Consider the following 54744-nt stretch of genomic DNA (forward strand, 5'->3'; position numbering starts at 1 on the left):
GGCGGCGCGCGGCCTCCATGATGCGGCGCCGGTCGGCGTCGCCGAGGCGCTGGCGCTGCCAGGCGGCCACGCGCACAGACCCGGCCCGCGCCGGGCGTGGTAAGACAGGCATGCCCATGCTCCTGGGCCGCCAACAGGACGCAGTTTCCCCACCCGCAATTGCTTGCGGCTTTCAGAGGGCCGTCCTATCTTGGGGTTCTCACACTCGCCAAGATGCTTCGGCTATTGGTTTAGGGGTCGTTCTGGCGGTTCTGCTGGGGCGGCCCCTTTCTGCTTCTGGTCCACGCAGGATTGCTTGGCCGGAGGTTATAATTCCCGGCCAAGCCACTCTCGTCTAGTGCTTTGTTTTTACTGCTACAATATAGCTATACACGTATATCCGTGTATATGCTGCTATATAGCAATACTTATTTATGGCGCTCGCGGAGCAGGCCGATAGCCTCGTCAATCAGCTCTGTCTTCGTCATGCGAAGGCTGTGGCCGATCTCGCGCAGCCACTCGTTGTCCTCGACCTTTAGGCGCATCGAAGTGACCACGCGCGGCGCCGGGCCGGCATCAACCGGCGGCTTCACCTGCTGCGGGATGCTGTCCTTCCTGACGACGAAATCGGCCGTCAGAATAGGCTTATCCTTGGGGCTCATCGGCGGTCCTTCCGATCGAAGCGGCTCTTGATGAAGGTCCACAGTCCGGCGATCTCGGCCGCACTCTTACCTTCAGGATCCAACTCGGTGACCGTCTGACCGTCTGCCATTGAGGAAGCGAAGTCGGTCCGGGAGTGGATGATGGTCTCCGCCACGGCGCCATGCTGGCTCAGCGCGATGGCGGCCTGGGCTGTGATGCGGGCGCGCTGGTTGGCCTGATTGACCACGAACACCATCGGCTTGCCGTGCTGCTCCACGATGTCCACCGTGCGGCCGACCGCGCGGAGGTCATGCGGCGAAGGCCGGACCGGGATGATGACCAAGTCGGCCAGAGCGACTGTCAGCGAGATCGAGGCGGTGATGGCTGGCGGAGTGTCGATGATGACCAGATCCACCCCCGCCTTTCGCATGGTGTCCAGCGTCTTCCGCAGGTTGCCGTCGATAGGCTGGGCGAGGATCGGTGTCTCTGCCTCCCGGACCCTGAACCAGCCGGAAAGGCTCATCTGCTCGTCGGTGTCCATCATGGCCACCGTGCCCTCGCCTTGGCGCTCTGCCTCAACGGCGAGGTGCCCGGTCAGCGTCGTCTTGCCAACGCCGCCCTTCTGGCTGGCAATCACCAGCGTGCGCATATATCCCCCTCCATAAGCATATATACGATCATATACGCATATATGTGAGCAGGGAGATATACGCTTTTTCGGGTGGCGCGGCGTAAGCTACCAGCAGCCGCTCACATTGGATCAGAGATACTGCTATAGAGGAGCATATATACGTATATAGATATACAGCAGTATATGAAGGGGCGATCAGCCCCACGCCTTCTGCCACACCGAATGTTCTCGGCAGATTGCAGTGCAGGTTTGCCGCAGGACACGCACCAGTCGGTGGTGAGCTCAGCGGTGGCCGATCCGCAGGCGATGTGCGCACTTCTCTCTGCCGAGGAGCGATCCTGACCGGTGGTTTGCTGGTCAGGCATGGATTGCCATCATCGTCACCACCCTCTTCTCAGGAAGCCTGACCTCGGGCACAGAGGTTTAGGCTGGCCAGAACGTAGGTAGTTGATCGAGGAGAATGGAAGTGTCTGACCATGCAGAATATGATGCCGACATGGCCAGGACTACCCTCCGCATCACCTATGATGGCCCAGCCCTCCGTGATGGCACTATGGAGGTTCGTGACCTTGCGCCTGCTCTGCTGGCGATGGGGCGCTTGCTGGAGGACGCTAACCGCGTTGTAAATGGCCCGAAATCTCAGGTTGCAGTTCGCGTAACGGCAGGGTTTAAGCCGGGGTCGTTCTCTGTAGACCTTCAGACAATCCAGAGCTTTGCGGCTGAGATCAGAGACCTTTTGGCTGGTGATACTTCGACGGCTCTGGCGAACCTCTGGGCACATCTTGGCTTCTTTGGCCTCAGCGGGTCCGGACTGTTCGTTCTGCTGCGAAAGCTTCGTGGACGGCGTCCAGAGAAAGCTACCATCCTCAAAGATGGAAACGTCGAATTGGTGCTCCCTGGCGGAGAGAGCCACACCATCCCAAAGGCTGTTTTTGATCTGCTAAGCGATGAAGGCGTTCGCCGCTCCGCAGCGGCGGTCCTGGAACCTCTGACTAAGGAGGGCATTGACGAGTTCATTGCCCGCCCTGCAGGAGCGCCAAAGACCGATGGAGTTGTGATCACCAAGGAGGATCTGCCTTCCTTTGCTCCTCCGGAGGTGATCCAGGCCCCCATCGTTACAAATGAGCGCCGGGCTGCCTTTAGTATCGTCAGCCTGAGTTTTCAGGATGACAACAAGTGGCGCCTTTACGACGGCCGCAATACTGTCTGGGCCAAGATCGAAGATCAGGTCTTCATCAAGGCAGTCAATGAGGCAGAAATTGCATTCTCGAAAGGCGATGTTCTGATTTGTGACATCCGGGAGGAGCAGTACGAGACAACCTCTGGTCTTCGGGCTGAAATCATCATCACGAAGGTGGTCGAGCACCGACGCGCATTCCGCCAAGTGCCTTTGCCTTTTGACGGCCCGTTCGACGGAGCCCGTTGAAGCTGAAAGCCCGTCGTTTGAGGGTCAGGCATAGGCGCGCTTCTCCAGTTCGGGGAGGATCGCCTCAATCTCAGCAATCAGGCCTGCGCGAATGTGCCCGCCATACCCGTGCGCAATGTCGGCCAGAGCGCCCATGTCGCCGGCCGTCAGGCGCAGCCGCTCTGACGCCTCACGAAAGTAGGCCCGAGGCAGACGGTTAAGGCGGTACGCAATCTGCACATTGCGATCGGGCGGGATGATCGTTTGCTGGTCAGCCATTGCCGGCATCCATCTGTGCGATAGCCCGCGAGCATTCGGCAATGCGGCGCTCCAGCACCGATCGCCTTGCGGGCAGGGTCAAGTCTTCGGGGTTGTCCAGTAAGCAGATCCTCAGCGCAGAACGAACGCGAATCAGGGTCTCGCGCGGGGAAGGGGCGTCTGGCTCGGTCATTTAAAAATCAACGAACTCGCGTGGGGCGAAAGAGAGATGCAATGTCCGGGTGGCGCCAGATCTGCGATTCGATGGGTTTGTGGTTTGGCAGACGGATACCCGTGGCTGCCATCAGGCTCTGCTGGTGGTGGAGGGAAGGGGCCACTGGTCCTCATCCCGGCGCATATTTGGACTAGGGTTGAGGTCAGTGGATGTGACACAACGACATGTCGTGAACGCGGGAAGCTGGCATGACCGAGGACATACGTGACGAACTCCGTGAGGAGTGGATGCTTCTCCAGAAGCAGTACGAAGATTTCGATCAACGCGCGCTTTCGCTAAAAGCTCTGATGACTCCATTGATCGGGGCCGGATACGCCGCTGGCATAGCACACACGTCAAAGTCGATCGTTGTTGCAACTATCATTGTCACCGCATGCCTGTGGGCTCTTGAGACAATTTGGAAAACCTTCCAGTATTGCCTCACCGACCGGATCAAGGCGATTGAAGAATACTTTAGATCTCCAGAGCGAAATTTGGATTTCAAGCCGTACCAGATCTACACATCATGGGGGCAAGTGTTCGATCGCGATAAGCATAACTGGAAACTGTGGTGTGACCGCGCGACACAGCCTTTCGTGTTGATCCCTTACGCACCTATGATCGTAGCCGGCGTCCTTGTAATGCTTGCACTATTATAGCTTGTTATTTGCATCAAAAAATTCAGATCTGGCCCATAGGATTTTGGAGCCTGTCCCCATAAGGGGGATTTGGAGCGACAGGAGGTTGGTCACGGGCACGAACCTTTGCGTCTTGCTTTCCGAGACCTCGCCTGAGCATCGCGCTGCATCAGTCAGGATCAGGGCACGAGGCGCGGAGCCGCATGCGGCCCGGCCCTTCTCGAATTGCCATTGTCTCGTCGTCTGACTAGATTTCTGTCATGTCCAAGCGCTTCCTCACAGATGTCATTCAGCAGTCCAGTGGTCTCACCGGGATCGCTTCTGGTCAGGTTGCGGCTGATCTGATCGCCGCCATCAAGGCTGAGATCATCGAGAACGGCCGCTTCTCGCGGCCTGATTTCGGCACCTTCACCGTGCGCGAGACTCCCAAGCGCTCAGCGCTGAATCCACGCACCGGCGAGAAGGTGGCGGTGAAGGCCGGCGCCACGGTGAAGTTCAAAGCCGCGCCGTCCCTGAAGGAAGCGGCCTTTGCCGGTGTGAAGAAGGCCAAGCGTAAGTCCGCGAAGGCTGTCAAGGCGGGCTGAGGCACAGCGCCTATCGGGGCGCTCGGCCCCGCTTCCAGCCGACCTCCACCGTGACGACGCTTTGAACGGTCAGCGTCAGGCTGGCGCTAACGGTTGTCTTGCCGGTGAGATGCCGGAGGCGGCAGCGGGGCAGGGGGCCATAGGCGGAAAGGAAGAGGGTGGCTGATGCGCCGGACCAAGGCATCAGCGCTGCTCATGCCCTAGGTCGACCGAGCGTTTGATCACCTTTTCATGGCTCGCGGGCACTGGCTTCCTGCTCTGGCGCGAGCTGTTCAGCCTCATCCGAGGACCTTGATTTGCAAGGTCCTGGCTGATCTGCTGGCCTCGACGTCCAGGAAAGGAACAGCCTGTTGAGCTTTTCGGGTCTCTTCGCGCAGCTCGTGGCACTGGTTGGCACCGGGACAGTGGCCATACGGCGCATCACCGATGGCACGCCGATACCGGCCTGGGGCAAGACACCGGCGATTCCGGTGGCGAAGCCACAAGGCGCAATCCCAACCCTCAAGATGCCGACGGCCAGGGGGTAGCACGATGGCCGGGTGCCGATCACGGCACCAGGGCTCAGGGTGAATGCCTTCGCCACCGGATTGGCGCATCCGCGCTGGCTCTGCGTCCTGCCCAACGGTGATGTCCTGGTAGCTGAATCCAGCAGTGTCGCCCGGCCTGCCAAGTCCATCTGGGACTATGCTCAGGTCAGTACCATGAAGCGTGCTGCTGCCATGGGCGTGAGCGCCAACCGCATCACCTTGCTGCGGGATGCCGATGGCGACGGCGTGGCCGAGATCCGCGAAACCTTCCTGGAGAACCTCAATCAACCCTTCGGCATGGCGCTGGTGGGCAACACCTTCTATGTCGGCAATACCGATGGCCTGGTCGCCTTCCCCTATGAGCCTGGCACCACCAACATCAAGGCGCCGGGGCGCCAGATCTGCGACTTCAAGCCAGGCGGCCACTGGACCCGCAGCCTGCTGGTCAGCCCCGACGAGACGAAGCTTTACGTCGGTGTCGGCTCGATGACCAACATCGCCGACAACGGCATGGAGGAGGAGGAGGGTCGAGCTGCAATCCATGAGGTCGATCTGGCCACCGGGCATCGCCGCATTTTTGCGACCGGCTTGCGCAATGCAGTAGGCATGGCCTGGGAGCCTCACACGGGCGCGCTCTGGACGGTGGTCAACGAGCGTGACGGACTGGGAGACGAGACGCCGCCGGATTACCTAACCTCGGTGCGGGATGGCGGCTTCTACGGCTGGCCTTACTGCTACTGGGACCGCGTCATCGACGATCGGGTGCCGCAGGATGCGGCTCAGGTCGCCAGCGCCATCACCCCGGATTATGCGCTGGGCGGTCACACCGCCTCGCTCGGCCTGTGCTGGCTGCCGGCTGGCACGCTGCCCGGCTTCCCCGAAGGGATGGCGATCGGGCAGCACGGCTCGTGGAACCGCAGCATCCTCAGTGGCTACAAGCTGGTCTTCGTTCCCTTCGCCAATGGGCATCCGGACGGACCACCGCGCGACATCCTCGCGGGCTTCCTGTCGCCGGACGAGAAAGAGTCTTATGGGCGGCCGGTCGGTGTGCACATCGGGTCAGATGGCGCGGTGCTGATGGTCGACGACGTCGGCGACATCGTCTGGCGTGTCACCGGAGGCTGAGACCGCGGCGGCGTGCTCATGCCAGGTGCCGTTAACCCCAGCGGAGCGTCGAGCTTGCGGTGGCGCACCGCAAATGAGGGCGAATGGCACGAGAGTACAGCTTGGGTCGACAACGGCGGTCGCAGCTGTTGTGGCGACTGCCGCCGCCCTCATCATATGGCACGTGATGCACCGGTTATCGTGCTGTAGCGGCCACTTGTTCTGTTCCGTTCACGGCTTAGGGTGGCCGTATGAGCCAGCCTCTTACGAGTATCCTCTGCCGGCATGCACCAGATCCTTACCACCCTGACTGCCTACCGGAAGCCACTCAAGTGATCGACGCCAAGCATCATGCTTTTATGTCGACGGAAGGCGCGGAGGGCCCAAGTTTGCGTTGGATCATCGTGGCAGCAGTGGCTGCCTTAAGTGGCTGCGGAATTCCTGATCCCATTCAGAGCAATCAGTTTGTGGTTATCCCGACCGGATACCGGCAACAACTGTATTCATTTGCAAGGATGGAGATTCCGTCCGGACAAAGACTCTATGCCATGAACATTCGGGGGCGGACTGAATGGTGTTCTAGGAACGCTGTCATTATCCCAGAGTCGGGAACGACCGGCGGTCCAAAGGCGGCCTGCTTCCACGACGAGACCGCTACTGGCCGCTTCCGACAAGCATACATCGTGGCCCCGCTCGGAATTGCTGGTGCGTGGGAAGTAAACGTGCCGTATGTCTTAGAGGGCACCCCATGAGCAGGGCAGACCTGTTTGTAGCACTCGGCCTGCTCGTTAGCGGTTGCGCCGGTCCGGTCCCCACCGACGCAGATGCGCCGGCGATGACTTCGGAGCAGTACGCTGACTTCCGGCAGCAAGAGCCATTGGTCGCGATGGCTCTCTCTGGCTCGCCGGACGTTGGGCCAGCGATCTACCGCCAGGCAGAAATAAATGTCGCTTCGGGGCGTGCAGCTAATGTGAACGTTGAAGCGACACGCATCACCGATGCGGTGTCGGTGAAAGTTGCTTCAATCGCTCGCCAGCGGAATATTGTTGAGTGCAGTTCAGTGGCCGGCAACGTCTATTGGATAGGTCCTCTCGGAGCTGCCATGGCCATTCCTATGTTGCTGGCCCAAGATGTAGAACGGCGGGAATGCATTCGATCAATCCAGCAGTAGTAGGTCCTGATCCAATCAAGGGTAGCAGCCAAGCTGAGTATGTAAGGGGGGGCGGCGGACTGCTGAGAGGTTTTATCATGTCCGTGTGGCCCGTTTGCGTCTAACGGGCTTTCTCTCGAGATCTTCAACACGATTGCCTTGTAAGTCGTGCCGCACGCGTGGGCCAAACCTGCGACCAATTTAGTGTCTGGTTCAGGCCGACCCGAGGCTAGCCGCTGGTTGCGGCAACTGGCGGCTGCTGGCTCGTCGGGTATGCCGGCTGAGGCTTATCGTGTTTCGGATGCTGGAGCGTGTTCATCGCTTGCAGGCAAGCGAGGGCGGCTGATGCGGGACATTGCCCAACAGGTTGAACAACGGTACGCTTATTGCAACGAAATTGGGGTTGCCATGCGTGCCTTACTGCTCGCCCTCAGCCTCGGCGTCACCTGCTTGTGGCAGCCTGCTCCGGCCGCTGCCGCGATGGCTCCAGTCATAGGGGTGGCGACCTTCTCGGCCCCCACCGAAGTCCGATCCAGTTCTGGGCGGCCGCGCACGCAATCTGTGCGGGGTTATACCCGGCGGGACGGACGCCACGTCTCAGCCTATCGTCGCGCCCCGCCGCGCCGGTGACGGTCATGGTGCGACACCATTGGGTCGCGGCTGCGGTCCTGGCTCTCGCGCTTCCCAGCGTCGGGCTCACGCGGGAGCCTGCTCGCGGCCTCAGCGACGGACAAGTCCGCCAGGCGATCATCCAGGAGAGCATCTTGGCGTATCAAGCCTCGGGCCGCCCCTGCGCCTGCCCCTATAACGCGGCGCGGAATGGGTCCTCCTGCGGCGCCAGGAGCGCCTATAGCCGACCAGGCGGAGCCGCCCCGGCCTGCTATCCGGACGACGTTTCGGCCGAAGCGGTTGCCGCTTGGCGGCGGAACCACCCATAAAAGTTTCTCCTCACGGAGCTGTGAAGGGTATATAACGCGGATCTTGTGCAGCCAAAGGCTTCTCGCCTGCCGCCTCGGCGTGAACTGCCCCGTCCACCTCCGACCATCCGTGCGGCGCGCCTGATAGACGGAGAAATCCGCCCCCTGATCGGCTCACACCTTGCACCTCATGTTGAGGCAGGTAAGGAGCTTGCTGAGTTGTGGGACAGGCTATCCCCACAGGGCCGCAAGGCTGTTCTCACAGCGGCCCGGCTAACGGCTCAGGAGGAGGGCATCTTGCGCACCGGAACATCGGTGATCGCTCTGGATGAGGAAGTCGCGTGAAGCCGTTCGCGCCTCCGATGGCGGCAGGGTTCGCTCCCTCGCTTGACGACTACCGGGCGGCGCAGATCGTCCTGGATCAGTTCGGAGATGAAGCCGAGCAGCGGGCGCTCAGCCATGTGGAGCACCTTTCCAACGCCGGGGATCATGAGGGCGTGACACGCTGGATGAATGTCCTTGCGGCCATCCAGGAACTGCGGCGAACGGCGTCTGCGGAGAGCATCCTTCATTAGGCCGGCATCAGAACGGATAAGACTTATCGGGCCCGAGACATGGCTTCGGCTAGCGCTCTCTCCGGTTCAGCACTCGCAGCACCCCCATAGCCGTCCAGGTTGATCCATCACGCGCTGTCCGAATGCCGCGCTCTGTCAGGATCTGGGCGACTTGGCCAAGGGTGCGGCCTTCCGCCCGAAGTTGAGCCGCAACGGGGGCGATCTTCTGGGCAAAAGCATCGGCTTTTCTGGATTTGGCGGCATTGCCCGCCGTGGACTCGGGATCAGGTCCGCCTCTCCAGCCGCCGATCTTCACACCGCGCGCCTTCGCCGCCGCCATGGCCGTTGAGATCCGGGCGGAGGCCACAAGTGCCGCTTCCTCCGCGGCCACAAGCATCGTTTCCAAGGTCAGCTGACCGCCTGCCGGCAGGTCCGCCGCGACGAACTTAGCACCAGATGCTTGCAGGGCGCGTAGGAAGTCCACGTCACGGGCCAAACGATCCAATTGGGCGATCAGCAGCGTGGCGCCAGTTGTCCGGCACAGCGCGACGGCCTTGGCGAACTGCGGGGCGATCGCCCCGCCTGCTGCTTTCCACCTCGATGAGGGCAGCAATAGCCACCCCGCCAGCGGTTTCCAGAAAGCGGGCGGCCGCATCACGCTGGGCGTCAATGTTCAGCCGGTTGCGGTCTTTCTGGGCCAGCGGGATACGGCAATAGGTCACGAATTCCGTAGGCTTGATGTGTTTAACTTCGAACTGCATGGCTGGATGGCGAGTGATATGGAAGCCGACCACAACATACAAGCCAACCGGCAAGAGCATCGTGCCGCCGCTCCCGTAGCCCGCTGGTGGACCATGCGTCTATCTATCACGGGCTCTGCGGCAACCACTCCTTTACGCCACCAAGCGCACGGCAGTGAGGGATTATCGTGCTGGCAGTAAGCTGCTGAGACGGGCGGAACGCGATCGTTGCGGCCAGGTGAGGTGCATGCCTAACCGCTTCGCGGGCTAAACCTGCCAGCCCTCAGAGCCGATCCAGGACGAGTCCAAAGTGCGGAGGACCTCTGCGCTGTCATTGGCGTGATGCCGTCGCGGCTCAGGGCTGCCATTGAGACGAGCTTCGGCGTGGAGCCTGAGCAGCACCTCCAACTGGGGCGGCTGGCTTTGGAATGCACTGCGCTGCGTATCGCTGACCGGCACTCAGTCGCGCTTGAGCATGTAGCAGCGAGGCACTGCCTCCGGGATATGGACCGTTTCGTGCAGGAGGACCGCGAGGAGGTCAGTGATGTCCAGATGCCCATGGCCGATCGTGGGACTAGGTGAATCCTCAGCACGCAACCAGACCGTCGCGCGTTTAACCCAATTGAACGGCAGCGGCTTGTGCTGCGCGCTCATCGCGCACCGCGACGAGGTCGCTAAAGAATCCTGACAGCGATTCCAGGAAGGTTGCGGTCCCGCGGGCGCTATATTTCAGCCGCCATCGGGGGGACGCCGCGGCTTCGGCCGAAGTAACGGCAACCATCATAGCTCCGGTGGGCGCGGTCGAGCTGCGCCACCGTCAGCCGGGAACACGGCGAAAGCCGGCAGGCCCTGCGGAAGGTGCGGCTCGTCAGATCGATTGACCCGGGCATGCCATCTCCGAGGGACAGGCTGTTGGAAACGTCTCCCCACGCTGCGGCGCCGCCTCACCTGCCGTTCTTCCTCCCCGGACCTGATGGGGCGGACCCGGTGCTGATCGGCACGGGCATCTTCCTGGCCATCGCGATGCTGGCCTTCGGCCTGCTCTTCCTGCGGCTGCATACTCTGCCGGAGCGCATGGCCCACCGCGGGCACAAGCTGCAGTTCGAGATCGTGGCCGTGTTGGGCCTGCTCGCGCTGTTCACGCAGATGCACATCTTCTGGATGGTGGGCCTGCTCCTCGCCCTGATTGACCTGCCCGACTTCACCGGGCCGCTGCGCCGCATCGCCGGTTCGGCGGAAATGGTGGCTGGCCTGAAGCCGGGCGGGGGCGACACCATCGGCGAGGAGGACGCCGCCGGCCAACCGTTGGGACACGACGCGGTGAAGGAGCAGGCGGAACGCAATGCCACGGAGATCGCACCGCCACAGCGCGCAGCCGAGATTGCGCGCGCGCGTCACGAGGCCTGAGCCATGCTGGAACTGCTCGTGTGCTCCCTGCTGACGATCTTCCCGGACTATCTCTATCGCCGCTATGCTCAGGGAAAGGTGAGCGTCGCGCCAGCACATTGTGGCGTTGGATAGCCTTGTGATGCAAACGCGGTATGGGCAAGACGCTGCCACTGCAGATGATCGATGCTGATGAACACTTCGAAAAACCTCGCTGCTGAAATGTGAAACTGATTCACTGCCGCTGGTCAGCGGGGGCAGAAGCGATGGCGGGGCAGCCTGGCTTCTTCGATGTCAATGAGCGGTATGCGGCTCTCTCTGCTGCGGGCGATCCGCTGGAACGCCTTGCGGCCGTGATCGATTTCTAAGTCTTCCGCCTGGTGCTGGATGCGGCGCTGGTGCGGTCGGGCCACAGCCGCGGCGGGTGCCCGCCCCATGATGCCGTGCTGATGTTCTGCATCCTGGTGCTGCAGGCGCTCTACAGCCTCTCGGATGAGCAAGCAGAATTCCAGCTGCGCGACCGGCTGTCCTTCATGCGCTTCGCGGGCCTTGCCCTGCACCAGGCGGTGCCGGATGCCAAGACGATCTGGCTCTATCGCGAGCAGCTCAAGCAAGCCGGTGCCATCGAGGGGCTGTTCCGCCGCTACGACGAAGCCCTGGCGGCCAAGGGCCTTCTTGCCATGGCGGGCAGATCATCGACGCTACCCTAATCGCCGCACCGCGCCAGAAGCTCACCAGCGAGGAGAAAGCTACCATCTGCGAGGGCGGAACGCCAGATGGCTGGTCAGCAGCCAAGCTAGCACAGAAGGACCGGGATGCCCGCTGGACGCTCAAGCGCGGCAGGACCAAGCCCAAACCCTATGGTGCACAGCGCCAAGTTATCCAGATCGCGGTGCCGGTCTTTGGCTACAAGAGCCACATCGGCATCGACCGGCGGCACGGGCTGATCCGCCGCTGGACAGTCACCGATGCCGCGCAGCATGACAGCCGCAGCTTTCCAGATCTGCTCGATCCCGGGAACACGGCCAGCCGCGTCTGGGCAGACACCGCCTACCGCACGAAGCGCAACCTGGAGGTCCTTCAGTTCCGCCGGCCACCGCGGCGCGGGCTTTCTGAGCAACAAGCCAAGGCCAATGCCGCGCGTGCGCGGATACGCTCGGGCATCGAGCATGTCTTCGCCGCGCAGAAACATCGCATGGCGTTGTTCATACGCACCATCGGCATGGCGCGGGCGCAGGTGAAGATCGGCATGGCCAATCTGGCGTACAACTTCACCCGCCTGGCCTGGCTCAGCACCCGAGCTGCGCCCGCATAACCCCACAGCCTCCACGAAGAGCGGCACCCGCCATCCAAAGCCGGTGACCCCGCCAGGTCAGTGGGGGCACGTCATAGCCTGAGGCCACAGTCCTGCTCTGGAGGCTGCGCAGCGACGGGTAATTCGAGGTCTCCGCCTGGTCGAGCGCATCAGCAAGCCGGGGTCGGCGCGACTCATGCCCCTGGTGGCGGCCGATGGCTTGGTCAGGGTCGGGCGCGATGCCGGGGCGCTGCGGACCGCAGATGCGGTCGAGTTCCTGCCCTTCGCAAGCATTCTAGGCGGGTAGAATGGCGCCCGTGCTCCATCGTTGCCGTGGCGACTTCGCCAGGTTTCGGAGGGAAGGGACTTCGGTGTTGCGTTCGGGTGCCCGGCAGCCTCTGGTCGATAACTGCCTGTCCGCTCCTGCGGCGCCAGTGAGCGGAAGCGGGCATTGAGAGGGCGCTGTAGCTTCGAAGGCTGCATGCCGTTTCCTGAATGGCGAGCCGGAAGCAAGTAGCGGAGCCATCGATGTCCCGTTAGCGACAAGCTCCGGAACACCCGACGCACGCGACAAAGCTTGAGGCCTATGCTGCGGAGCGCCGGGGTAACAGCGAACTCACCTCGCGGCTAGGGCGCTGGATGGCATCGGAACCCACACGATCTCCGTGTTCTCCCCCTGCTGGGCCATGACCGGGGCCATGCCCGCTGGCGGCATCTGCACCTTGGAGCGATCGACGTGCGTGATGGTAAGGTTCTCGCCCGCCCCGCCCGAAAGTGCGATGGCGCCGCCGCCAACGATGTTGTTCCTCGCACCCGGCCCGTAGTCGATCGTGGTGTTCTCGCCGTTCGACACGACGCGTGGGTATGAGGGCGACCCATCCAGGCCCACGCAGCCGGCCATGAGAAAGGGAAGGGCCATCGCCAACATCAGTCGAGACTTCGGCATATCGTTTCCTGCATAAACAGCGCCCGTTGCGCTGGAGCCGGTGATGTACGGGTCCAATCGTGCGGCAGCCTGACCGGATTGCATCGAATTCTTACAGCCGCTCGACGCCGAGCTCGGGTGGCTGTCAGCGGCAGAGATTGATCCGGCGACATGCAGCTCCCCTCGTCCTTCGCCTCGAGGCGGCAGGAACAGCAGGCGCGGCTGCGAGCCGCCGTCAGGCCGCCCGAGCGCTCGGCAGGGTGAGTTTCACAATGGTGCCAATGCCCTGGACGCTCTGCATCTCGAGGCGGCCGCCGTGAGACTCCGTGATGGCCTTGGCAGTGGGCAGGCCCAGGCCGCTCCCTTCGCCCGCCGCCCGCGCCTCATCCCCCCGGAAGAACGGCTCGAAGACCCGCTCCAGATCGCCCGGCGCCACGCCCGGGCCGCTGTCCCCGACGGCCACAATGGCCTCATTGCCGCGCCGGAGCACCTCCACCCAAGGGGAGCGCCCGTACTTGACGGCATTGCCGAGCACGTTGCGGATTGCTCGTTTCAGGGCCGTCGGCTGCGCGAGGACAGTGGAGTCCTCATAGGCGCGTTCCTCGAGGAGGGCGCCCTCCTCGGCGCATTCGTCGACCACCACCTGGACCAGCGAGACCAGCGAGATCCTGGTGGCGGCTTCCCCGCCACCGTCCCCGCCACGCAGGTAGGCCAGGACGTCGGTCACCATCTCGGCCATCTCGCGGACGTCCTGGAGCATGCGGCCCCTGGCATGGTCGTCGGCGATGTCCTCCGCCCGGAGGCGCATGCGGGCGAGGGGGGACAGCAGGTCGTGCGAGAGGGCTCCGAGGGCGAGCGACCTCTGCTGCAGCAACTCCCTGGTACGGGACGTCGCGGCCTCCAACGCTTCGGCGACGTCCCGGACCTCGGTGGGGGAGGCCAAGCCGTCGAGTTTGAGGACGCCGTCGGCGGGCAAGTTCCGCGCCCGTGTGGCCAGGAGGGCCAGGGGCTTCGCGATCAGGCGGGAGGCGAAGGCCGCGAGCGCCAGGAGCGTCCCCGCCGTTAGGATGATGGCGATGCGGAAGGCCACGTCGTCGGCGCTGAGCAGCGAGACGGCTCGGAGCCTGGCGTTCACCCAGGTGCTGTCGGGCAGCTGGACGCTGATCGCGACATCCTGGACGTTGCCGGAGGTGCCGGACGCATCCAGCCTGACGCGGACGGCCTGCCACTCGGGTGGCCCGGACACGATGGCTCTGAGGTCGTCGTCGAGGTCGCTGCCGTCGGGCACGGCCGTGCGCGCGGACCACTCCACCTTCATGTCCGGCGTGGAGTTGCGCCTGGCCGCCCCTGCCCGCTCGTCGGGAGGCAGGGAGGCGATCTGCCGGACGGTCGAGTAGATGCGAGAGACCGCCACTTCCGCCGCCCCGCGCTCCCCGGCGTCGCGTAGGATGTAACTATGTAGGGTGAGACTGACGCCAAGCAGCACGACCAGGGCCAGGGCTCCGGGTGCGAGGATCTGCAGGGCAAAGGAGTTCAGCCACCGGGAGCGCCTCGGCGCCGTCACCACCATGCCACCGGCGCCGCCAGCATGTACCCGGCCCCCCGGAGCGTCTTGATGACTTCCTCGCCTCGCGGGCCACGGCCGCCCAGCTTGGAACGGAGCCTGCTGATTTGGGCGTCGACCGACCGTTCAAGTCCGCCCAGCGCCCTGCCGCGCGCGATGTCCAGGAGCTGCTCGCGCGAGAGTATGCGCTGGGGGCGCTCCACGAAGGCCAGGAGCAGGTCGTACTCGCCGCTGGTGAGCTCGATCCTGCTCTGGTCCGGGGCGGTCAGCTCGCGCTGCCGGGTGTCCAATACCCACCCGCGGAACTCCGCCCGGTCCCGCCTCGTTTCCTGCTCCTCCGGGGTCATCCGCTGGCGCCTGCGCAGGACGGCACGGATCCTCGCCACCAGCTCGCGGGAGTCCGGCGGCTTCACGATGTAGTCGTCCGCGCCCAGCTCGAGCCCGATGACCCGGTCGTGTGCCTCGCCGAGAGCGGTCAGTAGGATGATGGGGACGGAACTCCTCGCCCTGATCTCGCGGCAGATCTCGAAACCGGAGATGCCTGGGAGCATCACGTCCAGCAGGAGGAGGTCGACCTGACTGCCGCCCATGATCTCCCGCATCTCGACCGCGTTCCTCGCCCCGTTCGCGCGGAACCCGCTCCGCCGCAGCATCTGGAGCAGCAAGGCCCGGAGGTCGCCGTTGTCCTCGACAAGGAGGATGCTGAAGCCTTCACCGGACAGTACAGGCGGATCCTCAGTGCTTGTTATGATATAACCTGCTTCCTGGCTCTTCATTATTCTAGTGCTTGATCCGGTATTACTTATCGATGTTCCCGGGAGCCATCGCCCGCGTTGCCTCCGGAAGCAAGTTACTGTCTATTGCTATGCGTCACAAAAGAGGAGCTGCCCGCCTGCCGGCGGTGCCGGGCAGCTCCCGTTCGGCTCGAGGGCGGTGTTCAGGAACCCGACGGACGGGTGATGACCTCGGTGGCCTGCCAGCTGGTCACGTCGGGGCTCATGGTGGCGTTCATGTGGTCCACCACAGACTTGACCGGCGTACCGCTCGCCCGGTCGATCCAGAGCGTTTCCGTGAAGATGTAGCTCGTGCCCACCACGGAGAAGATCCGGCGCACCTTCACCGCGTCGAATGAGCCCGCGTGCACGTCGACCTTCTCCTGGCCCAGGATCTGCCACTTCTCGTTGGCAGTGGTGCTGTTGCCGTAGCGATCGCTGCCGAAGTAGTCGATGTTCACTACGCGACTTGGACCATCGCCCTTCCAATCTGCGAAGGTAGACAGGAGCTGCTTGCCCCCGGCGTTGAAAAAGGCCGACTGCGTGCTCCAGTAGCCCAGGAAGCGCGGCTGCCTCGCCTGGTCGAGGCAGACGAGGGGCGATGCGGGATCCGCGCCGCGGTATGCGATCGTCGGCAGGTTGGTCCGCTCGACCTTGCTGCCCTGCACCGGGCAGCGGAGGCTGGCTTCCTGGGCCGACAGGCCGGTGGAGGCCACCATCAACGCGCCTGCCACGAGTACAAACTTCAGCATCATTAGGTCCTTTCCGGATGGCGGGCAGGAGGGATGCCCATGCCCCGGGGGAACCTACCGGTGGTTTTTCATACGCACCTGACGGGGCTGCATCGTTTTGTGACGACACCAGATGGCGGGTCGCTCCGGCAGCGTGACATGGTAGATGGCGCACGATCCCAGGAGGAAGTTCCCGGTCCCATGCCCTGCCTCGCCGTTCCCGCCCAACTGCTCATGCCCCGGGTATCTTCCCGCCGCATGCCGGTCTGGGCGGCCGGAAGACAGCTTGGCCGGGGCCACAGGTGCGGCCCGGTCTCCCACGCAAGCGTGCGCTTCGCCAGGAGGCGTGGAGTATACCCCCTGCGTGACAGCCTTGATGAAATGGACTAGTTCGGCTTCCATCATGTGGGTTCAGGGCACATCAGCGATCGTGTCGGCGCTCCGCGGAGGGATCATCGCGATCTTCTGTGCGCTGGCGATCCTGCTCGCCGTCATCCCCGCCCACGCGGCGGACGACACGGCGGCCGGATCCGTGACTACCATCGAAGCGCTTTTCACGGACGGCGTAGACGACGAGGCCGCAGCGCGGCCGGACACGATGCCGGGCCATGGCAGCGGCCCGTTCTGCGGCCACGTTGCGTTGCTCCGCCCGTTCACGTTCGCCGCTGGCTCATCGTCTGACAAGGCCTTGACTGGACCCTGCCTACCCCCGGCGCACGCTTGGGCGCCTGGGCCTTCGAAACTCCCTTCCAAACCACCGCGCACCTGAAGCTTGCCCATTCCTGTCGGCCACGTCCGGCCTCCTGACGGAGTGCCTGCGTGGGCTGCTCGCGGCTCGCTTTTCAGGTGCTTCAATGACAATCAAGGTCTTCTGCTTGGCGGCGGTTCTCGCCGTCGCCCCGGCCGTCGCCCGCGCGCAGGATGCGCGTCCGGCCTCCCCGCTCATCATCACTTCGCCCCAGCAGGCGGTGGAGGCCGCGCTCGGCGTGTCACCGGCCCTGAGGGGCGCCGGAGCCGCCCGGCAGGCCGTGCAGGCGGATGCCTTGCAGGCACGCCTGCGACCGAACCCGGAGCTGAACAGCTCCTTCGAGAACTTCGGCGGCTTCGGGGGCCGCAACGAGAACCGGGGCTTCACCACGCTGGAAACCACGGTCGGCCTGTCCCAGCGCATCGAGCTAGGTGGCAAGCGCGGCGCCCGGATGGACTACGCGGCCCGGAACACAGCCGTGGCCGAGCTCGACTTCAACGGGGTCCGACTGGAGGTCGCACGCGAGGTCGTCACCGCCCTGGCGGCGGCGGAGGCCGCGCACCGGCTAGCCGAGGTCGAGCGTGGGCGCGCGCGCCTCGCCGCCGAGACGCTACGGGCGTCCCGCGGCAGGGTCGAGGCGGGGCGTGACCCGCTCCTGCAGGCAGAACGGGCAGAGGTCGTGCGGGTCACCGCCGACATTGCCGCCGAACGGGCGCAGCGCGAGGTCGAAATCGCCCTGGCCGAACTAGCCGTCCTGATCGGCGTGCCGCGGGTCGAGCTGGCGCCGCGCCAGCCCTGGTTCGAGGAGATCGGGCCAGCTCCCAGTCGTCCTGGGCAGGCCGATCCCCTGGCCCGGCTGGCGGCAAACCCCGAGCTGGCCCGGCTGGATGCGGCCATCGCCCAGCAGCGTTCCAACCTGAACCTTCAGCGTTCCAACGCGGTGCCTGACCTGACCGTGAACGCCGACGTGCGCCGGTTCGGCGATACGGGCGAGACCGCCTTCGTCGCGGGCGCCTCCATCCCGTTGCCGTTCTTCGATCGGAATCAGGGCGGCATCGCCCGCGCCCATGCCGAGCTGACCCGGGCCGAGGCCGAGGCGCAGCGGGGACGCAGCGTCCTCGTGGCGCAGCTGATCTCGGTGGAGGAGCGCTTGGCGCTCGCCTGGCGCACCGTGCAGAGCCTCCGCCGCACCGCCCTGCCGTCCGCCGAGCAAGCGGCCCGCTTCGCATCAGCTGGGTTCGGCGAGGGCCGCTTCGGCTTCCTGGACGTCCTCGACGCGCAGCGGTCGCTGTCGGACACGCGAGCCCAGCTGGTCGAGGCCTACCGCGACTTCCACACCATTCGCGCGGCCGTACAGCGCCTGCGGGGCGAAGCGCCCGCCGTGCCCCAGCCCATGAACATTCAGACCAGGAGTGCCCGTTGATGCTCCGCATGACCCTGATGGCTGGGGCCGCCCTTAGCGGGTTTGCGGTCGCCACCGTCTTCCCCGCCATCCCCGAGACCACACGCGGCCTCGTCGGCCTGCCTGTTCCATCCGCCGTCGGCGCGGCCCCGGCCACCCCGGGCGCGGCCCCGAAGGGTGACGGACACGGCCACGCCGAAGGCGAGGAGGAAGGCGAGGAAGGTCACATCGAGATGACAGCCGAGCAGGTCGAGGCGGCCGGGATCCGTGTTGCCGCAGTCGGGTCTGGCGTGTTGGTGAGCCGGGCGGCCGTGCCCGGCGTCCTGTCCGCCAGCCAGGATCGGCAGGCACGGGTGACTGCCCGCCTGGGCGGGATCGTGTCTGAGGTGCGTAAGGCTCTGGGCGACGAGGTCACCAAGGGCGAGGTCCTGGCGGTGCTCGAGAGCCGCGAGGTTGCCGACGCCAAGGGCGAGTTCCTGGCGGCCACACGCGTGGCCGCCCTGGCCGAGACCACGCTGGCCCGCGAGGCTCGCCTCTGGCGGCAGCGCATCTCTGCCGAGCAGGAGTTCCTCCAGGCCCGTGCCGCGGCCGAGGAGGCCCGCATCAAGGTCGACCTCGGGCGCGCCCGCCTCGCCGCCTTCGGCCTGCCGGACGCCGAGGTCGCGACCCTGGCTCGTCAGCCTGCCGCCACCCTCCGGCGCCTGGAACTCCGCGCGCCCATCGCGGGCCGGGTGACGGCCCGCAACGCCGTCCTGGGCGCCTCCGTCGCCGCGGACGCGGAGGTCTTCTCGGTCGCCGACCTGTCGACCCTTTGGGTCGAGATGACGATTCCGCCGCGGGACGTCCCGACGATCCGGCAAGGCCAAAAGGTTCTGGTCACTGGCGAGGGAGACGCTCGCGCGGAAGGGAAAGTGGTGTTCCTGAGCCCCGTCTTGGACGCCGAGACGCGCTCGGCCCGCGCCGTGGCCGAGATCCCTAACCCGGACGGCACCTGGAGGGCCGGTGGCTTCGTCACCGCTCACCTCGCAACGGCCGAGCAGCCCGTGGACGTGCTCGTGCCACGGGACGCGCTGCAGGAGGTCGAGGGCAGGAAGGTCGTCTTCGTGCGGAACGAGGAGGGCTTCGAGCTGCGCGAGGTCGAGGTCGGGCGCGAGGACGCCAACGGCTATGAGGTCATCTTCGGGTTGGACCAGGGCACCGAGATCGCCGTCGCCAACGCATTCTCGCTCCGGGCCGAACTCAGCAAGTCCGAGGCCGGTCATGCCCACTGAGACGCGGCACCTGACATGATCGGACCCATCCTCGACTTCTCCGTCCGCAACCGCTGGACGGTGGTGATGCTGGCCGTCGTCGCGGCCTGCATTGGCGCGTGGTCGCTCGCCCGCCTGCCCATCGACGCCACGCCGGACATCACCAACAACCAGGCGCAGATCAACACCCTCGCGCCCTCGCTCTCGCCCTACGAGATCGAGAAGCAGGTCACCTTCCCGATCGAGACCGCCCTGGCGGGCATCCCGGGCCTGGAGAGCACCCGCTCCATCTCCCGCAACGGCTTCAGCCAGGTCACCGCTGTCTTCACCGAGAGCACCGACATCTACTTCGCCCGCCAGCAGGTGCTGGAGCGCCTGACCGAGGCGCGGGAGGCCATGCCGGAAGGGGTGGAGCCCAGCCTCGGTCCGGTCTCCACCGGCCTGGGCGAGGTCACCATGTGGACCGTGAACTTCGCCCCCCGACGCGAGGGCGACGTTGTCCCCAGCGGTTCTCCCGGCTGGCAGGCGGACGGCAGCTACCTGACGCCGGAGCGCGAGCGGCTGACCAACGAGACCGAGCGCGCCACCTACCTGCGCACGGTCCAAGACTGGATCATCCGGCCGCAGATCCGCAACGTGCCGGGCATCGCGGGCGTCGACGCCATCGGCGGCTACACCAAGCAGTACGTGGTTCAGCCTGACCCGGCGCGCCTGATCGCGCTCGGCCTGAGCTTCGCTGACGTCACGACCGCCATCGAGCGCAACAACGTCTCGACCGGCGCGGGCTACGTGGAGCGCGGCGGCGAGGGCTTGGTCGTGCGATCGGGCGGCCGTGTGACCACCGCGGCCGAGCTGGAGCAGGTCGTCGTCGCCACGCGCGAAGGTGTGCCCATCCTCCTCCGCGACGTCGGCCGGGTCGCCATCGGCCAGGCGCAGCGGACGGGCAGCGCGAGCGGGAACGGGCAAGAGATGGTGGTCGGTACCGCCCTCATGCTCATCGGCGAGAACAGCCGGACCGTCGCCGCCGCCGTCCACGCCAAGGTGGACGAGCTCAAGCGGACCCTGCCGAAGGGTATTGAGGCCACGGCCGTGCTGGACCGCGGCATCCTGGTGGACGCCACCATCAAGACCGTCGCCAAGAATCTTGGCGAGGGCGCCCTCCTCGTCGTGGTCATCCTGTTCTTGATGCTGGGCAACATCCGGGCCGCCATCATTACGGCGATGGTTATCCCCATCACCATGCTGCTGACTTCCTTCGGCATGGTTCGCGGCGGCATCTCGGCCAACCTGATGAGCCTCGGCGCCCTGGACTTCGGCCTGATCGTCGACGGTGCTGTCATCATCACCGAGAACAGCCTGCGGCACCTGTCCGAGCGCCAGCACGAGAAGGGCCGCCTCCTGACCCTCGGGGAGCGCTTGGAGACGGTCGCGGATAGCGCCAAGGAGATGATCCGGCCCTCCCTCTATGGCCAGGGCATCATTATCCTGGTCTATGCGCCGCTCCTGACCTTCACCGGGGTCGAGGGCAAGATGTTCATCCCGATGGCGCTCACCGTCATCATCGCCCTCGTCTTCGCCTTCATCCTGTCCCTGACCCTGGTCCCGGCGCTCATCGCGATCGCCATCACCGGGCGGGTCCAGGAGAAGGACGTCTGGATCGTCCGCGGCCTCAAGCGCCTCTACGCCCCGGCATTGGCACGCTCCCTCCGGGCGCCCATTCCGGTCATTGCGGTGGGCGCGCTCCTCTTCGTCGGCTCGCTCAGCCTCTTCTCGCGGCTGGGGCAGGAGTTCATCCCGACGCTGGACGAGGGCAACCTCGCCATGCAGGCGCTGCGCATCCCCAGCACCTCGCTGCAACAGTCCCAGGCCATGCAGTCCGTGCTGGAGCGGCGCATTTCGCGCCTGCCCGAGGTGCAGGTGATCTACTCGAAGACCGGCACGGCCGAGGTGGCCTCCGACCCGATGCCGCCGAACGCCTCGGACACCTTCATCATCCTCAAGCCGCGCGAGCAGTGGCCCGACCCATCCCTTCCCAAGGCGGAGCTGGTCCGCCGCATCGAGCAGTCGGTCGCGGGCATCCCGGGCAACGCGCTGGAGTTCACCCAGCCCATCCAGATGCGCTTCAACGAACTGCTGGCGGGCGTGCGCGGCGACCTCGCCGTGAAGGTCTTCGGCGACGAGTACGGCCCCATGCTGCAGGTGGCCGGGCAGATCGCCCAGATCCTGAACGGCACCGAGGGCGCCGCCGACGTGAAGGTCGAGCAGGCGACAGGCCTGCCCTTCCTGGAGATCACGGTGAACCGCACCGAGGTCGCCCGCCGGGGCCTAAGCATCGCGGACGTCCAGGCGGTGATCGCGACAGCGGTCGGCGGGCGCGAGGCCGGGATGGTCTACGAGGGTGACCGGCGCTTCGCCATCGTGGTCCGCCTGCCGGACAACCTGCGCGGCAACTTCGACGCGCTGCGGAACCTGCCCGTGCCGCTGCCGCCTGTCGCCGGACGGCCCGCAATGTCGGTGCCGCTGCAGCAACTGGCGAGCCTCAGCGTGGTCGAGGGGCCGAACCAGATCAGCCGCGAGCAGGGGCGGCGCCGCGTCGTCATCCAGGCTAACGCCCGCGGGCGCGACATCGGCTCCATCGTGGCCGAGGCCCAGGCCAAGGTCGAGGCGCAGGTGCAGCTGCCGCCCGGCTACACCATCACCTGGGGTGGCCAGTTCGAGAACCTGGCAAAGGCCCGGGACCGTCTGACCGTCGTGGTGCCCGCCTGCTTCCTACTCATCATCGTCCTGCTGTTCGCGGCGCTGGGCTCTGTGCGGGACGCCCTGCTGGTCTTCAGCGGCGTGCCCCTGGCCCTGTCCGGCGGCCTGCTCGCGCTCTGGCTACGGGACATGCCGTTCTCGGTCCCGGCCGCCGTCGGCTTCATCGCCCTCTCCGGCGTGGCCGTGTTGAACGGCCTGGTGATGGCGACCTCCATCAAGGGGCTCATGCAGCAGGGGCACCTGTCCCTGCGGGACGCCGTGTACCAGGGCGCCATGACCCGTCTGCGGCCGGTGGCCATGACGGCCCTGGTCGCCTCGCTCGGCTTCGTTCCCATGGCCCTGGCCACCGGTGCTGGCGCCGAGGTGCAGAAGCCGCTGGCCACCGTGGTCATCGGCGGCCTGATCAGCGCGACCCTGCTGACCCTTCTGGTGCTGCCCGCGCTCTACGTGCGCTTCGGCCGCGTCCAGAAGCCCGTGGCGGAAGACGCCGTCCCGGCCGGGGCGCGGCACGCCGCCGCCGAATGAATCCGGCGGGAGGGGCGGCACAGCCCCTCCCGGCGACAACAGTTCACCAACCAACGAGGACCTGAAACGTGCGCACCATCCTTCTCGCGGCCTTGGCGGCCGTCTCAATCTCGACCGGCGCGCTGGCGCAGTCACACGGCCACAGCGACCAGGGTGCCCACGGCGGCCGCATGCAGGACGTCGTCGGCGTGCATGCCGAACTGCTGGTCTCGGAGCGGAACCTGACGGTCCACCTCTACGACGAGGCCGGGAAGCCCGTGCCATCGGCGGGCTACACGGTGTCCGCGCTGGTCGGCGCCGGGCAGGCGCGTCAGGTCGTCCAGCTGGCGCCGGGCAGCGAGAATACCCTCACGGGCACGGCGCCCACCGCGCCCGCTCGCGGCGCTCCGGTGACACTGCAGGTGAAGAACCCGGCCGGGCGCAGCGGTCAGGCGCGCTACTGACTTGGACGCCGCCGTCCCGCCCGGTTCCGGGTAGGCGGCGGCCTTCCGTCACGGACATGTGCCGGGACTCAGGAGCGGTCGCGACTTTTAGGGGTTGAACCTCCAGTGGATGGAGGTGCGAACAACCGGCGCGACGGACCCGCGATGGGTTCTTGCTGGAGGCTTGCATGGGACAGGGTCACGACCACGGCGTGGGCAACGCTAACTCGACCGCCTTGGCCAAGGCTTTGGGGCTGACGGCTGCCTTCCTCCTCGCCGAGGTCGCAGGCGCCTATGTCTTCAACAGCCTGGCTCTCCTGTCCGACGCGGCGCACATGCTGACCGACGCGCTGGCCCTGGCCGTGGCGCTCGTCGCGATCCGGGTCGGCAGGCGCCCTGCCGACCGGCGGCGCACCTGGGGCTACCACCGCTTCGAGATCCTGGCGGCTGCCTTCAACGCGTCGCTGCTTTTCCTTGTGGCGCTGTACATCCTCTACGAGGCCTTCCAACGCTTCCGCGAGCCTGCGGAGGTAGGCAGCCTCGGCATGCTCGCCGTCGCCGCCTTCGGCCTGCTGGTGAACTGGATTTCCATGCGCCTGCTGGCGGGGGGCAGCGAGAGCAGCCTCAACGTCAAGAGCGCCTACCTGGAGGTCTGGAGCGATTTCCTTGGATCCGTGGCCGTCATCATCGGCGCGGGCGTCATCTGGGCCACCGGCTGGACCTGGGTCGACCCGCTGCTCGGCGTCGCCATCGCCTTTTGGGTGCTGCCCCGGACGTGGACCCTTCTGTCGGAGGCCATCGACGTCCTGCTCGAGAGCGTGCCGCGCGGCATCGACCTGGATGCGGTCGAGCAGTCCATGCGCGGAACAGCGGGCGTCCGCGACATCCACGACCTCCACGTCTGGGCGCTGACTAGCGGCAAGGTGGCCCTGTCGGCGCACGTCGTCGTTGATGCCTCGCTGTCCCGGGAGGAGAGGCTGGAGGACATGATGGCCGTCATGCTGAGGGAGAAGTTCGGCATCACGCACCTGACCGTCCAGGCCGAGCTGGCGGGCGCCCACGACGGGGTCACGGAGGACAGGTGGGGAGAGCCGGACGCCGGGCAGACCCATCGGTGAGCCGCCAGGCATGGGGAAGCCTACGGCGGCCTCCCCATGCTGACCTGAAGGCGGTCAGCCGACCTGCTCAACCAACCTTTGGGAAAACGAGTAGGCGATGACGGAACTCGGCGGCGTCTCGAGCCAGGCGGGCTCCCTGTGGGAGATCTCGACGATGGTGTTCGCGTCAGTCCTCTCGAAGTGGCGCCGAACACTGTCTAGCACCGCCAGTTCGCTGGTCGAAAGATGGGCGTCGAGATCCACCTCGGTGCGCTTGATCACCTCCGCGATAAACGAGCCCCGCAGCTCCTCGAACGAGGAGACGACCCCGGCGTCCTCAACCGCTGAGAAAATCCGCGTGAAGCCGTCCGGCACAGGGCCGTACGGCAGCCGCACGTACCGCAGCCCGGAAATGCTCGCACCGAACTCGGCGCAGTGGCGGAAGTCCGCGTAGAAGAGCAACTTGTTGAGCTTGGTTTTGACCGTTCCGCGGCCCGCGAGCCGGGCGACGCACGCGGCGGCCTTCCAAACTTCCGCCGGGCGGCCCATCTCCCGGTCCAGCAGATGCCCGATCCGGGACATCAGGACGCGACTGACCGCTTCGGTCTGCTGCCGCGCCGTGCGAGCTGCCCGGAGCTCCTGATGGCGCCTGTTCTCGGCGAAAGTCGCTTCCGCGACTTCCGCGAGCAGCGGATCCGCCGGTCGGAGGGACGTGTTGCGCTCAAGCCAGGGCAGCACGTCCACGAGGTGCCACAGGGCCGGGTCGCCTGCGTTGACGGGCGCCGGGAACACTTCCCGTGCCTGGGCCTCACCTGCAGGGTAGCGCCGCATGTTCTGGCGGGAACACCCCATCAACTCCGCGAGCTCGGTGAGGTTCACCAGGTCTGGCCCAACGGTGACAACATCCGCTCCGGGCACCGCAGCGAGCGCGTCGGCCGTCGCCGAGGAGATCGCCTCGAGCGCCGAGGGCGCTTCCCGGCCGAAATCCAGATGCAGGTAGCCCTTGCGGCCGAGAGCGATTGTCGCGTCGTCGCACCCGCCGGTCACCAGATTTTCCAGGTGGCGTTCGCCGTCCTCATCCGGTGAAGAGAGCCGGAGCAGGACCGTGAAGTTGTATTCGTTCATTGTCACCCCGCTTCCTCAGAAGAGGTTTCCGCCGTCTGGGACAGGCGGCAGCATCCTTCCACTTGCCGGAGAACCTTCCGGGCGTGGCTTCCCGCGTTCTGCGGCGTGCAAAAGACGGATATCTGGCAGAACGTGCCATTTCGGCAGGACGCGTCGTTCCAAGGGCAACGCAGGATGCCGAAGATGGGGTTGCCTCGATGGACCAGGACCCACCCCTTTGCTTCCGCGGCAACGATTGTGTCTTCAACCTCGGGCTTGGAATGCCGAGGGCGTCGCGCTTCGCCTGACATCAGTTACGCTTCCAACCGTCATTTGTCAAGTGACAAGTGGCCGCTCACGCAGCCGGGCTCCTGCGTCGGCCATGAAATCGCCGCCGGATTTGCAACGGTCAAGCACGCGGCGCGGCGCCACCGCAAGTGGAAGAACCCAGTTGAGACACGACCGGCGGAATTGCCCTTGAACCTCCAGTGGCTGGAGGTCGTATCTAATCCGTCATCAGCAGGAGTTCGCTCGATGGACGGCACACGCGGCGGCAACATCCCGGGACAGCCGGTGACATGGCGGGTTCAAGGCATGGACTGCGCCTCCTGCGTCGCCAAGGTCGAGAAGGCCGTGGCTCGCCTCCCGGGCGTCACCGACATCAAGGTCAACCTGATGGCCGAACGGCTGGGCGCGACGCTGTCGCCCGATGGTGCGACGCCGGAAGCCGTGGAGAAGCAGATCGGCGCTCTGGGCTACAAGGCCACGCGCCTCGAGGCCCCGGCCGCTGCGGCGCCGATCTCCTGGCGGGTGGAGGGCATGGATTGCGCCTCCTGCGTCGCCAAGGTTGAGAAGGCCGTCAACCGCCTTCCCGGGGTGTCCGACGTCTCGGTGAACTTGATGGCCGAGCGGCTGACCCTGCGCCTCGCGCCAGGCACGACGGACGCCGCGGCTGTGGAGAAGCAGATCGGGGCGCTGGGCTACAAGGTGAAAGCCCTCGCGCTTCAGGATGCTCCCGGCGCGCCGTCTGCCCCGGCGGGTGGCCACGAGCACGACCATTGCTGCGACCACGACCATGATCATCATGGCCACGGGCATGACGACCATGACCATGACCACGGTCACGCCAGACACGGGCACATCCAAGCCACACCCGCCGGTCCCTCGGCCCACGCCGCCGGTGACCACGGTCATGCTCACGGCGCCGCGTTCGGCCATTCGCATGCCGACCACGAGGACCTCGCCGACGCGGCGAAGCCCTGGTACGCGACGGGCAAGGCGCGCCTGGTCTGGCTGTTGGGCGCTCTTGTTGTCGGTGCCTACGCCCTGTCGCTGGTGCTGCCGCGCAACCTGACCTATCCGCTCTTCCTGATCGCGACGTTAGTCGCCCTGGTGCCTTTCGGGCGTCGCGCCTTCAACCTGGCCCGAGCGGGTTCGCCGTTCTCGATCGAGACCCTGATGGTGACCGCCGCCGCGGGCGCGGCTGTCATCGGCGCCGCGGAGGAAGCCGCCGTGGTAGTCCTGCTCTTCGCCCTCGGCGAGATGCTGGAGAACGTGGCAGCCGGACGTGCCCGCGCTGGCATCAAGGCCTTGGCGACCCTCATGCCCCGCACCGCCCTGCGCCTGCGGGCGGACGGCTCGACCGAGCAGGTGCCGTCCGATCGCCTGTCGGTCGGTGACCTCGTCCTGGTCCGGCCCGGCGACCGCGTCCCGTGCGACGGCACCATCGAGGACGGGCAGTCCGCCCTGGATGAAAGCCCGGTGACCGGCGAGAGCGTGCCGGTGTCCCGCGGACCCGGGGAGAACGTCGTCGCCGGTTCCATCAACGCCGACGGCGCGCTCCGCGTCCGTGTGACTCGCGCGGCGACGGACAACACCATCGCCCGCATCATCCGCATGGTGGAGGAGGCCACCGCCTCCCGCGCGCCGACCCAGCGCTTCATCGAGCGTTTCTCGACCTACTGGACGCCGGGCGCGATGGTGGTCTCCGCCCTGGTCATCCTGCTGCCGCCCTTCCTGCTGGGCTGGGACTGGTGGACCAGCATTTACCGCGGCTTGGCCGTGCTGCTCATCGCCTGCCCCTGCGCGCTGGTCATCTCGGTGCCCGCTGCCCTGGCCTCGGGCCTCTCCGCAGGTGCCCGGCGCGGCCTGCTGATCAAGGGAGGCGCCGCTCTGGAGCAGATTGGGGCGGCCAAGATCGTCGCCTTCGACAAGACCGGCACCCTGACGGCGGGCCATCCCAAGGTCACTGACGTGCTCCCGGCGCCGGGGACGTCGGCCTGGGACGTCCTGGCCTACGCCGCGGCCGTGGAGCAGGGATCCTCGCACCCGCTGGCCAAGGCCGTCATGGCCGAGGCCGCGTCGCGCGGCATCGCGACACCCCCGGCCTCGGACCAGGGCGCCGTGCCGGGAAAGGCGGTCACCGCCACAGTGGGCGGTCGGAAGGTCAGCGTGGGCAGCCCGCGCCACGCGGCGGAAACGGGCGCCGGAATGGGTGGCTTCGCCGGGCAGGTCACCGGCTTCGAGAACGAGGGCAAGACGGCGGTCATGGTGGTCGTGGACGGCGCGGTGGCGGGTGTCCTTGCCCTGCGGGACGAGCCGCGCGCGGACGCGGCCGCGGGCGTCGCGGCCCTGTCAAAACTGGGCGTCCGCTCGGTCATGCTGACGGGCGACAACGCCAGGACGGGCGCCGCCATCGCGGGTGGCCTGGGGCTGGACGTCAAGGCGGAACTGCTGCCCGAGGACAAGCTGCGGGAGATCGGGGCGCTCCGCTCCTCCGGCTCCGTAGTCATGGTCGGCGACGGCATCAACGACGCCCCGGCGCTCGCGGCGGCCTCGGTCGGCATCGCGATGGGCGGCGGCACCGACGTCGCGCTCGAGACGGCGGACGCCGCGGTGCTCAAGGACCGGGTCTCCGGCGTGGCCGAACTCGTCGGCCTGTCGCGCTCCACCATGGCCAACGTGAAGGCGAACGTCGCCATCGCTGTCGGCCTCAAGGCGGTTTTCCTTGTCACCACGCTGATGGGCGTCACCGGCCTCTGGCCCGCCATCATGGCGGACACCGGCGCGACGGTGCTGGTGACCCTGAACGCGCTGCGCCTGCTGGCCTGGAAGCCTGCGGTGTAGTCTCGCCGTCAGGAACCTGGAGGCCGGGCGCGCGGAAGCATCCGGCTTGTTGATGGGCGACCCGCGACCTCGGAGCGGGTGAAGGAGTGCCGAGCCTCTTGGCGCGGCACTCCACGAGGGAAGCGGCAACACGCTCGTTTCGCTTGCGATGCATTACCCCAGGATTGTAGCCTCGGGTACAATCTGCGCCTCCGGCTGGAGTCGGCGGCAGGTAACACCCATTAGGCAGGCATCGCCAATGACCGCTTCCTTGACTCCCCCCAGGCCCGAAAGCCTCCCCGAGGTTCATCGCTCCGTCCGTGTGCCGAACGCCGGAGGGTTCCTGCGCAAGCTGCTTGCGTTCGTGGGGCCGGGCTACCTGGTTGCGGTTGGCTACATGGATCCGGGCAACTGGGCGACGGCCTTGGCTGGCGGCTCAGCCTTCGGGTACACGCTGCTCTCCATCGCCCTGCTCTCGTCGCTAATGGCGATCCTCCTGCAAGCGCTCTGCGCACGGGTCGGGATCGCGACGGGACGCGACCTGGCGCAGCTCTGCCGGGAGCGCTTTCCAACTTCCGTCGCCTATCCGCTCTGGCTCCTCGCCGAACTGGCGATCTGCGCGACAGACCTCGCGGAACTCATCGGCACCGCCATTGCCCTGCAGCTGCTGTTCGGCGTGCCGCTGATCCTGGGCGTGATGCTGACGGCCCTCGACGCCTTCCTGATCCTTTGGCTCCAGAACAAGGGCATCCGTTGGCTGGAGGCCCTGATCTTCGGCTTCATCGCGCTGATCTTCGGCTGCTTCGCCACCCAGATAGCACTGGCGGACCCGGACTGGGGGGCCGTGCTGCGCGGCTACATCCCGGCCGCCTCCATCGTCATGAACGAGACGCAGCTCTACATCGCCATGGGCATTCTTGGCGCCACCGTCATGCCGCACAACCTCTACCTGCACACGGCACTGGTGCAGTCGCGGGACTACGGCAGGGATCTGGACGGCAAGCGCGAGGCCATCCGCTTTGCCAGCATCGACAGCACGGTGGCACTGAGCCTCGCGCTGTTGGTCAACTCGGCCATCCTGATCACCGCGTCGGCAGTGTTCAACACCGCCGGGCGAACCGAGGTGGCCGAGATCCAGGAAGCCTACCAGTTGCTCACGCCGCTGGTCGGGACCGGGGCGGCGGCAACGCTGTTCGCGGTCGCGCTGCTGCTGTGCGGCATCAACGCCACTGTCACGGCGACCTTGTCCGGGCAGATCGTGATGGAGGGCTTCCTCCGTTTCCGCCTTCCTCCGGTCCTGCGCCGCCTCATCACCCGTCTGGTGGCCATCATACCGGCGGTGCTGGTTACCTGGTTCTACGGCACGAGCGGCACGGCGCAGCTCCTGATCCTGAGCCAGGTGATCCTGTCACTCCAACTGCCCTTCGCCGTGGTGCCGCTGATGCTGTTCGCGGGGGACAAGGGGCGCCTCGGCTCCCTGACGGCGCCCCGCTGGCAGCTGGCGCTCGGGTGGGCTAGCGCGGCGCTCATCCTCGGACTGAACGCGAAGGTCATTCTTGACCTCATCCTCCAGGGATAGGGGCGCGCCGTCCGAACAAGAGCCTCAGCGCGGGGCGTCCAACTCGCTCAGGATGAGTTCGTAGAGCTGGCGCGGACCGAAGGACAGCAGAGGCCGCGTGTTCACGAAGAACACCGGCGTCTGCCTGACTTGCAGGGCCTGGAGATCCGCCGTGTCAACCTGCAGCACGCGGTCGACCTGCGGCCGCCGCCCGCCCTTTCTGGCCCGCCCGAAGCCGAGCCTTGCGACCCCGACCAATGGTCAATGCGTCTCTGCCAAGCACTCACCATGATCTGCTAAGACCTCGATGACGCGACACTCGGCAATGCGTCCGTGCGATCCCTGTTCGACCATCGCCCTGAGTTCATTGCGTAGCGCCACCAAGCGGGCAATCCTGTCCTCGACCCCGGCAAGGTGTTCGCGTGCGATCGCGTCAGCTGCATCGCAGGGTTCCTGAGGCAAACCAGCAAGGGCCAGAAGCTGCCGGACCGCGTCGATATCGAAACCAAGTTCGCGGGCGTGGCGGATAAATTTTAAACGTCGCACGTCTGCTGCAACGTAGGTTCGTCGGTTGCCCGGCGTACGCGGCGGCAGCGGCAGAAGGCCAATACTTTCATAGTATCGGATGGTGGCGGCCTTGACGCCGGTGCGCTTGGAAGCCTCTCCGATCACCATGTCGTGGGACATGTCCGCCTTCCTTGCTCCTCTAGCTACTAGAGGATGTAGCCAGTGATTCTCGGTTGGACCAGTCCGTTGGTTTCCAGTCCGAGGCGTTACGTCTGAGAGCTGCACTCTGCCACGTGCTCGTGGACATATTGCAGCGCAACAGCAACAGAAATCGAGTGAGGACAGATCATGTCGCAGGAAAAGCCAGGCCCGCACCACGACCACCCGGGACATGTTCCAGGAGACCTAGACCAGCACGGTCATCGGGACCAAAGCGTGAAGGAAGTTCCCGGCCAGCATCATGACCATCCAGGGCACACGCCGGGTGATCTCGACGAGCATGGGCATCGCGATAAGAGCGTGTCGGAGAAGCCCGGGCCGCATCATGACCATCCTGGCCATCAACCCGGTGACCTTGATGAGCATGGGCATCGCGACAAGAGCGCTCCGCCCAAGCCCTAAGTTCTGATACTCAGGAAGGCCACTGTTATGGCCTTCCTGTCAGACCTCCTCAGAGGCGACTCGACTACGATATCGAGTCATTATCGCGCGCGATTTGCTGACCGGCATGGAGGCTCCGAAAGAAGCCACTTCTGGGCTGTGCGACAAGCAGAACAGGCAGTCGGGCAAGGCTCTGCCCTGCTGACCGGGCAGCACGCCCTGTCTGCCGTGGGCTGTGTGGAACTTTTGGCGACGGCGACTCAAATCTATAGACGTCTCAGTGCGCATCCTCGGCCTGAACGCGAAAGTCATTCTTAACCTCATTATCCAGGAATGAGGGTGCGTCGTCCGAACATGAACTCTCAGCGCTGAGCGTCCAACTCGCGCAGGATGAGCTCGTAGAGTTGGCGCGGGCCGAAGGACAGCAGCGGCCGCGAGTTCACGAAGAACGTCGGCGTTTGCCTGACTTGCAGGGCCTGGAGATCCGCCGTGTCGGCCTGTAGCACGCGGTCGACCTGTGGCCGCCGCCCGTCCTCCTTGGCCCTCCCGAGGTCGAGCCCCGCGGCCCCGGCGATCCGCCAGGCGGTCGCGAGGTTCGGCGCCCCATGGGCGGCCCACTCCGGCTGACGGGCGAAGAGGGCGTCCAGCACCTGCTCGAAGCGGCCCTGGAGCCGGGCCGCCTCGAGGATGCGGACGGCTTCGTCCGAGCCCTGGTGGAACGGCGCGTAGCGGAGCACCAGCCGGACGTCCTCCGGATGGCGCGCTAGGATCTGCCCGAGGATCGGGTGGAACCCACGGCACGCCTCGCAGGAGGGATCGAAGAACTCGACGATGGTCACCCGGGCATCGGCCTTGCCGATGACCGGCGAGTGCGGCCGGACGTAGGTGTCGTTCCGTCCGGTCGCCGCCGGTCCCGCGAGTTCGCCGTGCGGATACAGCCAGTATCCCAAGCCGAACACCCCGAGGGCCAGGGCGCCGGTGCCGAGAGTGAGGGCGCGCCGGTTCATGCCTTGCGCCCTCCCCGGGCGAGGAGGGTCATCAGGATCAGGATGGCGGTGAAGGTCAGGAAGGACAGCATCGGAAGCGGCGCCCAGCCCAGCATCATGGCGTCGCCGGAGCACGACGGCCCGGAGGCGGCGCAAGGCTGGATGGCTTCCGACACCACGCCGTAGAAGAGCAAGCTGTGCCAGCCCGCGACCAGCCATCCGATGGTGGCCAGCGGCAGCACGTAGCGCCAGATGTCCGTGTCCGAGCGGTAGCAGGCCACCGCCAGGAGCACGGGCAGCGGGAACATGAAGGCGCGCTGGTGCCAGCACAGGGAGCACGGCGCCTGGCCCATCACCTCGCCGATGAATAGGGCGCCGAGGCTGGCGATGAGCGCCAGGGCCCATGCCGCGAAGAGGATAGCCCAAGCCCTGGTGCCGATGGCGTCATCCTCCGTCGTGGTGGCGGCGCTCATGGACGGTTTTCCTTCTGCCGCATCAGTGTGAAGCTCCGCCATGACCCGCCACCGGCTCCCGCATCGTCACCTGAACCGGGACGGCGACGGTTCCGCCGTCTTCCAGGTTCAAGGTCAGGGTGAAGTGCTGTCCGGCCTTGAGGTCGGCGTGTGGCTTCATCAGCATCAGGTGCAGGCCGTTCGGCTCGAAACGGATCACGCCGCCGGAGGGCACGGCCACGCCCTCCGGACGGGGGCGCATCCTGGCGACCCCGTCCTCGACGACGCTCTCGTGGATCTCGACCCTCTCGGCGACGGGCGTCGTGCCGCCGAGGATGCGCACGGGCTGGCCGCCTTCGTTGCGGAAGCTGAGGTAGGCGACCGCCGTGCCGATGCGCGCCAGCGCCGGGCGGGACCACGCGTTCTCGGCGACCACCGCGGGCTTTCCCTGCGCGAAGGCCGTTTCCGCCAGCACGCACGGCAGTGCGATGAGAAGAGCGCGGCGCCTCATCACGAGCGTGCCTCCCCCTTTGTGGAACCCGGCGCGGTGTCGCCCAGCGCCAGCCGGATCTTGGCGACGGCGGTCGGAAGAGGCTCGTGGGTGTCGAGGAAGCCGCGCAGCGTCCCCTCCGGCCCGATCAGGTAGATGGAGGCGGTGTGCTCCATCACGTAGGAATCTCCGCCCGTGGGAACCTTGCTGTAGTAGGAGCGGAACGCCTTCGCCGCCCCCGCCACCTCCTCCTCCGTGCCGGTCAGACCGATAAGGGCGGGATGGAAGTTGGCTACGTAGCTGGCCAGCAACTCCGGGGAGTCTCGTCCGGCATCGACGCTGATGAACAGCGGGCGCACCGCCGCGGCTTCCTGCGGCGACAGGCCATCCAGCGCCTCGGCGATGTAGCCGAGGCCGGTCGGGCACACGTCGGGGCAGTGGGTGAAGCCGAAGAACACCAGCCGCACCCGCCCCGCGTAGGTCGCGTCGGTGACACGCTGGCCCGTGTGGTCGACCAGCGCGAAGGGCGATCCGATGGGCTGCTGCATGCCGCTGGATCGCGGCGCGGACGCTCTTCTGGCGCGCAGCATCCATTCGGACAGGCCCCACCCCAGCGCGCTCCCAGCCGGGATGCCGACGCCAAGGGCGACCAGCAATGTCCTGCGGTTCATCCCCGTGTCCTTTCATGTCTGATGTCGCCGCCAGGCTTAGCCAGGACCATGGGGGCGGCGTTTCGCGTGCGCGCGCCCAGCACCAGGAGTGCCGCGCCGAGGAAAATCAGCGTGTCCGCGATGTTGAAGGCAGGCCAGTGGTAGCCCGCCCAATGGAAGTCGAGGAAATCGGTCACGGCGCCTTGCCGCAGACGGTCGACCACGTTCCCGAGGGCGCCGCCCCCGATCAGCCCCGCGGCGAGCCCGTGCCGCGGCTGCGAGTCCCTGGCCAGCCAGATGCCGAAGCCCAGGAGCACCGCCAACGCGAAGCCGGAGAGCAGCCAGGGCGTGGCGGGGCTGTCCGCCGCCAGCAGGCCGAAGCTGACTCCGCGGTTGAACCCCAGGGTGAGATTGAAGAACGGCGCCACCGGGATGAGGCGGGGCGGGTCCATCACCGCGGTGAGGATCCACCACTTTGAGGCTTGATCGAGTGCCAGCCCTAGGAGCGTGGCCGACGCGGCCAGTGCCCAGGTGCCCGGCCGTGATGAACCGCCGCCGTCAAACAGGGGCGCCGCCGACGCACCGCCTGGATTGCCCTGCCTTATGGTGCCGTCCTGCGGGCGCATGCCGCTGTCGCCCATCCTCGCCGCCTTGCCGTCCACTCTGGCTCCTGCCTCCTGGGGATGCGCCTTGCGACGGCATGCCCACCCACCCAAGATGGACCCTGTAGTCACTACATGGTCAATGCTTTGATTGCAGAAAGTTCATTCAACATCGGCGCCTTGGCCCGGGCCACCGGCACCAAGGTGGAGACCGTCCGGTGGTACGAGAAGGTCGGTCTGCTGCCCACGCCAGCCCGCAGCGCGGGGAACTACCGCACCTACGGCGAGGCCCATCTCGGACGTCTGAGCTTCATCAGGCGGGCGCGCGAGCTTGGCTTCTCGCTGCAGCAGATCCGCGCCTTGCTTGGGCTCGTCGGCTAGCCGGACCTGCCCTGCGAGGCGGTCGACGCGATCGCCCGCGAGCACCTGGCCGAGGTCGAGCGCAAGATCGCGGACCTGCAGGCGCTCCGCCGGGAACTGGACTCCCTGGTCGGGCAGTGCGGCTGCGGCACCGTGTCCGAGTGCCGCATCGTCGAGGCCCTGGCGCCGACACTTGAGGCGCTCGCCGCGGTGGCCGGAACGCCCCTGTTCCACTCCCGCTGAGCGCCTCGTCCGCTCTCCTGCTTCCGCATCGAGGATCGACCACGACGCGTCGTCCCTAGATCGGCGCCCGCTGGGCGCTGGGTTGCCGGGCGGCCTTGAAGCGGGTCAGTTCGTCGAGGAAGGTGGGGCAGGCGCGCTGCCCGGCCTCGAAGCCCGCGTTCGGCGGCGGGGGACGCGGCCCACCGTCCTCAGTGTGGAGCGTCTCCACGATGCCCAGCAAGCGTGGTCTCAACCAAGCGTCGAAAGCCTGTCTCGCGGCGACTTCGCCGTTGGCGCCGGTTGAGCGGAATTCACCCAGGTACTGGCTGAGCCTGGGTGTGACACGCTGCCAGAACTCGCGCATCGAGGAGTGGATCCTGTTGTGGTCCTCGAGAGCGGACACGACCGCGCCGACATACAGGCAGGCGTTATCCGCAAACTCCTCCGGCACCTCCAGCCGTGCGGCCTCGACCTCCAGCCGCACCTCGACGCCTGCGAGCCTCCAGCACGCTGAGCCGTTGCCTGCCGCGGATCCCGTCTCGAGGGCGGGGCGGAGGCGAGGCTTGATGATCTCGGGCGTGCCGTAAACGTTCTCGAGGCGGACCTCGCCATTCACCTCGCGTGTTCGCAGCGGCACGCGCGCCACGGGCAGCGGCGGATGCGGGACCTCGAGAACGACGACCTTCGGCGGCGCGAGAGAGTCCGTGGGGCATGCCGCGCTCGCTACGGATGGTATGGCTATCATGGCCCCAGCCAGGATGAGCAGGGCGGCAACCAGATGTCGTTGGCAAATCGACAACGGAGCAGCCATCGCTGGTGTCGAATGCATTGTCCCTCGCGTTCCCCATGCCTGCTCGGAGCAGCCGCTCGTGCAGACATGGCTGACCGTAGTTCCTCCATCCCGAAGCGGACATCCCTTTCCTTGACCGCAACAAAAAGATGCAGTCGCTTCAGGGCTTGCATCACTGGAAGCAGGATGCCGTCCACGTCGATTGCCAAGCGCTAAGCTGGCGTGAAAGACCGAAAGCCGCCAATCCGCTTCGGGAGGTGAGGCAAGGCAAAGCGGACCTTCCCTGCTGAAGGTTTCGCGATGGATACCCTGCCGATGGCATGCGCCACCTGTGAGCCCGCGGGCGCCGCACAAACGCCATCAGCGCGCGGGCTGGAGCACCGGCGCAGAGGATGCCGGAGGGTTGGCCTCCAGTTCGGCAACCAACTGCTTCATCTCGCCAATCTCCCGCACCTGGGCCTCGACGATGCTGTCGGCCAGTCGCCGGACGCGCGGGTCTCGGATCCGCGCCCTCTCACTGGTCATGATGGCGATGGAGTGGTGCGGGATCATCGCTTTCATGTAGGCCACGTCGCCCACCGTCTGCTGGCTCCTGACGAGCCACAGCGCCCCCGCGAACACCAGGACGCTGGCCACGAGAATGGCCATGTTGGCGGTACGGTTCCGGTACATGCCGAGCATGAACAGCAGCATGATAATGGCCATGGTCGCCCCCATGACGAGGGCCATCCAAGTCCGGGTCTGGCTGTAGAAGACGTGCTCCAGGGCATAGGTGTTCAGGTACATCAGGCCGAACATGACCACGGTTGAGACCAGGATCATCAAACCGAAACGTGCGTAGCTCATGGCGGATTGCCTCTCTTCCAGGGCCGAGGGGGCTCAGACGCAACGAGCCTCGGAATTTCTGAAGGGGCGGCCGGTGCTCGGAAGCACCGGCCACGTTGAAAGGAGCTGTCCGGTCGGCGCTCCTTCCCCGGGAACTCAGGCAATCACGCCGCCGCTCTCCGGGAAGACGTACCACGAGCCGAAGTCGCCGATGCCCTCCACGAAGCCTGGCGCCTCGGCGAACATGAAGTCGCTCTGCCGCAGGTCGTCCTTGGCGATGCCCTCGAGGAGGATGGACCCCGCGAAGGTGCCATCCTCGCCCATGCCCCAGCCGACCAGGGCACCCTCGGCCGTGTCCTGGACCACGACATCCGCGGGCTGGATGCCCTCCATGAAGGCGATGTGGTCGAAGGCGCCTTGGGCCTCGCCGGTCGCTTCGAAGTCCAGGACCACGTCGTGGCCGCTGTCCATCGACACCATGAAGGCGTCGGCGCCGGTGCCGCCGACCAGGGTGTCGTCGCCCATGCCGCCGTTCAGCATCCCGTGCGCGGCGCCTTCGTCGAGGTAGTCGTTCCCGTCGCCACCCATGAGCTCGTCGGACTCCGCCCCGCCGAAGAGCCTGTCGTCGCCAGCCTCACCCATCAGGCGGTCCATGCCATCGCCGCCCGCCATGGTGTCACGGCCGTCGCCACCCTGGAGATGGTCGTCCCCGGCCAGGCCTGAGATGGTGTCGTCTCCCGCCAGTCCGAAGATCGTGTCCGATTCCGACGACCCCGTCAGGGTATCGGCACCAGCGGTGCCGCGGAGGACGGCATTCCCCTCGATGTCGAAGATCAAGGTGTGGTCATCGAAGACGTGGTCGGCCAGAAGGTCGAAGATGGCACCGGCCTGCGGCTCACCAGGCACCTCGGGGCCCGCTACGCTGGGCGTCGGTGCCTCGTCGGCTGGGCCGTCAGGCACCCGCAGGCCGGGAGGCAGGTCGGCCGCGTCGCCGAACATGAAGTCGTCCTGCGCCAGGTCCGCCTTGAAGACGCCTTCCAGCAGGACTGAACCCCCGTCCCAACTGACCTGGACCCCATCTGCGGTGTCGGCAAAGGCAAGGTCTGTCCATTGGAGGCCGTCCATGACCGCCAGGTGGTCGAACATGCCGGGACCGGCGGTGAAGTCCTTGATGACGTCGTGGCCACTCATCCGACCGATCATGAAGGCGTCCGGGCCGCCTCCGCCAACCAGGGTGTCGTCGCCCATGCCGCCGTCGACGGTGCTGTGCCCTTCACCCTCGTCCAGGTAGTCATTCCCGGGTCCGCCGCGCACCGTGTCGGCGCCTGGGCCGCCGTAGAGGGTGTCATTGCCGTCACCACCTTCGACCTCGTCGTCGCCCATATTGCCGGAGACCACGTCGGCGCCCGCACCGCCGTGGAGAACATCGTCCATGCCGCCCCCGCCAATGCGGTCGTCGCCTTCAAGGCCCCAGGTGAACTCGGCGCCGTCGGTGCCGCCCAAGGTGTCTGCGCTCTCACCGCCGAAGGTGACGTTGTGGACATGGCCACCGGCCTCGAAATTGAAGTGAAGCCCACCCAGCGCGCCGTGCAGGGTGTCAGCCAGCCGGTCCGTGAGGTTCGTGAGCAGGCTGCTGAGATGCTGATTCTGGCTCATGCCGAAACTCCTTCAGAACGTTTTGATCTGCTCAGGAAGCGTTTGCTTCCGGTGGAGGTGACAAGGACCAGACCTGCTGTCCGGTCCTTGTCCCGGCGTCAGGTGCTCATCTGGCGGCAGGACGCGGCGCACTTGCGGCACTGCGCGACGCAGTCCTCCATGCCCCCCACGGCCTCGCAGCTTTTGGCGCACTCCTCGCAGATCTCGGCGCACTCGGCGCAGGTGTGCTTGTGGTGGGGCGTGCCGATCAGCATCATGTCGGCAGAAGTCTGGCAGATGGTGGCGCAGGCCATCATCAGCCTGAAGTGTTGCGGTTCCACATGCTTGCCGCCCACCTCCAGACAGTGGTTCATGGCCATGCCTAAGCAGGTGGAGTGACAGCGCAGGCATTCCTCAATGCAGGCCTGCATGGCGGGGGTCATCTGATGCATTTTTCTTCTCCGTTGGGATGTCCGTGAGGCGAGGTTCGCCAGCCCGTACGCCGGGCCGACGGCCGATCCTGGTGGAGCGCTGACGCGGTCCCGTGCCCTGTCAGCAGCGGTTCCGGGCAATGCTCCGCCACCCGCGGGCCATGGGCTCCGCGGGTGGCCTGGGACGCCTTATCGGGGTGGTGGAGAAGGAAGGTCCGGCGTGATGCCCACAACTGACGCCGTCGGCATGGCGAAGAAGCCGCTGTCGCTGACCACCGGCACGGCCTGGAGCCTCATTGTCGGCAGCAGCGCGGCGCCGCTTCCGCAATGCCCGAAGGTGCAGCATCCGGGCCGCATGCCGCCGTCACCGCAATTCGGACAGCACTTCTTCCCGGCCCTCCTGGCCTTCATGGCAGGGCTGGATGGCCGCACCTCCAGGGAAGCAGGCGCCGGATGGCTCGCATGGGCGTAGATCCTTGCGGGGACGGGGACAGAGAATGCCGCATGGGCACCACCGTGGGCCCGCGCGGGCACGGCGAGCAGGGACACGCACAGGCCTAGCGCCAGAACAAGTACAGCTTGGATTGCGCTCGCCTTCAGGCGCATCGGTCCGTCCGCTCCGCTGGTACCCCAGTAAGGCGTCAATCCCGGCATGGTTGCGCCTCGTATGCCGCAAGGTGGCGAACGAAGGCGGGCTTCCCGGAGCCCCGCAATCAGGGCGTCAAAGTGTCGGTTGCAGCCCCAACCAGCCGTGTCGCCAAGGTCCGCGCGCCGCGCCGTGCATGCCCGACGGCGATCGCCCCTCGGCGTCGGCTGCCCTAGCCCAGACGGCGGTGAGACCAGCGCCGGACAGCTAGATCCGCCCGCGCTCCGCCCCCGGCTTGGTCTCGTCGCGCACCTCCCCGTGCCCGGCGTGCCCGCCGTGGCCATGGTGCATGAACAGGTGCATCAGGGGGCAAGCCAGGAGGAGCAGATACGGCAGCACGCCGAAGACATGCGCGTAGTGTTCGCGGAGGACGTAGAACGCGGCCACGAGCGCGAGGCCGATGACCGCGATGCCGGTCCGGCTGCGCCACCAAGAGGTTTCCGCATGGTCATGCATCTTGGATCTCCTTCCCACATCTGGATCATGCCTTGCCCACCACACCCTGGCCTTGATCTGGGACAAGGTGCCGGAGAGCGCCATCCGCCTCGGATGCCCGGCCGGGAGCAGCGGACCTGTGGTTCCCGTACGAAACGCCTCGCCGACATGGCCAGCGCTCCGCATCGGGACGCTGCTAACTATACTCCCTCGGGACGAGGGCTGGTCGAGGTCATCTCGGCGACAGCCCAAAAGACCAGTACCATCACGACAATCTCCCAGCCGATGGAAGCCGCGAGGCGGGCGCCGGAACCCGGTGCTCCGGCCGCCAGGGCCGGAGTCAGCCGGAAGCGATGCCACGCCGCAAAGCCCAGCAGCGTGCCAACCAGTGCGACCTTGGCTAGCAGGGCGCCGCCGTAGGCGGTGGTCACGAGCAGGTCCAGTTGCCCGACCAGCAGCCACGCCAGCGTCACTCCGGCGAGGACGAGGCCAGCGACGATCCAGGAGGCGGCCCGCGCCCATCCCTCGACCATGCGCGCGGCCTGCGGACCCGCACGTCTGGAGGCGATCGTGAGCGGCCACAGGCTGCCCGCCCAGAAGGCCGCCGCGAGCAGGTGCGCCACCAACGCCGCGGCCAGCAGCCACCGTGGCTGGTGCTGGGTCGTGTGGCCGACCTGGGTGAAGCTGGCGGCGACCGCCAGCACGCCAGCGGCTCCGAGCACCAGGGCCGCGCGTCCGACCCAGGTTGCCACCGCCACGGCAAGCAGGCCCGCCCAGGTGACCAACACGGAAATGCCGGGACGCGAACCCAGCATCATGTCCCAGATCTCGGCGTCAAACGGATCGCCGTCCGACGCCAAGGCGACCTGGGCCGTCAGCCAGGCAAGGCTCGAGCCCAACCCCACCGCCACCATGACCAAGGTCAGGCGGCGGCATGCGGCGATATCACCGGCCTCCTGGAGGCGTCCGAAGCCCATGGCGAAGATGGCGAGGCCCGCCGCACCGAGGCAGGACACGTAGTAGGCGAGGCGCAGCGCCACGGAGAGGGCACGCAGCAGGTCCGGCTCCGGCCCAAGCAGTTCGAGGATCACCGGGCCGCGTTCACCGCGAACCGCACCGCCCCGCTCATGACGTGGCCGTCGTCACCCATCGCGCGCCACTCGAGCCGGTAGCCGCCGGGACGCAGTGGGCCCGCCAGCGTTGCGGTCACCTGGCTGGACGCGGCCCGGCCGCCCTCGCGGCGCACCTGCTGCTCCCGGCCGCTTTCGTCGAGCAGGCGCAGCGCCGTCACGCGGCAGTCCTCGGTGAAGGCCAGGTTGAGCGTGCGCGGGGACGCGTTCAGCGTCGCGCCGTCGGCCGGGTCCGACGAGTGCAGCATCGCGTGCGCGGAGGCGGCGCCGGGAACCAGGATGCTGAGGGCGGCGGCAAGGATGCCGTGGCGGAGGAAGGTGAGGCGAGAAAGCATGGGATCTCCTGTCAGCGCTCGCCGTGGCCTGCTGCCCCGGCGAACGTCCGACCTCTTCAATAAGCAGGCAGTTGACGCGGTGCAGCCGCGATTTCCCACCAATTTGTTGCTGCTGGCCACGACCTATGTCGGGGCCGCGGGCCGGGTGGATCTCACTTCGCGGGCTGCCGGGACAGCCAGGTCCGCAGTTGGGCGATTTCCTGCTGCTGCTTCTGGACGACCTCCTCGGCCATCTTCCGCATCTCAGGGTCACGGCCATGCTCGAGTTCCACCCGCGCCATGTCGATGGCGGCCTGGTGATGCTTGGCCATCATGCTCGCGAAGTCCCGGTCCGCGTTGCCGGAAGGGGCTTCGGCAGCCATCTCCCGGTTCATTTTCTCCATCGCCGCGTGGTACCCGGCCGTGGCTTCCTGGGCCGTTGTCGGGTGGCTGGCGCCCTGGGCCAGCGAGGGCGCAGCCCACAGGAGCGGGGCAGCAAGGATGGCCAGGGCGGCCACATGGGCTGCACGACGGTCGATCGTCATCGGCTTCGGTCCTTTCCTCTGATCGGAAGCGATGCCCCAGGACCGCGCCGCGCGCGACGCGGCCGGTGAACATCGTTCCCGACGTCTGCCTCAACGCTCGCTGCAGCCGCCGGGGCCACCAGCGGATTACAACGTTTTATTGCAGTCCGAGCCGACGGTCCGGCGAGGGAGCCGCACCGTCACCACCGTTCCACGTCCCACGGCGCTCTCGATCGTCAGCCCGCCGCCGTGAGCCTCGACGATGGCCCGTGCGGTCGAGAGGCCGAGGCCGCTCCCGCCGCCCGCCGTGCGCGTCCGGTCGCCGCGGAAGAACGGCTCGGTGACCCGCGACAGGTCCTCGCGTGGAATGCCGGGGCCGTGGTCGCCGACCCGCACCAGCACCTCGTCGGCAAGGGCCTCGACCTCCACCCAGGGATCGCGCCCGTGCCGCGCGGCGTTGGCCACCAGATTCGTCATGGCCCGCTTGACGGCGACGCGCCGTCCCGGCGCGACGGCCTCCTCGTCCATGCGCCCTTCCCGGACGGGAATGGCCGCTTCGGCGAACTCGTCCACGATGGTGCGGAGGAGCGCGGTGAACGCCAGCGGCTGGATGGCCTCACCGGCATGCCCCCCGCGCAGGTAGGCGAGGACGTCGGAAACCATGGTCTCCATCTCCGCGAGGTCGCGCCGGACCGGCTCCCGGACCTCGTCAGGCATCTCCTCGGCGCGCAGGCGCAGGCGGGCGATGGGCGACATCAGATCGTGCGAGAGCGCACCCAATGCCAGCGTCCGCTGCCGGAACGCGTCGCGTGTCCTGGCGGCCATGTCGTTCAGCGCCTCGGCCAACTGCCTCACCTCGCGCGGGCCGGAGGTCACCAGGACCGGCATCGCGCGCTCGATGTCCATGCTGGAGACAACCTTTGCCAAAGCGGTGACCGGCGCCGAGACCGAGCGCACGGCGATGCCCACGGCCAGCAGCAGCGCGAGGCCGATGGCGGCCGCGTAGAGGTGCAGCGCGCTCTGGTCGGCGGACAGGACGTTGAGGGAGGCGATATCCACATCCAGCCACGAACCATCCTGGAGGCGCGCCATGGCGCCCACGTCGACGATCCGGTCCGAGGCCGCGTCCTGGCGCCCGGAACGTACGCGCACCTCGCTGGCGAGTCCGGACAGCGCCAGGGTGCGAGCCGCTACCGTGCTCCAATCTCCCTTGAGGGGGTGTTCCGGCGTCGGCAACGGGTCGGGCCGCCAGTGCACGCTCAGGTCCACCCGGGACAGGGCATGCGCCACCTGGTCGCGGTCTGCTTCGGGCGCCGCGGCCACGGCATCCATCAGCGTTGCGAGACGATGGGCCAGCAGTTCCTCGGTCCCGCGCTCCACCGCCTGCCGGAGGAGGATGTCGTGGATCCCCACCATGGCCGCGAAGAGGACCGCGAAGCCGATCGTCAGCGCCGCGAGCGTCCGCGCGGCCAGGGATTGCGGGACAAGGCGCCTCACGCCGACCATTCCACGGGGCTGGAGAGCAGGTAGCCGATGCCCCGCACGGTCTTGATCAGGCCCGGCTCGCCATCCTCGTGCGGGCGGGGACCCAGCTTGGCGCGCAACCGGCTGATCTGCACGTCCATGGAGCGGTCCAGCCCGCCGTAGGGGCGGTTCCGGGCAAGGTCCAGGAGTTGGTCCCGCGTCAAAATCCGCTGCGGCCGCTCGACGAAGGCGAGCAGGAGGTCGTACTCGCCGCTCGTCAATTCGACGGCCACCCCGTCCGGCCGGAGCAGCTCGCGCCGCCGGGTGTGCAGGGACCACCCGGCGAAGCGTGCCATCTCGCGCCCTTGGGCACCCGGGGAGCCCTCCGGGTTCTCAGCGCGGCGCAGGACCGCGCGGATGCGCGCGACCAGTTCGCGAGGGTCAGCTGGCTTCACGACGAAATCGTCGGCACCGAGTTCCAGACCGATGACCCGGTCGGACGTCTCGCCCAGGGCCGTGAGGATGATCACCGGCACCCGATCCTCGGTTCGGAGATCGCGGCAGAGTTCGAACCCCGACTTGCCGGGCAGCATCACGTCGAGCAGGACGAGGTCCACCGGCGCCGCCGCGACGAGGCGCCGCATCTCCACGCCGTCCCGGGCGCCGGTGGCACGGAACCCGTTCCGGCGCAGCAGGGAGAGCAGGAGCCTGCGGAGGTCCTCGTCGTCCTCGACGACCAGGATGTGCCTGCCTTCGCCGGACATCGGGGGCAGGTCCGCGGGCGACGTGCCCCGGAGTCCGCCGTTGCCGGAGCAGCCCGTCAACCCAAGTCCCCCTCAACCTTGCCCAGGCAAGCCGGTACACGCGCGGATGCCCAGGTTGGAAGAAGAGCCGGGTCTCGGACATGAATTCCCATCGGCACCATCAGCTTTCGAACTGCCCCGCTGGTTCCGTCAGATGCGCGTGGTCCGCAGGCGCAGTGCGTTGCCGATCACCGAGACCGAGCTCAGCGCCATAGCCAGGGCCGCCACGATCGGGCTAAGCAGCAGGCCCAGCACCGGGTAGAGCACGCCCGCCGCCAGCGGCACACCGGCCGCGTTGTAGACGAAGGCGAAGAACAGGTTCTGCCGGATGTTGCGCATCACCGCGCGCGACAGGAGCCGCGCCCGCGCGATGCCCGCGAGGTCGCCCTTCACCAGGGTCACACCGGCGCTCTGCATGGCGACGTCCGTCCCGGTGCCCATGGCGATGCCGACGTCGGCCTCCGCCAGCGCCGGGGCGTCGTTCACGCCGTCGCCCGCCATGGCGACGACCTTCCCCTTGGCGCGGAGCTCCCGGACGATGCGGTGCTTGTCCTCGGGCAGGACGTCGCCCTGGAAGTCCTCGATGCCGAGCCTGCGGGCCACCGCCTCCGCCGTCGTGCGGTTGTCGCCCGTCAGCATGACGATGTGGATACCGCTGGCGCGCAGGCTCTCCAGCGCCGCGGGCGTGCTCTGCTTGACCGGGTCGGCCACGGCGATGACGCCGCCCGGCCCGCCGTCCACAGCCAGGAAGAGCGCCGTGCCGCCCTCACGCCGGAGCTCGTCGGCCCGGGCGGCGAGACCACCCAGGTCGACGCCAAGCTCCTGCATCAGGCGCGCGTTGCCCAGTGCCACCTGGCGCCCCTCCACCGTGCCGGTCACGCCCTTGCCGGTGACGGAGGCAAAGTCGGCCGGTTCCCCGAAGGCCATGCCACGTTCCTTGGCGGCGGCCACGACCGCGGCCGCCAGCGGGTGCTCGCTGGACCGCTCCAGGCTGGCGGCCAGCGGCAGCACCTCGGCCTCGGTCAGGCCGGGTGCCGGGACCACGGCCACGACCTTTGGCTTGCCCTCCGTCAAGGTGCCGGTCTTGTCCACGACCAGGGTGTCGACCTTCTCCATGTGCTCGAGCGCCTCGGCGTTCTTGATGAGCACGCCCGCGGACGCGCCCTTGCCGACGCCGACCATGATGCTCATGGGCGTCGCCAGGCCGAGCGCGCAGGGGCAAGCGATGATGAGCACCGAGACGGCGGCGATCAGTCCGTAGGAGAGCGCCGGGCTCGGACCCCAGGCTGCCCAAGCGACGAAGGCCAGCGCCGCCACGGCGATGACCGCGGGGACGAACCAGCCCGCCACCGTGTCGGCCATGCGCTGGATGGGCGCCCGGCTGCGCTGCGCCTCGGCCACCATGGCGACGATGCGCGAGAGCATGGTGTCCGAGCCGACCTTGTCCGCCCGCATCACCAAGGCGCCGGTGCCGTTCACGGTGCCGCCGATGACCTTGGAGCCGGGCGCCTTCTCCACGGGCAAGGATTCGCCGGTGACCATGGACTCGTCCACGGCGCCGCTCCCCTCCAGCACCTCGCCGTCCACCGGCACGCTCTCGCCCGGCCGCACCCGCAGCCGGTCGCCCGCATGCACCTCGGCCAGCGGAATCTCCTCGTCCTCGCCGCTTTCCTTGAGGCGCCGTGCCGTCTTGGGCGCCATGTTCAGCAGGGCGCGGATGGCGCCGCCGGTCTGCTCGCGGGCCCGGAGCTCCAGCACCTGCCCGAGCAGGACAAGCACCGTGATGACGGCGGCCGCCTCGAAGTAGACGGCGACAGTGCCGTCCATGCCGCGGAAGCCCTCGGGGAAGACGCCGGGCGCGAAGGTCGCGACTAGGCTGTAGAGGTAGGCCGCGCCGGTCCCAAGGGCGATCAGGCTGAACATGTTCAGGCTGCGGTTCCTGAACGACTGCCAGCCGCGCACGAAGAAAGGCCAGCCCGCCCAGAGCACGACGGGCGTCCCGAGCAGGAACTGGACCCACACGGAGACCCTGGGCGGCACCAGGTGATGGATGCCGAGGCCCGGGATGTGGGCGCCCATCTCCAGGACGAGGATGGGCAGGGTCAGCACGAGGCCGATCCAGAACCGCCGCGTCATGTCGGCGAGCTCCGCGTTGGGGGCGGCCTCGGCGGTGATCTCCAGCGGCTCCAGGGCCATGCCGCAGATGGGGCAGCTGCCCGGGCCCTGCTGCCGGATCTCCGGGTGCATCGGGCAGGTGTAGATGGCGGCCTTCTCCGCCGCCGTCGGCGCAGCCACCTTCTCCGCCTTCAGGTACTTGCCCGGGTCAGCTTCGAACTTCGATTTGCAGCCCGCCGAGCAGAAGTGGAAGGCGGTGCCGTGATGTTGGGCATGGTGCGGCGTCTTGGCAGGGTCAACAGCCATGCCGCAGACCGGATCGCGGACCTTGGCTTCCATGTCGTTGGCTGGCTTATGCCCACCATGATGGGCGCCGTGACCGTGATGATGGTGTTGATGCTCGTCCATCAGCGGGGTTCCTCCGCGGCTGCTGTGCCCGACACTCGGCTGTTCTCGGACGTGGGGTCTCCCATTGTGGGAAGGTCAAGGGCGCCGGTCGGATATAGCGCTGGCCTTGACCTTCCCATGGCGGCAAGCCCCACCTGTTATGCGGTCATTGAGGAGGAGAGCACGATGTATCGCTTTGACGTTCCGGGCATGAAGTGCGGCGGCTGCGCCAAGAAGGTGGAGCAGGCCGTCAAGTCCAAGGACGCCTCGGCCGAGTTCAGCGCCGACGTGGAGAACAGGCGCGTGACCGTGACCTCCTCGGTGTCCCAGGCGGAGTTCGCCGCGGCCATCCAGGAAGCGGGCTACGCGAACCAGCTCGTCGCTGCCTGAGCCTTCTCGGACAGGCCGCCGCCCGGGACACTCCCGCCGGAGCTGGGCCGCCCCGGTGGCGGTGACGCCGTCCTGATCCCGTTGGCGCCTGACGGCTACATGTGGTGCCGGACGTGCGGGTTGCTCATCACCTCGGCCGTCTTCGCACCGTAGTGATGGTCAGGCTGGACGTAGGCGACGCCGCCCGACTCTCCACCGGTCGGAACCGGAACGCCGGGGACCGGGTGCGCGGCGCCGGGATCGAGGTAGCGAATCCTCAGGTTCTCCCCGTTCCCGGCAACGGCGACACGCCCGCCACCCACGACGTTCTCGTCATGGCCAGGCGGGTAGACCACGGCGAAGTTCTCGCCCTGCCCAACAACCTCGATGGGCCCGTTGGCGTGCGCCACCGCGGCGGAACCGCCGACCGCCGCAAACAGGGAGAGGGCGAAAAGCGCGGATTGGAAGCGGGGTGTCATAGCGAGATCCTCAATCAGGTTTGCCGGTTCTCGTCCGGCACCTGGAGAGGATGGGCCGCCAGTGTGTCCGCCCGCTTGCGCCATCTTATCAATTGATGTCAGCGGAACTGCACCCTGGCTTCCACGCGAGTGCGAGGCGGGGCGTCCTGGGACGCCCCGCCTCATCTCGTCAGTGGTTCATTGCCTGACACTGCTGCATCATCTGCTGCATCTGCGGCGACAGCGAGCCTTGCTGGCCCTGGGCCCGCATCTGCTGGCAGTGCTGCATCATCTGCTGCATGTTCATGCTGCCCATGCCCCCCATGTTGTGGCCCTGCATGCTGGACATGTCGTGGCCGGGCATGGAGCCCATGCTGCCTTGCGAGCTAGTGGTGGCCGTGGCGGCGGACGAGCCCGACGGGGTGCTCAGCGCCGGGGACAAGGACATCTGCGATGAGGTCGGCGTCGCCGCAGGCGGGCCGCCGGGCTGCGCGCAAGCGGCAAGGCCCAGCAGCAGCGTTGCAGCGAGCGCGACCTTCCCGAACGCGTTCCGTGTAGTGTGGGTCATGTGTCCTCCTAAGGTGGCAGGGGTTCGGCAGGCACCCCGGCCCGCCGCGGCGGGCCGGGGCGACGACACCGCGAGGCGGGTCTCAGACCGCAGGCCATGACCGGCCCGCCTCGCAGCACGTAGGGTGGCGACATGTTTCCATGCGGCATGTCGCGATTGGCAATGGCGCGACTTCCGGTCATGCGGTCTCCAACCCTCGGAAGCGCATCCACCTCCGCCAGGCGCCGTCAGCCCCGAAGGCGATGACGTCGTAGGTGGAGGGCTCCGATCCCGGCACTTCCATGCCCGGCACGCCGACCGGCATGACGGGCACGGACAGCCCGGTGATACCTGCGGGTTCCTCCCGAAGTAGGCGCCGGATGGCTGCGGCCGGAACGTGGCCCTCAAGCGCATAGCGTCCGACCTTCCCCGCGTGGCAGGACATCAGGTCCGATGGCGTGCCGAGCGCCTGTCGATGCGGTCCGACGGCGTCCACGAGCTTGTCGTCCACTTCGAAGCCCTCGGCCCGCAGATGCTCGACCCAGCCGCCGCAGCAGCCGCATGTGCGGTCCCGCCAGGCTTCCACCTTGGGTGGGCCACCGCAAGCCGCTGGCAGCAGGGCCGCCGCTATCGAGCCGTACAGGAAGCTCCTACGAGAGGTGATGACACGCATGCTCGCGCTCCTAAGCTTGCCGTGGCAGGCGGATGCTGGCGCGCAGGCCGCCGCCCGCGAGGTTCTCGAGGGTCACCGACCCGCCATGGCGGCCGACAGCTTGGCGCGCGATGGCCAGCCCGAGGCCAGAGCCGCCGGTCTGGCGGTTGCGGGAGTGCTCCAGGCGATAGAAGGGCTGGAAGACGCTCTCCAATTGCTCCTCGGGCACCCCCGGTCCCACATCGTCAACGTGGACCATAAGTTCTCTCCCCTGGTCGGCCAGCATTACCCGGGCCGAGGTGCCGTACTTCACCGCGTTGTCAATGATGTTGGCGAAGGCGCGCTTGAGCGCGATGGCCCGGCACGGCAGCCGCGCCTGGGCTGGTCCCTCATAGATCACCGATTTGCCCATGTCCTCGGCGTCACCGCAGAGCGTCTGGAGAATCGCTGCAATGTCGGCGGACCGCACCTCCTCCTGCTCCTCGTCGCCCCGCAGGTAGGCCAGTGTGGAGCCGATCATGGCGTCCATCTCATCGAGGTCCGCGTCGATCTGCCGCTGCACCTCGGCGTCGTCCAGGAAGCCCGCGCGCAGGCGCAGGCGCGCCAAGGGCGTACGGAGGTCATGGCTGACAGCTGCCAGCGCCTGGGTCCGGTCGGCGATGAGGCGGTCGATGCGTGCCTGCATGCGGTTGAAGGCCTGCGCCGCCTGCCGGACCTCGCGGGGCCCTTCCTCGGGCACGGTGACCGTTTGCCCTGGCCTGCCAATGCGATCGGCCGCGCTGGAGAGTTCTCGTAGCGGTCGCGCGATGATGCGCACCACCAGCAGGCCCAGCACCAGGATGCCGACTGCCATCGCCGTGGTGGACAGAAGCGTGGCGTGCTCCGGCTGCGCTTGCAGCGGGTCGGCATGGTACCAGAGATGGCTTCCGTCCGGCAGGTTGACAGTGCCTTCGGTCTCCAGGTGGCCGGTGGCAGCGAGGTCCTGGGCCGACCCCGCGCCCGTTGCGGCGCCGGATTGCCAGCTCACCTGAAATCCCGGCGAGGACAGGGCTTGGGCCACGGCCTCGCGGACATCCGGCGGCACCATGCCGATGGCGCGGGCGGCTGCGGCAACCCGCTCTCCGGTCACTTTCTGTTGCGTGCTGCCCAGCAGGAGGTCGCTGCCCGTCTGGTGCAGCCACAGGCTGCCAACGTGGAAGGCCATCAGGCCAACCAGCAGCACCAAGATGATACGTCCGGCCAGGGTGCTGGGGAGCAGCCGCCTCATCGACGCGCGACCGCTGGGACGAACATGTAGCCTGCGCCCCGGACGGTCTTGATCATGGCGGGGCTGTCCGGCAGCGGTTCCAGCTTGCGGCGGAGGCGGCTGACCATGACGTCCACCGAGCGGTCGATGCTGTCCGAGATCCGGTTGCGGGCCAGATCCAGCAGCTGGTCGCGAGACAGGACGCGCTGCGGGTGCTCGCAGAAGGCCAGCAGCAGGTCGTACTCGCCGCTGGACAGGTCGACCGCCGAGCCGTCGGGAGCCGCCAGCTCACGACGCCGGGTGTCGAGCACCCAGTCGGCGAAGACCATCCTATCGCCAGTGACGAGCCCCGTCCGGGCTGCCCCGGCCTGGGCGCGCCGCAGCACGGCCCGGATGCGGGCCAGGAGTTCCGGACGGCTGAACGGTTTGGGGAGGTAGTCGTCGGCGCCGAGTTCGAGGCCCACCACGCGGTCGGCCTCCTCACCGCGGGCCGTCACCATGATGATCGGGACCTCGGACCTCGCGCGGAGCATCCGACACAGGTCGAGCCCCGACTGGCCCGGCAGCATCACGTCCAGCAGCACCAGGTCCACCGGGGCTAGTGAGATCGTGTCCCACATCTCGGCGCCGTTGCGTGCCCCCGAGACCCGGAAGCCGTTCTGGCGCAGGAACTTGGCGATGAGCGTGCGCATCTCCCCGTCGTCCTCGACGACGAGGATGTGAGCCTCGGGGGGAAGCGGGCTGGCGGCCCGGGCCTCCCGCTCGGCGTCAGGATCGACCGGCGGCACCGGCGAGGACACCCAGCTTCGCCCGTGCCTTCGGAGTGAGGCCCGGGGCGGATGCAGCCTTCGCTGCGAACTCGTCCATGTCGGCGTCTCCCACCACGATCAGGGCCACCATGCCCAACCCAGTGTGGGGTGTGCACTGCACCGGATAAACGCCGGGGCGGTCGAAGGTCGCCGTCGCCTCGCTGTTGAACGGCACGTTGAGCGGCGGCACCCCGGCGGGCCACAGCGAGGCGATCGGGGTGACGTTGTGGCCCTTGTCGGTGGGCTCGAAGCGGACGGAACCGCCCACCGGCACCCGGACCAGGGCGGGGTCGTAGGCGAACGTCTCCCCCGCTACCAGTCCCCGGTTCAGCTCCCGGACCGTCGCGGCGGGCTCGGCGGCCGCCGCCAGCCCGGTCATCGTGAGCAGCGCCGCGAGGGACATGCGGATCATCGTGGTTGCCCTTAGAAGAACAGGCGGATGCCGGTCAGGAAGGCCCAGCCGCCGACGTCCTCGCCCTCGTTGCGGGCGTAGCGGGCCGTGTCGCCCAGCTTCCGCTCGTAGCTGACGCCGATGTAGGGCGATACCTTGCGGGTGACCTCGTAGCGCAGGCGCAGCCCGGCCTCGATATCGTTGAAGCCGCTGCCGACGCCGAGCTCGGGCACCTTCTGGAGCGCGAGGTTGACCTCGACGTTGGGCTGGAGCACCAGCCGCTGGGTGATGTAGGCATCGTAGGATACCTCGGCGCGCGCCGAGAGGTCGCCCTTCTCGCTGACGAAGCCCTGGACGTCGACCTCGAACATGCCAGGCGCCAGCCCCTGCAGCCCGATGACGCCGTAGAAGCGGTCCGGGCGCGGGCGGATGTCGTAGCGGACACCGGCCTGGAAGTCCCAGTAGTAGCCGAGCAGGCGGGAATAGAGCAGCTGGACCTCGGCGCCCTCAACCGTTCCGTTCCGGGCCGTCTCGCCCTCGGTCTTCAGCCAGACGCGGTTGACGTCGCCGCCGTACCAAGCCTGCCCATCCCAGCGGCCGATGTTGGGGCCGTCCAGCCCCCAGCCGTACTCCAGCTTCTCGAACAGCACGGCGCCGGTGAACACCTCGTGGCTGAAGGGCGGCTCGGTGCTGTGCTGCATGGCCTGAGCGTGCGCCGGTGCGGCCTGGAGGGCGCCCAAGGTCAGGACAGCCAGGGAGGCGGCGGCGGTCAGGATGCTCTTGGTCTTCATGGCGGTCACCGCGCCGAAACCGACTGCCGCGGCGCGACCACCGACACCTTGCGCATCATCCCAGTCTCCATGTGGTAAAGCATGTGGCAGTGGAAGGCCCAGCCGCCGGGCGCGTCGGCCTCGATGTCCACGTCGACCGTCGAGCCGGGCTTGATGTTGACCGTGTGCAGCAAGGGGTTCTCGGCCCCGTTGCCCACCTGGGGCATCATCCACATGCCGTGCAGGTGCATCGGGTGGTTCATCATGGTCTCGTTGACGAAGCGGAAGCGCGCCCGTTCGCCGAGGTGCAGTTGGATAGGCTGCGCCTGGCTGAAGCTGTTGCCGTTGATGGACCAGAAGTACCGCTCCATGTTGCCGGTCAGCCGAATCTCGATCACGCGGGTGGGCTCGCGCACCGGGTAGAGCGGCTTGGCAGCCCGGAGGTCGCGGTAGGACAGCACGCGGGCACCCGGCGGCGCGCCGACGTCATTCACCAGCGGGTCCGGCATCGCCATGCCGCCATGGTCCATTCCGGCCATGGCACCGGCGCCCGCCGCGCCATTGTTCATGCCGGGCATGTTGCCGTGGTCCATGCCCGCCATGCCGCCCATGGCACCGTGGTTCATGCCAGTCATCCCGCCATGGTCCATCCCGGCCATGCCCGAGTGGTCCATCCCGGGCATGGAGGAGTGGTCCATGCCAGCCATGGAGCCCTGCTGCATGCCCTGCGAGCCCCCGGCTGGCATCTGCATGGCGGAATGGTCCATGCCAGCCATGCTTCCATGGTTCATGCCGCCCATGTCCATGGGCGCGACGTGGCCGGGCGCGTCCACCTCCGGCATCTGCGTGCCGCGGTCCAGCCCCTTGGGCCCGTAGTTCATGCCCATGTCGGCCATAGTCAGGACGGGGCGCGGGCGGTGTGGCGGCAGGGGCAGGGCGGGCAGGCCCTCCTGGGTGGCCAGGCTGAACTGCGCGAAGCCCTGACGGCCCATGGATTCCGCCAGCACCTGGTACTGGCGCCCGTCGCGCGGGCGAACCAGCACGTCGAAGGTCTCGGCCGGGGCAATGCGGAATTCGTCGATAGTGACAGGGCGGACGTTGTTGCCGTGCGCCTGGACCACGGTCATCTCGAGCCCGGGGATGCGCACGTCGAAATGCGTCATGGCGCCGCTGTTGATGAAGCGCAGGCGCACCGTCTCGCCCGGCCGGAACACCCCGGTGAAGTTCTGCGCCGGGGTGTGGCCGTTGACGAGGTAGGTGTAGCCGCCGACATCCTCGATGTCGGTCGGGTCCATCCGCATGTCGCCCCACATGACGCGGTCGGAGACGATGGCCGACCGCGCGGCGCCGTCCGGCGCGCGGCGGAGCTCGCCGATCAGGCTGGCCAGGGTGCGTTTGTTGTAGTTGTAGTAGCCGGGATCGCGCTTGAGGTTGGCGATGACGTGGCTCGGCGTCTCGTCCGTCCAGTCCGACAACTGGACGATGTAGTCGCGGTCGTAGCCGAAGGGCTCCGGCGTCGCGGGGTCGATGACGATGGACCCGTAGATGCCGGACTGCTCCTGCAGGCCCGAATGGCTGTGGTACCAGTAGGTCCCGGCCTGGACGAGCGGGAAGCGGTACTGGTGCGTGCCGCCCGCGTCGATGCCCTGGAAGCCGTCGCTGATGCCCGGCACGCCGTCCTGGCTGCTCGGCAGGATCAGGCCGTGCCAGTGGATCGAGGTGTGCTCGCGCAGCCGGTTGGTGACGTTGATCACCACCTCCTCGCCCTCGCGGAAGCGCAGCACGGGACCCGGGATCTGCCCGTTGATGGCCATGGCCGGGCGGCGGCGCCCGGTGATGTTGGCCGTCACGTGGGACAGGGTCAGGTTGAACTCGCGCGGCATCGCCCGGCCGACGGCGGGCTGCGCCAGGGCGCCGGACGCGGCCGGGAACGCCAGGGCGGCGACCCCGAGGCCCAGCGCCTGCCGCCTGCTCAGCTTGTCATTGGTCATCGTTCGATCCTTGGCCGCGATCGGCGCGGCATGGTCATGCTCGCTGGTCAGCGCTGGAAGACGACGTTGCCCACCATGCCGGACTCGTAGTGGCCCGGGACGTTGCAGGCGAACTCGAGCTCGGTGGCCTTGGTGAACTGGAAGACCATCTCCTCGGTCTGGCCGGGGTTCACCAGGACGGCGTTCGGGTCGTCGTGGCTCATCGGCGCGCCACCGTGGTTCATGCCGCCGTGCCCCATGGCACCATGGTTCATTCCCGGCATCTTGGAGTGGTCCATGCCAGCCATGGCATCCTTGCTGGTCGCCGACATCATGCCGCTGTCGAACATGGCCTGCATCTCGCGCTGGTGCTGCTGGTGCATGACCGCAGTGCCGATGTTGAACTCGTGCAGCAGCTCGCCCGCGTTGCGCACCCGGAAGCGGACAGTCTCCCCGGCCCGGACCTGGAGGCGCTGCGGCTGGTAGCTGTTGTCGCGCATGACGATGTCGACCGTCCGCTTGACCTCCTGGGCGCGGCCGCGGTCACCGAACGCCTGGTAGGCGGAATCCGCGGCTGCGGGCAGGGTCTGCGCCGCGACGGCGACAGCGGCCAGGGCAGCGGCCGCGATGGAGGTGGCAAGGCGCATCTTTGAGCTTCCTCGGTCTAGGCAAGCACGGGCAGGCTGGTGGCCCGCCCGCGTGAACTCGATGGCACCAAAGTGGCCTTCGAGTGCGAGCCAGAGATTGCCCAAGTGTGACAAGATATTTCAGGTTCGGCGCAGCAGCGGTCTGCGGCCCATGGGTACGAAGTCGCGGCCCACGAGCGCGAGCACGACCATGGACATGATCATGACCACAGTCATGAAGGACTAGGCATGTCGCCATCTGGCTTCCAGGTTGCGCATGAGCGGGCGCACACTGAGGAGATCCGGCGCCGCTTCACCGGCCGCCCTGTGACCACTTGGCAGATCGTCCTGTTCGGTCTGATCGGTGGTCTGATCCCGTGCCCGGCGGCCATCACCGTCCTGCTGCTCTGCTTCCCGGGCGGCCTCGCCGTGGCGATGGCCTCCGTCGGCATTGCGGCGGCAATCGGCATGCGCCACGCGGAGCGCCGCTGGTCCGGCCCGCTCGACCTTGTCGCGCGTCGGCGCCGTATGCCTCGGCGGCACTGATCCTGCTG

Annotated in this window: 58 protein-coding genes and 2 pseudogenes; 21 read left to right on the top strand and 39 right to left on the bottom strand. The window is 67.2% G+C overall.

What is annotated here, in order from left to right; all coding sequences use genetic code 11:
- Window positions 1–407: 407 nt before the first annotated feature.
- On the bottom strand, window positions 408–641 hold the full coding sequence (locus tag IBL25_RS03055; protein ID WP_187777189.1) for a hypothetical protein: 234 nt from the start codon (window positions 639–641) through the stop codon (window positions 408–410).
- Window positions 638–1270: a ParA family protein gene (locus tag IBL25_RS03060; RefSeq protein WP_202986660.1), complete on the bottom strand. Its 633-nt coding sequence runs from the start codon at window positions 1268–1270 to the stop codon at window positions 638–640. Before IBL25_RS03060 ends, IBL25_RS03055 begins: the two co-directional genes overlap by 4 nt.
- Window positions 1271–1712: 442 nt before the next feature.
- On the opposite strand from IBL25_RS03060, the gene IBL25_RS03065 reads away from it, so the two are divergent.
- Window positions 1713–2678, top strand: a complete 966-nt coding sequence (locus IBL25_RS03065; protein ID WP_187777094.1) for a hypothetical protein — start codon at window positions 1713–1715, stop codon at window positions 2676–2678.
- Window positions 2679–2702: 24 nt separating this feature from the next.
- Here the strand turns inward: IBL25_RS03065 and IBL25_RS03070 are convergent, their stop codons facing one another.
- Both IBL25_RS03070 and IBL25_RS03075 read right to left on the bottom strand, forming a co-directional pair.
- A complete protein-coding gene (locus IBL25_RS03070) occupies window positions 2703–2936 on the bottom strand; it encodes a hypothetical protein (protein ID WP_187777095.1) in 234 nt (77 codons plus the stop codon).
- Entirely contained in the window at window positions 2929–3108 is a 180-nt protein-coding gene (locus IBL25_RS03075) for a hypothetical protein (RefSeq protein WP_187777096.1), read from the bottom strand. Before IBL25_RS03075 ends, IBL25_RS03070 begins: the two co-directional genes overlap by 8 nt.
- A gap of 230 nt (window positions 3109–3338) precedes the next feature.
- Between IBL25_RS03075 and IBL25_RS03080 the strand changes: the two genes are divergently transcribed.
- From IBL25_RS03080 to IBL25_RS03105, 6 genes are all read left to right on the top strand, one after another.
- Window positions 3339–3788, top strand: coding sequence for a hypothetical protein (locus IBL25_RS03080; RefSeq protein ID WP_187777097.1), 450 nt, complete (start codon window positions 3339–3341; stop codon window positions 3786–3788).
- Window positions 3789–4027: 239 nt separating this feature from the next.
- Window positions 4028–4351, top strand: coding sequence for an HU family DNA-binding protein (locus IBL25_RS03085; protein WP_187777098.1), 324 nt, complete (start codon window positions 4028–4030; stop codon window positions 4349–4351).
- A 566-nt stretch (window positions 4352–4917) separates the two neighbouring features.
- Window positions 4918–6003, top strand: a complete 1086-nt coding sequence (locus tag IBL25_RS27470; RefSeq protein ID WP_367615538.1) for a PQQ-dependent sugar dehydrogenase — start codon at window positions 4918–4920, stop codon at window positions 6001–6003.
- A 311-nt stretch (window positions 6004–6314) separates the two neighbouring features.
- A complete protein-coding gene (locus IBL25_RS03095; protein ID WP_187777099.1) occupies window positions 6315–6734 on the top strand; it encodes a hypothetical protein in 420 nt (139 codons plus the stop codon).
- Window positions 6731–7153, top strand: a complete 423-nt coding sequence (locus tag IBL25_RS03100; RefSeq protein WP_187777100.1) for a hypothetical protein — start codon at window positions 6731–6733, stop codon at window positions 7151–7153. Before IBL25_RS03095 ends, IBL25_RS03100 begins: the two co-directional genes overlap by 4 nt.
- 1237 nt (window positions 7154–8390) lie before the next feature.
- Window positions 8391–8624 carry a hypothetical protein gene (locus IBL25_RS03105; RefSeq protein WP_187777101.1) on the top strand — a complete coding sequence of 78 codons (234 nt, stop codon included), beginning with the start codon at window positions 8391–8393 and terminating at the stop codon, window positions 8622–8624.
- Between the two features lie 49 nt (window positions 8625–8673).
- Here IBL25_RS03105 and IBL25_RS03110 read toward each other — a convergent pair whose 3' ends face one another.
- Together IBL25_RS03110 and IBL25_RS26795 are read right to left on the bottom strand one after the other, a co-directional pair.
- Window positions 8674–9177, bottom strand: coding sequence for a recombinase family protein (locus IBL25_RS03110; RefSeq protein WP_367615544.1), 504 nt, complete (start codon window positions 9175–9177; stop codon window positions 8674–8676).
- On the bottom strand, window positions 9089–9424 hold the full coding sequence (locus IBL25_RS26795) for a hypothetical protein (RefSeq protein WP_238940192.1): 336 nt from the start codon (window positions 9422–9424) through the stop codon (window positions 9089–9091). The genes IBL25_RS03110 and IBL25_RS26795 overlap by 89 nt, the downstream gene beginning before the upstream one ends.
- A gap of 906 nt (window positions 9425–10330) precedes the next feature.
- Between IBL25_RS26795 and IBL25_RS03115 the strand changes: the two genes are divergently transcribed.
- The 3 genes and pseudogenes from IBL25_RS03115 (at window position 10331) to IBL25_RS27475 (ending at window position 12330) form a co-directional block, all read left to right on the top strand.
- Complete coding sequence (locus tag IBL25_RS03115) at window positions 10331–10750, top strand: hypothetical protein (protein WP_187777103.1); 420 nt, start codon at window positions 10331–10333, stop codon at window positions 10748–10750.
- A gap of 245 nt (window positions 10751–10995) precedes the next feature.
- Window positions 10996–12044 (top strand): annotated as a pseudogene (locus IBL25_RS03120) (IS5 family transposase).
- Window positions 12045–12180: 136 nt separating this feature from the next.
- Complete coding sequence (locus IBL25_RS27475; protein WP_367615545.1) at window positions 12181–12330, top strand: hypothetical protein; 150 nt, start codon at window positions 12181–12183, stop codon at window positions 12328–12330.
- A 309-nt stretch (window positions 12331–12639) separates the two neighbouring features.
- Here the strand turns inward: IBL25_RS27475 and IBL25_RS03130 are convergent, their stop codons facing one another.
- The 4 genes from IBL25_RS03130 to IBL25_RS03145 form a co-directional block, all read right to left on the bottom strand.
- Window positions 12640–13026, bottom strand: coding sequence for a hypothetical protein (locus tag IBL25_RS03130; protein WP_187777104.1), 387 nt, complete (start codon window positions 13024–13026; stop codon window positions 12640–12642).
- A 157-nt stretch (window positions 13027–13183) separates the two neighbouring features.
- Complete coding sequence (locus tag IBL25_RS03135; protein WP_187777105.1) at window positions 13184–14518, bottom strand: sensor histidine kinase; 1335 nt, start codon at window positions 14516–14518, stop codon at window positions 13184–13186.
- Window positions 14509–15288: a response regulator transcription factor gene (locus IBL25_RS03140; RefSeq protein ID WP_187777106.1), complete on the bottom strand. Its 780-nt coding sequence runs from the start codon at window positions 15286–15288 to the stop codon at window positions 14509–14511. Before IBL25_RS03140 ends, IBL25_RS03135 begins: the two co-directional genes overlap by 10 nt.
- Window positions 15289–15449: 161 nt before the next feature.
- On the bottom strand, window positions 15450–16040 hold the full coding sequence (locus IBL25_RS03145) for a hypothetical protein (RefSeq protein ID WP_187777107.1): 591 nt from the start codon (window positions 16038–16040) through the stop codon (window positions 15450–15452).
- An 830-nt stretch (window positions 16041–16870) separates the two neighbouring features.
- On the opposite strand from IBL25_RS03145, the gene IBL25_RS03150 reads away from it, so the two are divergent.
- The 5 genes from IBL25_RS03150 (at window position 16871) to IBL25_RS03170 (ending at window position 24238) form a co-directional block, all read left to right on the top strand.
- Complete coding sequence (locus tag IBL25_RS03150; RefSeq protein WP_187777108.1) at window positions 16871–18187, top strand: TolC family protein; 1317 nt, start codon at window positions 16871–16873, stop codon at window positions 18185–18187.
- Window positions 18187–19437 (top strand): efflux RND transporter periplasmic adaptor subunit, encoded by a 1251-nt coding sequence (locus IBL25_RS03155; protein WP_187777109.1) that lies wholly within the window; start codon window positions 18187–18189, stop codon window positions 19435–19437. The genes IBL25_RS03150 and IBL25_RS03155 overlap by 1 nt, the downstream gene beginning before the upstream one ends.
- 15 nt (window positions 19438–19452) lie before the next feature.
- Complete coding sequence (locus tag IBL25_RS03160) at window positions 19453–22698, top strand: efflux RND transporter permease subunit (protein ID WP_187777110.1); 3246 nt, start codon at window positions 19453–19455, stop codon at window positions 22696–22698.
- Between the two features lie 68 nt (window positions 22699–22766).
- Complete coding sequence (locus tag IBL25_RS03165) at window positions 22767–23141, top strand: hypothetical protein (RefSeq protein WP_187777111.1); 375 nt, start codon at window positions 22767–22769, stop codon at window positions 23139–23141.
- Between the two features lie 167 nt (window positions 23142–23308).
- A complete protein-coding gene (locus IBL25_RS03170; RefSeq protein ID WP_187777112.1) occupies window positions 23309–24238 on the top strand; it encodes a cation diffusion facilitator family transporter in 930 nt (309 codons plus the stop codon).
- A gap of 54 nt (window positions 24239–24292) precedes the next feature.
- Here the strand turns inward: IBL25_RS03170 and IBL25_RS03175 are convergent, their stop codons facing one another.
- A complete protein-coding gene (locus IBL25_RS03175; protein ID WP_187777113.1) occupies window positions 24293–25342 on the bottom strand; it encodes a Panacea domain-containing protein in 1050 nt (349 codons plus the stop codon).
- Window positions 25343–25855: 513 nt separating this feature from the next.
- On the opposite strand from IBL25_RS03175, the gene IBL25_RS03180 reads away from it, so the two are divergent.
- The gene (locus tag IBL25_RS03180; protein WP_187777114.1) at window positions 25856–28447 is read left to right on the top strand and encodes a heavy metal translocating P-type ATPase; all 2592 of its coding nucleotides are present in this window, start codon (window positions 25856–25858) and stop codon (window positions 28445–28447) included.
- A 238-nt stretch (window positions 28448–28685) separates the two neighbouring features.
- Entirely contained in the window at window positions 28686–30005 is a 1320-nt protein-coding gene (locus tag IBL25_RS03185) for an Nramp family divalent metal transporter (protein ID WP_187777115.1), read from the top strand.
- Window positions 30006–30029: 24 nt separating this feature from the next.
- On the opposite strand, the gene IBL25_RS03190 is transcribed toward IBL25_RS03185, so the two are convergent.
- From IBL25_RS03190 to lspA, 8 genes are all read right to left on the bottom strand, one after another.
- Window positions 30030–30173 (bottom strand): hypothetical protein, encoded by a 144-nt coding sequence (locus IBL25_RS03190; RefSeq protein WP_187777116.1) that lies wholly within the window; start codon window positions 30171–30173, stop codon window positions 30030–30032.
- A gap of 72 nt (window positions 30174–30245) precedes the next feature.
- Window positions 30246–30671: a MerR family transcriptional regulator gene (locus IBL25_RS03195; RefSeq protein WP_187777117.1), complete on the bottom strand. Its 426-nt coding sequence runs from the start codon at window positions 30669–30671 to the stop codon at window positions 30246–30248.
- Window positions 30672–30896: 225 nt separating this feature from the next.
- Window positions 30897–31082, bottom strand: coding sequence for a hypothetical protein (locus IBL25_RS03200; RefSeq protein WP_187777118.1), 186 nt, complete (start codon window positions 31080–31082; stop codon window positions 30897–30899).
- Between the two features lie 371 nt (window positions 31083–31453).
- Window positions 31454–32098 (bottom strand): DsbA family protein, encoded by a 645-nt coding sequence (locus tag IBL25_RS03205; RefSeq protein WP_187777119.1) that lies wholly within the window; start codon window positions 32096–32098, stop codon window positions 31454–31456.
- The gene (locus IBL25_RS03210) at window positions 32095–32550 is read right to left on the bottom strand and encodes a disulfide bond formation protein B (protein WP_187777120.1); all 456 of its coding nucleotides are present in this window, start codon (window positions 32548–32550) and stop codon (window positions 32095–32097) included. Before IBL25_RS03210 ends, IBL25_RS03205 begins: the two co-directional genes overlap by 4 nt.
- Before the next feature lie 22 nt (window positions 32551–32572).
- On the bottom strand, window positions 32573–33040 hold the full coding sequence (locus IBL25_RS03215) for a copper chaperone PCu(A)C (RefSeq protein ID WP_187777121.1): 468 nt from the start codon (window positions 33038–33040) through the stop codon (window positions 32573–32575).
- Window positions 33040–33690 carry an SCO family protein gene (locus IBL25_RS03220; protein WP_187777122.1) on the bottom strand — a complete coding sequence of 217 codons (651 nt, stop codon included), beginning with the start codon at window positions 33688–33690 and terminating at the stop codon, window positions 33040–33042. Before IBL25_RS03220 ends, IBL25_RS03215 begins: the two co-directional genes overlap by 1 nt.
- A complete protein-coding gene (lspA, locus tag IBL25_RS03225; RefSeq protein WP_367615540.1) occupies window positions 33687–34331 on the bottom strand; it encodes a signal peptidase II in 645 nt (214 codons plus the stop codon). The genes IBL25_RS03220 and lspA overlap by 4 nt, the downstream gene beginning before the upstream one ends.
- Window positions 34332–34406: 75 nt before the next feature.
- On the opposite strand from lspA, the pseudogene IBL25_RS26800 reads away from it, so the two are divergent.
- A pseudogene (locus IBL25_RS26800) lies at window positions 34407–34874 on the top strand (MerR family transcriptional regulator).
- 55 nt (window positions 34875–34929) lie between these two features.
- Here the strand turns inward: IBL25_RS26800 and IBL25_RS03240 are convergent.
- The 4 genes from IBL25_RS03240 to IBL25_RS03255 all read right to left on the bottom strand — a co-directional run bounded on the left by IBL25_RS03240 (window position 34930) and on the right by IBL25_RS03255 (window position 38546).
- The gene (locus tag IBL25_RS03240) at window positions 34930–35682 is read right to left on the bottom strand and encodes a hypothetical protein (protein ID WP_187777124.1); all 753 of its coding nucleotides are present in this window, start codon (window positions 35680–35682) and stop codon (window positions 34930–34932) included.
- A 321-nt stretch (window positions 35683–36003) separates the two neighbouring features.
- Window positions 36004–36489 (bottom strand): DUF305 domain-containing protein, encoded by a 486-nt coding sequence (locus IBL25_RS03245; RefSeq protein WP_187777125.1) that lies wholly within the window; start codon window positions 36487–36489, stop codon window positions 36004–36006.
- Between the two features lie 135 nt (window positions 36490–36624).
- Window positions 36625–38124, bottom strand: a complete 1500-nt coding sequence (locus IBL25_RS03250; protein ID WP_238940179.1) for a calcium-binding protein — start codon at window positions 38122–38124, stop codon at window positions 36625–36627.
- 98 nt (window positions 38125–38222) lie between these two features.
- Window positions 38223–38546: a four-helix bundle copper-binding protein gene (locus IBL25_RS03255; protein WP_238940180.1), complete on the bottom strand. Its 324-nt coding sequence runs from the start codon at window positions 38544–38546 to the stop codon at window positions 38223–38225.
- A 208-nt stretch (window positions 38547–38754) separates the two neighbouring features.
- Between IBL25_RS03255 and IBL25_RS03260 the strand changes: the two genes are divergently transcribed.
- Complete coding sequence (locus tag IBL25_RS03260; RefSeq protein ID WP_187777127.1) at window positions 38755–39006, top strand: hypothetical protein; 252 nt, start codon at window positions 38755–38757, stop codon at window positions 39004–39006.
- A 381-nt stretch (window positions 39007–39387) separates the two neighbouring features.
- On the opposite strand, the gene IBL25_RS03265 is transcribed toward IBL25_RS03260, so the two are convergent.
- The 7 genes from IBL25_RS03265 to IBL25_RS03295 all read right to left on the bottom strand — a co-directional run bounded on the left by IBL25_RS03265 (window position 39388) and on the right by IBL25_RS03295 (window position 46373).
- A complete protein-coding gene (locus IBL25_RS03265) occupies window positions 39388–39636 on the bottom strand; it encodes a DUF2933 domain-containing protein (protein ID WP_187777128.1) in 249 nt (82 codons plus the stop codon).
- A 179-nt stretch (window positions 39637–39815) separates the two neighbouring features.
- Entirely contained in the window at window positions 39816–40706 is an 891-nt protein-coding gene (locus IBL25_RS03270; RefSeq protein WP_187777129.1) for a CopD family protein, read from the bottom strand.
- Window positions 40703–41080, bottom strand: a complete 378-nt coding sequence (locus IBL25_RS03275) for a copper resistance CopC family protein (RefSeq protein ID WP_187777130.1) — start codon at window positions 41078–41080, stop codon at window positions 40703–40705. The genes IBL25_RS03270 and IBL25_RS03275 overlap by 4 nt, the downstream gene beginning before the upstream one ends.
- 152 nt (window positions 41081–41232) lie before the next feature.
- Window positions 41233–41604 (bottom strand): CopM family metallochaperone, encoded by a 372-nt coding sequence (copM, locus tag IBL25_RS03280; protein ID WP_187777131.1) that lies wholly within the window; start codon window positions 41602–41604, stop codon window positions 41233–41235.
- A 126-nt stretch (window positions 41605–41730) separates the two neighbouring features.
- Complete coding sequence (locus tag IBL25_RS03285; protein ID WP_187777132.1) at window positions 41731–43089, bottom strand: sensor histidine kinase; 1359 nt, start codon at window positions 43087–43089, stop codon at window positions 41731–41733.
- The gene (locus IBL25_RS03290) at window positions 43077–43811 is read right to left on the bottom strand and encodes a response regulator (protein ID WP_187777133.1); all 735 of its coding nucleotides are present in this window, start codon (window positions 43809–43811) and stop codon (window positions 43077–43079) included. Before IBL25_RS03290 ends, IBL25_RS03285 begins: the two co-directional genes overlap by 13 nt.
- Window positions 43812–44000: 189 nt before the next feature.
- Window positions 44001–46373 carry a heavy metal translocating P-type ATPase gene (locus IBL25_RS03295; RefSeq protein WP_187777134.1) on the bottom strand — a complete coding sequence of 791 codons (2373 nt, stop codon included), beginning with the start codon at window positions 46371–46373 and terminating at the stop codon, window positions 44001–44003.
- Between the two features lie 165 nt (window positions 46374–46538).
- Here IBL25_RS03295 and IBL25_RS03300 point away from each other — a divergent pair, with 165 nt between their 5' ends.
- The gene (locus IBL25_RS03300) at window positions 46539–46742 is read left to right on the top strand and encodes a heavy-metal-associated domain-containing protein (RefSeq protein ID WP_187777135.1); all 204 of its coding nucleotides are present in this window, start codon (window positions 46539–46541) and stop codon (window positions 46740–46742) included.
- A 95-nt stretch (window positions 46743–46837) separates the two neighbouring features.
- Here IBL25_RS03300 and IBL25_RS03305 read toward each other — a convergent pair whose 3' ends face one another.
- From IBL25_RS03305 to IBL25_RS03345, 9 genes are all read right to left on the bottom strand, one after another.
- Window positions 46838–47200, bottom strand: coding sequence for a hypothetical protein (locus IBL25_RS03305; RefSeq protein ID WP_187777136.1), 363 nt, complete (start codon window positions 47198–47200; stop codon window positions 46838–46840).
- A gap of 169 nt (window positions 47201–47369) precedes the next feature.
- A complete protein-coding gene (locus tag IBL25_RS03310; RefSeq protein WP_187777137.1) occupies window positions 47370–47747 on the bottom strand; it encodes a hypothetical protein in 378 nt (125 codons plus the stop codon).
- A gap of 178 nt (window positions 47748–47925) precedes the next feature.
- Window positions 47926–48399, bottom strand: coding sequence for a DUF411 domain-containing protein (locus IBL25_RS03315; RefSeq protein ID WP_187777138.1), 474 nt, complete (start codon window positions 48397–48399; stop codon window positions 47926–47928).
- A gap of 10 nt (window positions 48400–48409) precedes the next feature.
- Window positions 48410–49600, bottom strand: coding sequence for an ATP-binding protein (locus IBL25_RS03320; RefSeq protein WP_367615546.1), 1191 nt, complete (start codon window positions 49598–49600; stop codon window positions 48410–48412).
- A 41-nt stretch (window positions 49601–49641) separates the two neighbouring features.
- On the bottom strand, window positions 49642–50424 hold the full coding sequence (locus IBL25_RS03325) for a response regulator (protein ID WP_379656165.1): 783 nt from the start codon (window positions 50422–50424) through the stop codon (window positions 49642–49644).
- Window positions 50393–50845 carry a plastocyanin/azurin family copper-binding protein gene (locus IBL25_RS03330; RefSeq protein ID WP_187777140.1) on the bottom strand — a complete coding sequence of 151 codons (453 nt, stop codon included), beginning with the start codon at window positions 50843–50845 and terminating at the stop codon, window positions 50393–50395. The genes IBL25_RS03325 and IBL25_RS03330 overlap by 32 nt, the downstream gene beginning before the upstream one ends.
- An 11-nt stretch (window positions 50846–50856) precedes the next feature.
- Window positions 50857–51615: a copper resistance protein B gene (locus IBL25_RS03335; protein ID WP_187777141.1), complete on the bottom strand. Its 759-nt coding sequence runs from the start codon at window positions 51613–51615 to the stop codon at window positions 50857–50859.
- A gap of 5 nt (window positions 51616–51620) precedes the next feature.
- A complete protein-coding gene (locus tag IBL25_RS03340; RefSeq protein WP_187777142.1) occupies window positions 51621–53585 on the bottom strand; it encodes a copper resistance system multicopper oxidase in 1965 nt (654 codons plus the stop codon).
- Window positions 53586–53632: 47 nt separating this feature from the next.
- On the bottom strand, window positions 53633–54211 hold the full coding sequence (locus IBL25_RS03345) for a cupredoxin domain-containing protein (RefSeq protein ID WP_187777143.1): 579 nt from the start codon (window positions 54209–54211) through the stop codon (window positions 53633–53635).
- A 117-nt stretch (window positions 54212–54328) separates the two neighbouring features.
- On the opposite strand from IBL25_RS03345, the gene IBL25_RS03350 reads away from it, so the two are divergent.
- Window positions 54329–54736, top strand: coding sequence for a HoxN/HupN/NixA family nickel/cobalt transporter (locus IBL25_RS03350; RefSeq protein ID WP_379656171.1), 408 nt, complete (start codon window positions 54329–54331; stop codon window positions 54734–54736).
- Window positions 54737–54744: the final 8 nt, after the last annotated feature.

The sequence above is a fragment of the Pseudoroseomonas ludipueritiae genome (assembly GCF_014490445.1).
In the GTDB taxonomy this organism is placed as follows: Bacteria; Pseudomonadota; Alphaproteobacteria; order Acetobacterales; family Acetobacteraceae; genus Pseudoroseomonas; species Pseudoroseomonas ludipueritiae.

What these genes read in the sequence shown, in the direction of transcription:
- IBL25_RS03055 (WP_187777189.1), bottom strand. Translation starts at nt 641, where the DNA reads ATGAGCCCCAAGGATAAGCCTATTCTGACGGCCGATTTCGTCGTCAGG.
- IBL25_RS03060 (WP_202986660.1), bottom strand. Translation starts at nt 1,270, where the DNA reads ATGCGCACGCTGGTGATTGCCAGCCAGAAGGGCGGCGTTGGCAAGACG.
- IBL25_RS03065 (WP_187777094.1), top strand. Translation starts at nt 1,713, where the DNA reads ATGGAAGTGTCTGACCATGCAGAATATGATGCCGACATGGCCAGGACT.
- IBL25_RS03070 (WP_187777095.1), bottom strand. Translation starts at nt 2,936, where the DNA reads ATGGCTGACCAGCAAACGATCATCCCGCCCGATCGCAATGTGCAGATT.
- IBL25_RS03075 (WP_187777096.1), bottom strand. Translation starts at nt 3,108, where the DNA reads ATGACCGAGCCAGACGCCCCTTCCCCGCGCGAGACCCTGATTCGCGTT.
- IBL25_RS03080 (WP_187777097.1), top strand. Translation starts at nt 3,339, where the DNA reads ATGACCGAGGACATACGTGACGAACTCCGTGAGGAGTGGATGCTTCTC.
- IBL25_RS03085 (WP_187777098.1), top strand. Translation starts at nt 4,028, where the DNA reads ATGTCCAAGCGCTTCCTCACAGATGTCATTCAGCAGTCCAGTGGTCTC.
- IBL25_RS03100 (WP_187777100.1), top strand. Translation starts at nt 6,731, where the DNA reads ATGAGCAGGGCAGACCTGTTTGTAGCACTCGGCCTGCTCGTTAGCGGT.
- IBL25_RS26795 (WP_238940192.1), bottom strand. Translation starts at nt 9,424, where the DNA reads ATGCTCTTGCCGGTTGGCTTGTATGTTGTGGTCGGCTTCCATATCACT.
- IBL25_RS03135 (WP_187777105.1), bottom strand. Translation starts at nt 14,518, where the DNA reads ATGGTGGTGACGGCGCCGAGGCGCTCCCGGTGGCTGAACTCCTTTGCC.
- IBL25_RS03140 (WP_187777106.1), bottom strand. Translation starts at nt 15,288, where the DNA reads ATGAAGAGCCAGGAAGCAGGTTATATCATAACAAGCACTGAGGATCCG.
- IBL25_RS03145 (WP_187777107.1), bottom strand. Translation starts at nt 16,040, where the DNA reads ATGATGCTGAAGTTTGTACTCGTGGCAGGCGCGTTGATGGTGGCCTCC.
- IBL25_RS03150 (WP_187777108.1), top strand. Translation starts at nt 16,871, where the DNA reads ATGACAATCAAGGTCTTCTGCTTGGCGGCGGTTCTCGCCGTCGCCCCG.
- IBL25_RS03155 (WP_187777109.1), top strand. Translation starts at nt 18,187, where the DNA reads ATGCTCCGCATGACCCTGATGGCTGGGGCCGCCCTTAGCGGGTTTGCG.
- IBL25_RS03160 (WP_187777110.1), top strand. Translation starts at nt 19,453, where the DNA reads ATGATCGGACCCATCCTCGACTTCTCCGTCCGCAACCGCTGGACGGTG.
- IBL25_RS03170 (WP_187777112.1), top strand. Translation starts at nt 23,309, where the DNA reads ATGGGACAGGGTCACGACCACGGCGTGGGCAACGCTAACTCGACCGCC.
- IBL25_RS03175 (WP_187777113.1), bottom strand. Translation starts at nt 25,342, where the DNA reads ATGAACGAATACAACTTCACGGTCCTGCTCCGGCTCTCTTCACCGGAT.
- IBL25_RS03180 (WP_187777114.1), top strand. Translation starts at nt 25,856, where the DNA reads ATGGACGGCACACGCGGCGGCAACATCCCGGGACAGCCGGTGACATGG.
- IBL25_RS03185 (WP_187777115.1), top strand. Translation starts at nt 28,686, where the DNA reads ATGACCGCTTCCTTGACTCCCCCCAGGCCCGAAAGCCTCCCCGAGGTT.
- IBL25_RS03195 (WP_187777117.1), bottom strand. Translation starts at nt 30,671, where the DNA reads ATGTCCCACGACATGGTGATCGGAGAGGCTTCCAAGCGCACCGGCGTC.
- IBL25_RS03200 (WP_187777118.1), bottom strand. Translation starts at nt 31,082, where the DNA reads ATGCCCATGCTCATCAAGGTCACCGGGTTGATGGCCAGGATGGTCATG.
- IBL25_RS03205 (WP_187777119.1), bottom strand. Translation starts at nt 32,098, where the DNA reads ATGAACCGGCGCGCCCTCACTCTCGGCACCGGCGCCCTGGCCCTCGGG.
- IBL25_RS03210 (WP_187777120.1), bottom strand. Translation starts at nt 32,550, where the DNA reads ATGAGCGCCGCCACCACGACGGAGGATGACGCCATCGGCACCAGGGCT.
- IBL25_RS03215 (WP_187777121.1), bottom strand. Translation starts at nt 33,040, where the DNA reads ATGAGGCGCCGCGCTCTTCTCATCGCACTGCCGTGCGTGCTGGCGGAA.
- IBL25_RS03220 (WP_187777122.1), bottom strand. Translation starts at nt 33,690, where the DNA reads ATGAACCGCAGGACATTGCTGGTCGCCCTTGGCGTCGGCATCCCGGCT.
- IBL25_RS03240 (WP_187777124.1), bottom strand. Translation starts at nt 35,682, where the DNA reads ATGCATTCGACACCAGCGATGGCTGCTCCGTTGTCGATTTGCCAACGA.
- IBL25_RS03245 (WP_187777125.1), bottom strand. Translation starts at nt 36,489, where the DNA reads ATGAGCTACGCACGTTTCGGTTTGATGATCCTGGTCTCAACCGTGGTC.
- IBL25_RS03250 (WP_238940179.1), bottom strand. Translation starts at nt 38,124, where the DNA reads ATGAGCCAGAATCAGCATCTCAGCAGCCTGCTCACGAACCTCACGGAC.
- IBL25_RS03255 (WP_238940180.1), bottom strand. Translation starts at nt 38,546, where the DNA reads ATGACCCCCGCCATGCAGGCCTGCATTGAGGAATGCCTGCGCTGTCAC.
- IBL25_RS03265 (WP_187777128.1), bottom strand. Translation starts at nt 39,636, where the DNA reads ATGCATGACCATGCGGAAACCTCTTGGTGGCGCAGCCGGACCGGCATC.
- IBL25_RS03275 (WP_187777130.1), bottom strand. Translation starts at nt 41,080, where the DNA reads ATGCTTTCTCGCCTCACCTTCCTCCGCCACGGCATCCTTGCCGCCGCC.
- copM (WP_187777131.1), bottom strand. Translation starts at nt 41,604, where the DNA reads ATGACGATCGACCGTCGTGCAGCCCATGTGGCCGCCCTGGCCATCCTT.
- IBL25_RS03285 (WP_187777132.1), bottom strand. Translation starts at nt 43,089, where the DNA reads ATGGTCGGCGTGAGGCGCCTTGTCCCGCAATCCCTGGCCGCGCGGACG.
- IBL25_RS03290 (WP_187777133.1), bottom strand. Translation starts at nt 43,811, where the DNA reads ATGTCCGGCGAAGGCAGGCACATCCTGGTCGTCGAGGACGACGAGGAC.
- IBL25_RS03295 (WP_187777134.1), bottom strand. Translation starts at nt 46,373, where the DNA reads ATGGACGAGCATCAACACCATCATCACGGTCACGGCGCCCATCATGGT.
- IBL25_RS03300 (WP_187777135.1), top strand. Translation starts at nt 46,539, where the DNA reads ATGTATCGCTTTGACGTTCCGGGCATGAAGTGCGGCGGCTGCGCCAAG.
- IBL25_RS03305 (WP_187777136.1), bottom strand. Translation starts at nt 47,200, where the DNA reads ATGACACCCCGCTTCCAATCCGCGCTTTTCGCCCTCTCCCTGTTTGCG.
- IBL25_RS03310 (WP_187777137.1), bottom strand. Translation starts at nt 47,747, where the DNA reads ATGACCCACACTACACGGAACGCGTTCGGGAAGGTCGCGCTCGCTGCA.
- IBL25_RS03315 (WP_187777138.1), bottom strand. Translation starts at nt 48,399, where the DNA reads ATGCGTGTCATCACCTCTCGTAGGAGCTTCCTGTACGGCTCGATAGCG.
- IBL25_RS03330 (WP_187777140.1), bottom strand. Translation starts at nt 50,845, where the DNA reads ATGATCCGCATGTCCCTCGCGGCGCTGCTCACGATGACCGGGCTGGCG.
- IBL25_RS03335 (WP_187777141.1), bottom strand. Translation starts at nt 51,615, where the DNA reads ATGAAGACCAAGAGCATCCTGACCGCCGCCGCCTCCCTGGCTGTCCTG.
- IBL25_RS03340 (WP_187777142.1), bottom strand. Translation starts at nt 53,585, where the DNA reads ATGACCAATGACAAGCTGAGCAGGCGGCAGGCGCTGGGCCTCGGGGTC.
- IBL25_RS03345 (WP_187777143.1), bottom strand. Translation starts at nt 54,211, where the DNA reads ATGCGCCTTGCCACCTCCATCGCGGCCGCTGCCCTGGCCGCTGTCGCC.